A 56,738-nucleotide genomic window follows, 5' to 3' on the forward strand; every position below is an offset into this window, starting at 1 on the left:
TCGACGACACATTGCACCGCAACGGCGGCAAGGGCCGCGTCAACCGCATTGCCCCCTTGGGTCAGGATTTCATGACCCACCGCAGTAGACAGCGGATGCGACGTGGCGATCATCGCCTTTGAGGCAAGGGTGCTGGGGCGTCGGGCGGAGAAGAAGTCAAACATGTCAGTCGTCCTGTAGGGCAAGGCTCAAGGGCCGTTTGCGGGATGTGGATCAAGGGTGGGAAAGCGGATGGAGACAGGCAACGGCCCGCCCGCTACCAAGCTTTCCAAGTTGCGGATCTTTTGCCCGGCAGTCCTGCTGGGCCACCGGGCAGCGCGTCGAGAACCGACACCCTTTCGGCAGATCAAGGGGGCTGGGGATTTCGCCGGGCAGCGGTTCCGAGAGCGGTTCGAAGAATTGCGGCGCAGCGGCGCGCAGAGCCGCGGAGTAAGGATGCACCGGCGCATTGAGCACCGCGTCGGTGGGGCCGGTTTCGACGATGCGGCCCAGATACATGATGGCGATTTCTTCACAAAGATAACTTGCGACCCCAAGGTCATGGGTGATGAAAACCAGCGTCAGCCCCATGTCGCGTTGCAGCGACTGCAACAGTGTCAAGAGCTGTGCCTGCGTCGACACGTCCAGGCCCGAGACAGCCTCGTCCGCGACCAGAACCGAAGGTTCCGAGGCCAGCGCGCGGGCAATCGCCACGCGGCGCACTTGGCCCCCCGACAATCCGGATGGAAAACGGCTTGCTGCATCCGCCGGAAGACCCACCCGATCCAGCAACTGCGCGATGCGCGCAGGCTCGTCTTCGGGCGGGACGATGTTGAAATGACGCAGCGGTTCGGCGATGAGCGCCCCGATCGTCATGCGCGGGTCAAGCGATCCGCGTGCGTCCTGATAGACCATGGCCACGTCGCGGGCAAAATCGGTCCCCTGGGCGCGGGCTTCGCGGATCGGTTTGCCGCGATACAGCGCACGCCCGCCGCTGGGGCGGTCAAGGCCAAGCAGCACGCGCAGCAAGGTTGATTTGCCCGAGCCGCTTTCGCCCACGATCGCCAGCGATGTTCCCTTGCGAATGCCAAGACGGACACCGTCCAGTGCCCGCAGGCCCACGGTTTCACGGCTGAACAGCGCGCGTCCGGGTTTGGGAACCTCGAAAACCTGTTCAACCTCGATCAGTTCAAAGACCGGCAGGACCGGGGCGTTCGGCAGGGTCGGTGCGGGGTGTTGCAGGGTCATTCGGGATTCCAACAGGCGATATGGTGATCAAGCGGACCCGTCGCAGTGTCGCGGGCAGGCACAAGGGGCGGGGCCTCGTGGGTGCAGCGGGTCAGGGCGCGCGGGCAGCGCGTGGAAAAGCGGCAGCCGACGGGCATCTGGTCATGCGAGGGCACGGTGCCTTCGGGGGCCGACAGATCCTTTGTGCCGATTTCAAGCACGCAGGACTTGAGCTGCTGTGTGTAGGGATGTCGGTGGCGTTCCAGCACATCATGTGCCGGGCCGCTTTCGACGACCTGACCTGCGTAAAGCACGGCGATCCGGTCGCATGCCTGACTGGCAAGCGCGAGATCATGCAACACGAAGATGCAGCTTGCGCCCCGTGCGCGGGTCAGGGTCAGGATCAGGCGCACGATCTGGGCCTGGATCGTGACGTCGAGCGCCGAGGTCGGTTCGTCCGCAAGCAGGATGTCGGGGCTGCCCGCCAAGGCGATTGCGACCATCACACGTTGCTGCATCCCGCCCGAAAGCTGATGGGGAAAGGCCGACATGCGCCCTTCGGGATCATTGATGCCGACGGAAGTGAAGAGCTCAATCGCCTTCTCGCGGGCTTCGGCCTTGGACAGATCCTGCGTGCGCCGCAGGGTCGTGACAAGTTGCCGACCCACGGTGTAGGACGGGTTCAGCGCGGCACCTGCGTCCTGGAAAATCATCGAAAGACGGCGGCCGCGCAGCTTGACCATCCGGCGTTCGGACAGCGCAAGAAGGTCGCCTTCGCCTTCCAGTTCGGCGGTGCCCGTGACCCTGGCGTTGTCGAGCAGGCGCATGATCGCCGTCGCGATCGTCGATTTTCCCGCGCCGCTTTCGCCCACCAGCGCCAGCGTTTCCCCTTGGCCAAGCGACAGGTTCACCCGGTCAAGGATCTTGGCCGCGCCGCGGTGCACCGTCAGATCCCGCAGGGTCAGGACGGGATGCGAAGAGATGTCTTTCATGCGTCCCTCCGGAGCTTTGGGTCGAATTCTTCACGGATACCATCCCCGACGATGGACAGCGCGATCAGCAAAAGCGCCAGCGCAAAGCCGGGCATGGCCGACATCCAGGGCGCAAAGCTGACGAAACCACGCCCTTCGGCGATCATCAGGCCCCAGTCGGGGGTTGGCGGCGTCACGCCGATCCCGAGGAATGACAGCGACGATGACACAAGGATCGCTTCGGAGATACGGATCGTCACCTGAACGGCCAGCGGAAAGATGACGTTCGGCAGGACGTGGCGCAGAACCACGCGCAGATATGAGATGGACATCAGCTGTGCAGCCTCGATAAACAGCTGGACGCGGACCTGCATGACATCGCTGCGCACGGTACGGGCGAAGGGGCCGATCATCGACAGGCCCACGGCGATGACCACTTTATCGACGCCCTGGCCGAGGATCGCAATGAAAGCCACCGCGAGGATCAGCGATGGCAGCGCAAGAATTGCGTCGATCAGGCGCATCAACGCCCATTCGGACCAGCCCCCGGCCAGACCCGCCGCCAGCCCGATCACGAGGCCGCCAACAGCCCCGATCAACACTGAAAAGATGCCGATGATCAGCGCAAAGCGCGCGCCATAGATCACTCGCGACAGGATATCCTGACCGTAACTGTCCGTGCCCAGAGGATGCGCCGTGGTCGGCGGTTGCATCATGGCCATGAAATCCTGCTGGACCGGATCAAAGGGCGCGACATAGGGCGCAAAGATCGCCGCCAGCACATAGGCCACGGCCACGATCAGCGCGATCGTAAAGAACGGACGGCGGACAAAGACGGATCTGCGGCCCTTGGCTGCGGTGCCGGGCGGTGTCGCCGGGGGCAACGCGGTCGGCGCATCGGTTGTCTGAATGCTCATTTGCGTGCCCTCAGCCGTGGATCAAGGAAGGGATAGGACAGATCGACAAGCAGGTTCACACCGATGAACAGGGCTGCCGTCATCATGACGCCCGCCTGTACCACAAGGTATTCGCGCCCAAGCACCGCCGAGGTCAGCATCTGCCCGATGCCGGGCAGGTTGAACACCGTTTCGGTCAGCACGGTCCCCTGAAGCAAGACACCCAGTTGCAGGCCGAGGATCGTCACAAGCGGCATTGCGATGTTGCGCACGCCGTGCACCCAGACGACACGCCAGTTCGGTTCGCCTCGGGCGCGGGCTGCGGCGATGTAGGGTTGTTCCATGACCTCGATCAACGTCGCGCGTGTCAGGCGGGTGATCATGGCGATGAAATAGGTCGAAAGCGTCAGGCCGGGCAGGATCATGTGATAGAGACCCAGCCAGAAGTCCTCCCAGGGGGAGACATAGCCCATCACAGGAAACAGCTGGAGCTTTACCGCAAAGAACCAGATCAGCAGGATGCCCAGCAGGAAGGATGGAAAGGCGGTGCCGGTGAGAGCCAGCACGGCAGACCCCGCGTCGAATATGGTGTCCTTCTTGACCGCGGAAAGCACGCCAAGCGGCACGCCGATCAGGATCGCAAAGGCAAGAGAGAAGGAGGCGAGCGTCAGCGTGACGGGCAGCGCCTCCTTGAAGGCATAGGTGAAGATTTCGGCACGGGCGACATAGGATGTGCCCCAGTCCCCTTGCACGAACCGCAGCGCCCAGTCCGCGTATTGAGCGAGAAAGGGCTGGTCGAGCCCCAACTCGGTTTTCAGTGACTCATAGCTTTCCTGTGAATATTCCGACCCAAGCATGATTTGGATCGGATCGCCTGGCGCCAGCTTCAGAAGTCCGAAGCTGGCCACCGAGACGAAAAACAGGACAACCAGGGTTTGCGAGATCTTCCCGACTGCCTGCAAGAACATTAGTCCAGGCTCACGGTATGCAGGTTCACGAGGTCGGCAGGGATGTAGTTGAACCCCTTCACCTTGTTCGAGAATACCTTGTAGATCGGCATGTGGGCCATGACGGCGATGCCCGCTTCGTCCATCAGCAGGTCTTCTGCCTGATGGTAAAGCTTGCGACGCGCGACGGGATCAAGCACGACTTGCGCCTGTGCACAAAGATCGTCGAACTCGGTATTGACCCAGCCGCCAAAGTTCCATGCCCCGTCCGATTTGAACTCGGGATACAGCGTTTCGTCGGGGTCAAGATCGGCAACCCATTCAAAGTCATACAGGTCAAAGTCCGACCCGTTGCGGCGCTTGACCCAGGCTGCGGGTTCGACAAGCTCCAGCTTGGCCTTGATGCCAATCTGGGCCAGCATCGGTGCGACCGTCTGTGCGACACGGGTGCCGACGGGGCCGCGCTCTGCCATCATGTAGACGGCTTCGACTTCGCCCTGGTTCGCTGCCTTTGCACGGAAGGCCTTGGCCTTGTCCAGATCGAACCACTGGCCGCGCCCGCTGGTCGCGATGTCGGGATCGAAGAAATCGGTCATCGGTGGCGAAATCGGGGTATAGGCCTGTTGCGCCCGCCCGAAATAGGCCTGCTTTACGATCGTGTCGCGATCAAGGGCCCAAGCCACGGCGCGGCGCAGGTTGATGTCGTCGAACGGTCCGCGTTTGCAGTTCATGCCGACGAAGGTGTAGTTCCCCTCGATCTCACCATAAAGCGTTGCGTTCGGGAAGGCTTCGACCTGATCGACAAGCTGCATGGGGCAATCCGTCATGCCGTCGATCTGCCCTGACAAAAGTGCTGCAAGCGCGGTCGAGGCTTCGTTCATCAGAACGAAGGTCGCGCGTTCCAGCTTGGGCAGGCCGGGTTCGAAGTAATCGGGATTGGCTTCCAGTTCGATTGAATCGTTTTCTTTCCAGGATACGAATTTGAACGGTCCAGTGCCCACCGGATTGCGGCCGTAATCGGCACCGTATTTCTGCACGGCGGCCGGGCTGACGATGGTACCGGCGCGACCGGTTGAGCCATTAAGCGCGACCGGCAAGAAGGCGTAGGGCTGCGAGAAGATCAGTTTGAAGGTCAGCGGATCGATGATTTCGATGCGGTCCAGCAGGGCCAGTTTCCAGGCGTGCGGTGACTTCGGTTCGCCTTCCTTGACGCGCAGCAATGAAAATTTCACCGCTTCGGCGTCACAAGGCGTGCCGTCGTGGAACATTACACCATCACGCAGTTTAAAGACGTGGGTCATTTCGTCCTCGAGATCCCAGCTTTCGGCCAGGTCGGGTTCGAAGGTCACTTTCGTGCCGTCATAGGCAATCTTGAGAAGACCGTTGTGGATGTTGTTGATGATCTGGATCGCGGAAAGGAAACCGGTAAAATGGGGATCCAGCGTGTCGATCACCTTGATCGAGGCGATCTTGATGTGACCGCTTTGCTGTGCGCGGGCAAGAGAGGGCATGGTTCCGGTCGCGGCAGTCATGATACCGGCACCGATCCCCTTGAGGATAGTTCTACGTCCGAACCGCGCTGACAATCGTTCGGCGAGGACTTTCTTGTGGTCGATCTTTGTCATGTTTTGTCTTTCCTGTTGGCATCTTCCCCTCCCAATCTCCAATTTTGCCGGTTGCCTTGAGCGGTGGGTTTTCCCCACTCGCGCGCCCCTGACCGGTTTCGAGGCATTTTTCGTCGAATCCTCCACTTCATCCGACGTGTTTATGAATTCAGGTTGTAAGGACATGTATACAAATGGAAGCTAAAAGTGCACAAATGAGTGGAAATGGATGAGCGATGATTATTCGTGCGGCAGAAAACATCTTTGAAAGCCTGATCGACGAGATCATGGCCGGTCGGATGGTACCGGGAGAGCCCTTGGTCGAGCAGACGCTTGCCGCGCAGTTCGGGGTGTCGCGCACCCCCGTGAGAGAAGCCTTGCACCGGCTGGAGCAGGCCCGACTGGCCGAACGGGGGGCGCGTCGTGCATATGTGGTGCGGCGGATGGCCCCCGAAGATCTGGCCGAACTGTTCGAAGCCACCGGCGAGGTCGAGAGCACGCTGGCCGCGCTTGCTGCAAACCGCATGAGCGAGATCGAGCGGCGCAGGTTGACGGCAGTTCTTGATGAGGGCGATGCTTGTGACGACCCCACCGCCTATAGCGAGATCAACAGCCGCTTTCACGAGATCATCAAATCAGGCGCGCGCAATTCGATCCTTGCCGCGACGCTGGATGAACTGAACCTGCGCACCGTCGCCTGGCGCGCAGCGAATTTTCGCGAAGACAGCCGACGGTTGGCGTCCTCTCGGGTTGAACATCGCAGCATCACGCAAGCGATCGTGGCGCAGGATGCCGACGCCACGCGGCGGCTGATGTGCAGCCACGTCGCGTCGTCTTATATGGTGCTGGCCGACATCCTCTCTCGGCGGGCCCCCTAGGGAAACCCTGCGGCCAGACAAAGCAAGCGTTCCTTTTCCCTGCCAGGCAGGAAGAACTGGGCGTAGTTGGTGGCATTCAGGACGGACAGCTGATGGCAGGACAAATGTCTGACGGAATCTTTTCCGAAATGGGAAAGGGGATGGTCTTCTGCCACCATGATATTTCCCGAATAAATCGTTGTAGATCATAGCATTGAGGTAAAGTTGTCTGGGGTCAGGAACCAATGCCAAAATCCGGCGTTGTACTCACACTTCAACTCGTTGGAGTAAAGTGAACTCAGATGGCTCACGGTCACTGAAATGACAGGTAAGGATAGTAACTATGAAACTCGTTAAAACTGGTATGATTACCGCTCTTTTGTTTTCCACTGCAATCCCAGCATTCGCCCAAACCACAGGTGCGATTGCCGCGACGGATCTGAACATCCGTTCGGGCCCTGGTCCGCAGTATGATGTCGTCGGCGTGATCCCCGGTGGCGAAGAAACCATGGTAGAAGGGTGCCTGGACACCACGCCTTGGTGTGAAGTGAAATTTGGCGAAGTAACGGGCTGGTCCAGCTCCGATTATCTGGCCGTAGCCGTAGACGAGCAGGCGATTGCCCTGACAGCGCGCCCTGCAAGCGTTGAAGTAAACTCGGTTACCTATGAAGACGCCGAAGGCACCATGAAGAACCAGCGTGAAGGTGCAGCCGTAGGCGCAAGCTTGGGCGTGCTGACAGGTGTTGCTGTTGGTGGTCCGATCGGTGGTATCATCGCAGGTGGCATTCTGGGCGGTGCCGCAGGGTCGGCTGTTGCCGAGCCTGAGGAAAAGACGATCACATATGTGACGTCCAACCCGGTAGAAACAGTGTATGTCGACGGTGAAGTCGTCGTGGGTGCCGGTGTACCGACAACGGTCGAGACATATGAACTGCCACAGGAAGAATATCGCTATCTGAACCTGAACGGTCAGCCGGTGATCGTGGACGCGGAAACCAACACAATCGTGCGCATCATCCGCTAATTACTTTCCAAACCAAAACTTGCAGGCCCGAAGGAGTATCCTTCGGGCCTGTTTGCGTTTTAGCACTGGTTTCTTCGGGACGTCGGGTGATCTGATGCTATCAGCTTTGGTGCTAGATCAGCGCATCAAACGGGTCGAAATACAGGTCCACCCAGTAGTTGGAGGCGTTGTAGCTTGATTCCGGGAACAGACCGGTTGTGCCCGCACTGAACACGCCGTTCCCTGTGGGGCCGACACTTGCGGGGGCGCTCAGCGTCCCGTCCGCTCCGACCCAGTCCGTCGCAAAGAAATTGCCGCTGAAGGCGTAGTTTTGCGTTGTTCCGTAGGACGCGACGTAGGGATCGTTCGCGGTCAATCCGACAGGTGTCGCCAAGGTCGCCGTTTGCCAGCCGCTTTGACCGGGGGTTGAGGTGACTGACGCTGATGCCAGCAAGGTGCCGGTACCGGTCCACAGGTTCAATGTGCGTGTATCGGTGTCTCCGGCATCCAGATCACCGCGCCAATAGCGCAGTGCGGTGACTTCGCCGTTGGTCGCGGCGGCAAATTCAACGCCCAGTTCGTAGTCGGTTGAATCGCTGGTTATGATCTGCGCAGGGGCATCGGTGACGCCGAACAGCGACGCGAGGACCGGGGCGGTTTCGTCAACCACATCGGTAACTTCAACCGTGATTGCCTGCGTGACCGCCGGGTTTATTCCGTCCGAGATGGACAGCAACACTTCGTATATGTTGTCGAGGTTGAGGTCTTGCGGCGTTTCGAAGTCAGGCGTTGCGGCGAAACTCAGCAGGCCGCTGGTGCCGTTGATGTTGAACGCAGCCGCATCGTTCCCGCCCGCGACCGCAAAAACGAAGTTGTCCCCGTCGGGGTCAATCGCGGTGATCGTCGCAGCGGTCGTCCGGTTCTCGGGGACGGTAAAGCTGGTCCCGGCAAGGGTAAACGCAGGCGGCTGGTTTGGCGCGTCACTTGCGCGGAAACCGACATCGACCCAGTAGTTCGAGTTCTGATAGCTCTGGGTGGGCAAGACACCGGGCGTCCCGGCGGCATAGACACCCGCACCTTGCGACGCTGTCAGGATGCCGTCCGGTCCGGTTTGGGGCGTCCCGAAGTAGTTTGAGCTGAACGCATAGTTCTGGGTGGTGCCGTAGGACACCGTATAGGTCGCATTGGCCGTCACCTGAACCGCTGACGACAGCACGCCGACCCTGCCCAGCCGCTTTGACCCGCCCCTGAGGTCACCGTTTCCGACGCAAGCAGCGCACCGGTGCTGTCCCATAGGTTCAGGGTCCAGATATCCGTGTCGCCCGCGTCCGGTACGCCGCGCCAGTACCGCAGGCTCGCGACTTCACCGCTCTTGCTTGCGGTGAACCGTGTGCCAAGCTCGTAATCCGTCGAATCTCCGGTTTCCGTGGCGGCGGGCAGGGCCGTTGGCGCAAAGAGGTTCGAGACGGTGGCCCCGGATTCATCGACCACATCGGTGACTGTGACCTGCAGGTTCTGGGTCACAGGCGGGCTCAGGCTGTCGGATGCACTGACCGTGACCTCAAAGATATTGTCGGTATTGCTGTCTGAGGGCACCTCGAAATCGGGGGCAAAGACAAAATTCAATGTGCCGGTGGCGGGGTCGATGCTGAAGGCGGAAGCATCCGCGCCCCCTTGGATGCCGTAAGTGACCGGTTCGGTGGTCTGCGCGGTCAACGTGGCGACCAGCACCGAATTCTCGGCGATCGACACGGCGGCGGGCGATGTAAATTCTGGGGGTACATAGGAAATCTCGCCCGGATCAAAGGTGACATCAACCCAGTAGTTCGAACTTTGGTAACTGCTGGTGGGGATCACGGCTCCGGCAGCCTCTGCATAGACACCGCTGGAGGGCGTCGTGGCGGACAAATAGCCGAAGGGGTCGCTGTAGCTTTGGTTGAAAAATCCCAGTGACGAGACATAGTTGTTCGCCGTTTCATAGGACACGATATAGTTCTGCCCCGTCATGACGTTCACGGGGGTCGAAAGCGTCGCGGTCTGCCACCCGCTTTCATTGGGGGCAGAGACAAAGCTGGTGGTTGCCAGCAACGTGCCGTCGTCACGCCACAAACGGCCGGTACGCGTGTCGGTATCCGTAGCATCGGACACGGCCCGGTAATAATGGAGCTCCGTGATCTGCCCCGTCGTCGAGACGGAAAAGGTTGTGCCAAGCTGCAAGGGCTGCGGGTTGCTGTAGGCCCCGCCGTCAAATTGCACCCAAGGCTCGAACAGGCTGACGGTTTCGGGGGCGGTCACCTGAACCACCTCGGTGGCGAGCGATGCTGTCGTGGGCAGGTTCAGGCTGTCGTCGATCGCCCTGACCCGGATCTGATAAGACTGCAAGGCGTCGGGCGACCATGCATAGGACCAGTTTGTCGTGCCTTCCGCCACCGACCACGTGCCGCCATTGTCGAATGATACCTCGACCAACACCACTGCGCCATCGTCCGTCAACGGATTGCCATCGTTGTCGGTGGTTGTGCCGGTCAACAGGACGGGGCTCCCCACAGGCAAGGTATCGGGAAGGGCGTCCAACGTGGCAACAGCCGGTGTGACATCCGATGACGCCGCTGCGCGCGACAACCCCTGACCGGCAAGCACGGCATCCGTCTGTCCCGGCTGGATCCCCATGTCAGCGAAAAGATTGACCACGAATTGCTGAAGATCGGCGTTTTCGATTTGGGCATCGTAGGGTTGACCGTCATGCAGGTTGCTAAGCGCCCATGTCCAGAACACCGTGCCTGCACCAAAGACCAGCGCGCCGCTGTCAGCGCGATAGACCGACAAGTTATGCGTCGCGATGCCGGGTTCCACCGTGTTGCCGTCATCGACCAGGATGCCATTCCACGGGATTGTCGTCTCGGACAGGTGTACCAGCCCGTCGGGGCGATAGGCATCCAAGGGGGACGTGTCCCATTCATAGCCCAGAATCCCTGCAGCCAGATCAACGCCACCTGTCGCGGAAATGCTGGTGTCGCGCCAGAACCGCAGCGCCGCGTATTCAGCCGGGACATCCAGTGCGCCCCCGAATTCTCCGGTGCCGTCGGGTCCGAAAATCTGCCCGGTCAACGCGTTTTCGTTGGTCTTGTACAGGTCGGGCTGACCCGAAAGCGCTGGGCGATCCGTCGCGTCACCCGCCAGCGGATTGCCAAGAAAGCGGTCATCGCGCCATGTGCCGGTCCAGATGTTTTCGGGATCAAGGTTGAAATAGTCGGCGGGCAGGGCGGCCGGATCAATATGCGCCCATGTCTCCTTGTAGCAGACCAGCGTGCGATATTCCTGGCCATCGACCGTGCTCGTCTCCCAACGGGTCTTCCAATAGACTTCGTTGCCGCTCCAGAACAACAGGTTGACGCCTGCGTCGCGCGCCTCTTCGACGTTGTAGCGTTGATCGGCGGACCAGTATTCGTCATGCCCGACCGAGATGAACGCACCGTATTTCTTGAGGTAGTCCGCGCCAAGCCGGTCGGTGTCCACGCCTGACATGTAGGCAACGTCATAGCCGTTCTGCTCAAGCCACGCGATCCCCGCATAGTCTGCGCCGAACAGGTAATCCTGCGCGCCTGCCGCCGGCCCCCCCTGCTGGCCATCAATGCCGCGGGTGACCAGCGGCCTGTTGTAGCTAAGCGCATAAGCGCGGTCCTGCGCAAAGCCGCCCGATCCGGGAATGACGGGATGGTCGACGGTGCCGCTGGAGTCGCCATAAAAGTTTGCCCCGACCTGACCGTTGTTCCCGATCCAACCGTTATAGGCTTGCCATGTGGTGTCCGAGGTCTGCAGCACGATATCGGCGGGGCGGTCATCGTCGCGCACGACAAAGGGGATCTGGTTCACCGCGCCGTTAACGGGATTGCCGTTCGCATCCAGCCGCTGCACCCGCGCAAGGTAGACGCCGGAAACCGCATCGGCGGGGATATTCCAACTGTCGGTCACGGCCCAGTTGCCAGCATCCGCCGTGCCCGTGACAGGATTGAACGTGGCATCGGGCTGCACGGTGGCCGCGCTGTTGGTCCAGCCGGCGACCATGCGCGCGCCGTCGCCATCGTAGTGGCCCAGCCGGAAGATTTCGACCTGATAATCGCTGCCCGGCGTGTCGCTGACATTGATCTTGAAGTCGATCCGGTTGCCGTTGTCGACGCTGAAATCAGTCGCGAAGCCTTCGATCAATGAGGAATGGGGGACGTCCCAGTAGGACTTTGGCATGCGCCCGTCGGTGCGGGCATTTTCTACGACGATCTGGTTGTCAGGCATTTGGGGCTCCGTTTTGTTGCGTGTCAGGCGCGGATGTGGCCCAAGGACCTTGCCGGCAGGTCAAGTCTGCCTTGCGCCGCGCGGTTCAGACAATGCGCCGGGCGGCGTGACCGATCATCATATCGGTTGAGCATCTTACCGCCGTTAGACCATTTGCCAGTGCCCCGGTCCTGCGGTCCTCCGAAGGAGCAACCGGCATAGACCTTTTTGGTGTAGCCCGGAGGATCGGCCGTCCCTCGCGCCGTTACGTCGGGGGCGGGTGGGCGATGGGTCTGTTTCTTGCGGTCTTCAAATTCACGGCTTGAGTTTCTTTCAAGGTTTTTTCAAGGTGGCCAAAAAATTTGGAGGAAAGAAATCCCGATGCAAAATTGGCCCGCGAAAATTACCGACCTGATAGCGGAGGAGACCCACTTTGGTCGCGGTAATCTCAAGTGTTTTTCTGACAGGCCCGCCAGCTTGAACGCGATGGTGAAACAGGCCGTCGACCGCAACCCGCAAGGCGAGGCCGTCGTTTGCGACCAGATCCGGCTGACTTATGCCGCGCTGGACGCGCAGGTCGATGCTGTGGCTCTGGGGCTGATGGCACATGGCGTCAGCGCAGGCGGCAGAGTGGGATTGCTGCTGGGCAACAGCCCTGAATTCCTGATTGTGCTGCTGGCCAGTCTGCGTCTTGGGGCGGTCGCCGTGCCGATCAACGTGCGCGAACAGACACCTGAACTGGCGCATATCCTGCAAGATTGCGGTGCGCGAGTGCTGGTACATGATGCCGATTTGGCGGACAGGTTGCCAAAGCCCAAAGATACACCGCAGCTTGACCACCGTTTCAGTGTTGGCGGTCCTGTGGACGGGTCAACCGACTATGATGGGCTTCTGTCTCAGGGGGGCGAATTGGCTGTCCCGACTGTGACCGAGGAAGACAATGCCGTCATCCTTTATACGTCTGGCACGACGGGGCGGCCCAAAGGCGCGATGCTGACCCACCTGAACATCATCCATTCCGCCATGCATTTCGAGATGTGCATGGAGTTGGGAACGGGCGAGCGGTCACTTCTGTCGGTGCCGGCATCGCATGTGACCGGATTGGTCGCCACATTGTTCACCATGCTGCGGACCGCCGGGTGCAGCGTGATCATGCGCAGCTTTCAAGCCGAGGCTTTTCTTGAGACGGCAGCAAGGGAAAAGGTCACGCAGACGCTGATGGTGCCCGCGATGTACAATCTGTTCCTGCTGCGCTGCGCGGTCGAGGATTATGACCTGACAAACTGGCGCATCGGTGGCTACGGCGGTGCGCCGATGGCCCAGTCCACGATACAGGAGCTGTCGGAAAAACTGCCTGGCTTGCTGCTGGTCAATGCCTATGGTGCGACTGAACTGTCCTCGCCCGCGACGATCTTGCCGCTGGGACTGGGGGCAGAGCGGTCTGACAGCATCGGCATCGCCGTCCCCTGCGGCGAGATACGGATCGTTGACCCCAACGGCAACGACGTCGAAGACGGAGAGCATGGCGAGTTGTGGATCAAGGGGCCGATGGTGGTGCCGGGATATTGGAACAACCCCGAAAAGACCAAAAGCGAATTTCAGGACGGTTTCTGGAAAAGCGGCGATGTCGGGTCGCGCGATGCCCAGGGGTTCATCCGTCTGCACGACCGTCGCAAGGACATGATCATTCGCGGCGGCTACAATATCTATTCCGCCGAGATCGAGAATACCCTGACAGCGCATCCCTCAGTGATCGAATGTGCGGCCATCGGGCGGCCCGATCCCGTGCTGGGTGAGAAATTGCAGGTGTTCGTGCACACCACGGATGCAGGGTTGGACGCGGCCGCAGTCAAAGCATTCGTCGGGGCGCATCTGGCCGATTACAAGACGCCGGATTTCGTGACGCTGACCGATGCGCCGCTGCCGCGCAACGCCAATGGAAAGATCGTCAAAGCCGTCCTGCGCGATCAGGTCTAGCGCCTAGACGGTCATCCCGTGCACCACGGCGTGGGCGAGGGCCTGCGCAATCATATCGCGGTCCGCATCCGTCTGTTCAGGGCGGATGCGGTACCAGTCGACCAGTCCGTTAAGCGCCCCCATCACGGCGCGGCTTGCGATCTCGATGTTGGGGACGCGCAAGACGCCCTGCGTGACACCGGCGCGCAAGACGTCCCGATACAGGTCTTCGTAATCGTTGCGTTGGGTGATCAGATCGGTCAGCACTGCGCGTTCGGCTTCGGTGGTCGATCCGCGCAAATAGATTTCGACGCCAAGCCGGATGCTGCGCTGATAGGGCAGGGTATCCATCATCACGCGGGCATGGGCGACGGCCATCGCCTCAAGCTTTTTGTCGCTGGGGATAGACAGCGCAAGGACGGGGGCCACGGCATCAAAGCAATATTGCATCGCCTGCTGGTGGACCGCAAAATAGATCGCGTTCTTGGACCGAAAGTGGTGATACACACGGCCCTTGGTCGCCCCGAGAGCGTCGGCGATGTCGTCCATCGTCGCTTTCTCGAGACCCTTGAGCATAAAGCACTGCGCCGCAGCGTCGATGATCTGCTGACGGCTGTCGCTTTTCGCAGGTTGGATCTCCGACTGATCCGGTTGCATATGTTCGATCATCCCATTCATACCCCGACACTCCGGCGGTGTTCCCGTTCTTTGCGCTGGCCGTCTGACGCAGGGTAACCGGCCCGTTCCGATCAGCTTTGCGCATAAAAGTGCATCATTCGAGCGTTAGCGCAACCGAGCCCGCGACAGCTATTGACACCCGAGCGGACTGTTACGACAGTAACATACTACTCAGAATGTTGCCGAGTCAAAACATGGATCGCCCCAGGGCATACCATAGCTGAAACCGGGCAACGGGCAGAGTGGCATAAAGATTAATGGCCCCGACGGGCATCATGTCCCGTCGTCAGGGCCGAAGATATGTTTGGGAGGACATACATGACCTACAAGAATTCCGTGGCACTTGCCGCAACTCTGGCCGCCGTCGCCATCGCCGGGCAGGCCACCGCAAAAGAACGCCTTAACTTTGCTTACGGCTACCCCAACAATTCGGCCATCGGCCTTGCCGTGGATGACTATGCCGAAGCCGTTGCCGAACGTTCCGGCGGCGAAATCGACGTGACCGGCTTTGCCATGTCCTTGCTCAGCCTGCCCGAAACATCCCCCGGCGTGCGCGACGGTCTGGCGGATGTCGGCTTTGTGCTGCCGCCTTATTACCCGGCGGAATATTCCACCAACCTTTTCCTGCACGAGATGAACCTGCTGATCAATCTGGTCGAAAACCCCACCGGCAAGGAGCCTTTGGCGTTTTCGGGCGCGATGTTGGAGTATTCGTTCACCAAATGCCCCGAGTGTCTCGAAGAGAACAAGGCGCAGAACCAGGTCTATACCGGCGGTGGCGTGACCCCGCTCTATAACCTCCTGTGCAAGGACGTGAAGGTTACATCGGTCGAAGACCTCAAGGGCTTGCGCTTGCGTGCGGGCGGGGCCGGTTTCGTCCGTTTCGCCGAAGCTTTCGGCGCGCAGGGTGTCCGCCTGCCGGTATCCGAAGCCTACGAAGCCCTGGATCAGGGCATCATCGACTGTGCCATGCTGTCTGCCCCCGAACTGACCAACTACAACCTGCATGAAGTCGTGACCGACATCACACTGGCGGTACCGGGCGGCGCATTCGCCGGTGTGTCTTCTGCCAACGTCAATGCGGACCGCTGGAAGGCCATGGACGACAAGAGCCGCGAAGCATTGCTGTGGGGCGGCAGCCACATGTCCGCAGATGTCACGTGGAACTTTTACACCGATGACAGCGCCGCGATCGAACATGCCCGCGCCAATGGCATCAACATCCACGAGGCTGATCCGGAACTGCTGGCTGCGGTACAAGAGTTTGCCCGTGCCGACCTCAAGACCGTTTCGGCGTTGTTCAAGGACACCTACGGCGTCGCGCGGTCCGATGAAATCGCTGCCGATTTCGAACCGCTGCTTGCGAAATGGAACGGTCTCGTGAAGGACATCGACAGCAGCGACGCATTGCAGCAGCTGTTCTGGGACGAAGTGATCTCCAAGGTTGATCCGGCCACCTACGCCCAATAAGCCAAAGATCACGTGATCGGACGGGGTGCCGTGCTTGACGCACAGTGCCCCGTATTCTCCTATTCAAAACGGATACTTAGATGAAACTAATTGCGTCAGTGATCTCAGCGCTGATCACGGGGACGGCGTCGCTTGCCGGCATCATGGTGCTGATGCTGGTCGCCCATGTCACGATTGACGTGGTCATGCGCTTTGCCTTCCAGACCCCGCTGAATTCCACAATTCTTTATGTCTCTGCCTTCTACATGGTTGCGATCGCCTTTCTCCCGCTTGCCGCGGTCGAGCAACGCGATGGCCACATTGCAGTCGAACTGCTGGTCGAGAGGTTCCCGACGAAACTGCAGAGCTTTCTGGCTGGTCTTGCGCTGTTGTTGACATGCATCGTGACCGCGACGGTCGCCATCCGCACCGGAGACGAGGCATTGGCCAAATATCTGGGCGGGTCGTTTTCCATCGAAGCGGGGGGCAAGGTTGCCACCTGGCCCACCTATCTGCCACTGCCCATCGGTTTCGGCCTGATGTCGATCGTGGCGGGTTGGAAATTCATCTGCATGGTCACGGGCCGGGCGCACGGGCTTGATGCCCTGCGGATCGAAGACCCCTATCTATCCGACGGAGATGCCCAATGACCGAACTACAGATTGCGGGCATCTTCATTGCCATCCTGCTGCTGATGATCCTGATGCGCATCCCGATCGGCATTTCCCTGATTGCGGTCTCGTTCGGCGGATTGTGGTCCATGTTCAACTGGAACATCGCCTGGGGCAGCCTTGGCATCGTGCCCTACAGCTTCGCCAACTCCTGGGTGCTCAGTTCGATCCCGGCGTTCCTGTTCATGGGCTTTATCTGTTATCATACGCGCCTGACGCAGGGGCTGTTCAACGCGGCACAAATCTGGCTTTCCGGTTTGCCGGGCGGGTTGGCGATTGCATCGGTCTTTGGCTGCGCGGGGTTTGCCGCGGTCACCGGGTCGTCCGTCGCGTGTTCTGCCGCGATGGGCAAGATCGCCGTGCCTGAAATGATGCGCCACCGCTACAGCGCGGAGCTTGCCACCGGTACCGTGGCGGCGGCAGGAACCATCGGGGCGCTGATCCCGCCGTCGATCCTGATGATCCTCTATGGCATCATTTCACGCCAATCGGTCAGCGCGCTGTTTCTGGGCGGTCTGGTGGTCGGTGTCATTACCCTGTTCGCCTATATCGTGCTGATCATGGTGCGGGTAAAGATGAACCCCGACCTTGCGCCCCCGGTCAAGATCAGCGCCACCCGTTCGGAAAAGATCAGGGCGTTGGGTCAGACATGGCCGGTGCTGTTGATCGTCATCGGCGTGTTCGCGGGGCTTTTCGGCGGTGCCTTCACCCCGACAGAGGCGGGTGCGATCGGGGCGATGTTGTCCACCGTCGTGGCGCTGCTGTACCGCACGCTGACGTTCAAGGCATTGCGCATGGCCATCACCGAAACGCTGACGACCACGGCAGCCCTGCTGATCATTGCCGTGGGGGCCAGCCTGCTGACCCGCTTCCTTGCTTTGTCGGGGATCGGCGATGCGCTGTCGGATGCGATCCTTGGCTTTGGCGCGTCGCCGCTGCTGATCATGGTCGGCATCGTCTGCGTCTATCTGGCGCTTGGCATGATGCTGGAACCGGTTGGTGCCATGCTGCTGACCTTGCCAATCGTGCTGCCTATCGTGGATGAAACCGGCTATAGCCTGCTGTGGTTCGGCGTCGTGCTGGTCAAGCTTTTGGAAATCGGGATGATCACGCCACCGATGGGCATGAATGTTTTCGTAATCAAAGGCGTGGTCGGGAATATCGCATCCCTGTCCACGATCTTTAAGGGTGTGTTCTGGTTTGTCGTCGTCGACCTTGTGATCGTCGCGGCGCTGATCGCATTCCCCGACATCGTTCTGTTCCTGCCGGAATGGGTCGGACGATAGCGGCCCCAAGACCCGCCTGAAACGACAGGGGCGTATTCCCTTCCTAGGAAAGGAATACGCCCGCAAAACATATCACAAACCCGCCAACGGCCAGCAGGGCCCGCCGCAGCCACCCGGCACGCCCGATCAGGGAGTATGACAGGCACGACAGGCCGGTGCCGACCATGACAAAGGCGATCACGGCACCGGTCGTGTGGGTCGCGATGCGGATCAGGTCGGGGTTGGCGATCATCGCCAGCGGGATGATGTAAAGCCCGACGCCAAGCGCCATCGCCGTCAGTGCCACCTTGAGCCAGTTTTCACCGATCATCCCCGCCGCGATAAAGACCGCACCGCAGACGGGCGGCGTGATCGTGGACAGCAAGGCGAACCAGAATACAAACAGATGCGCTTGCAAGGGTTCAAGGCCCAGTTGCGTCAACGCTGGCCCCGCGACTGAGACACAGATGACGTAGGCGGCCGTGGTGGGGACTTCCATGCCCAGCAACAAGCAGGCCAGCGCGGTCAGGATCAACGCGGGCCATAATGCGCCGCCCGACCCCGAAAGGATGACCGAGGTAATCTTGATCCCCAGTCCGGTGATCCCCAGCACCCCGATGATGATCGACGCGCAGATGATGATGGCTGCGATCATGGCGACCTGTTGGCCGATCGAACGCAAGGCAAGACCCAGGCGCGCGACGCCCTGAGGGATGCTCATCCTAGGGGTGGCGTCAAAGAACAGCACCGCGAGCCCTGCGAATATTGCGATCACGGCCGCGTATTGCGGTGTGAACCCCGCGATGAACATCGCGCAAAGCAGAACGGTGAACGGCACGAGAAAGAAGACCGAGGTGATCAGAACCATGCGCGGCGCAGGGCGCTGGTCCTCGGGAACCGCCTTGAGGTCAAAGCGCTGCGCATAGGCGTTGATGCCCATCCAGACCGTCAGGAAATAAAGGATCGCGGGCAGTGCTGCGGCCAGCATGATCTGGGTATAGGGTACGCCGGTCAGTTCAACCATCACGAAGGCCCCGGCACCCATCAGCGGCGGCATGATCTGCCCGCCCGACGAGGCTACGGCCTCGACGGCGGCAGCGAGGCGTTTGGGATAGCCGAGCTTGGTCATCGCGGGCAGCGTGATCGCACCCGTTGATGCTACATTTGCCGACGCAGACCCCGAAATCGACCCGAATAGTGCCGATGAAAGGACCGACACCTTGGCGGCACCTCCGGTCAATCGCCCTGCGGCAGCGGCGGCGACGTTCATGAAACCTTGGCCTGCCTCGCCCGCATTCAGTACCGCGCCGAAGATGACAAAAATCGCCACGACCCCCACGGACACCCCGGTAAGGCTGCCCCAAAGCCCGCCTTCGGCGACGACAAGCGTGCCGAGAAAACTGCGCAAAGGGGTACCCGCATGGCCGAACTCGCCGGGAATATTCTGGCCATAAAGCCCGTAGAGCAAGGCGCAAAGCGCCACCAGCGGCAAAGGCCAGCCGATCATGCGGCGCGCGCCCTCCATCGCGATAAGCAGCAATGTGATGGCCAGCACGACCTGAAACCGGTTTTCCAGAAACCCGTATTGATTGCGCAGCATCTGGTGGTTCAGGGCGATCCACACGCAGCCGGCGACGCCGATCGCGGTGATGATCAAACCCGACCACCACCCCAAAGGCGTCTTGGCGGCATACAGGAAGACCCACGGCAAGATCAGCGCCATATGCAAGGGGCGTGCGACAAGGTTCGGCACCAATCCGTAAAAGATCAGTCCGATATGAAATACCGCAGTAATCGCGCCAAGCACGATCCACACGCGGCTTGCGTTGGTAAATAATGATGTCATGGGATCAAGGTGCCTTGCCCCTGCTTTGCACGGGGGCAAGGCTGGGCTCTTACATTTGCGCGTCGCTCAGGGACACGCCGATTTCAGTGTAATAGCGGATCGCACCGGGATGGATCTGCGTCGTGATGTTGCTCAGCATATCTGTCGACACGGCGGCCCACCATGGCGCATCCTTGGCCATCGCCTCGCGGGTTTCCCAATAGGTCTTGGTCAGCGTATAGGCCGTATCATCGTCCATCTTGGTGGTGGCATACGCAACAACTGGCAGCGACGTTGTCGTCACATCGTCGGTCTGGCCTGCATATGTGCCGGCAGGGATCGTCAGCCGCGTGCGCTTTGACGCGGTGATCTGGTCGTCATCCAGCGAAAGGAGGGTCACCCCGGTGGAGGCCGCCGCTTCGATCACGTTGGGCGCGGGATAGGACCCTGCCGTCACGAAACCGTCGATCTGCCCGTTCTTCAACGCATTCGCAGCATTCGACAATTCCGAATCCGCAATGGTTACCTTGCCCTCGAGGCCGAACAACTTGAGGTATTTTTCGCCCTCGGTCGCCCCGAAGGAGCCACTGCCAAGAAGGATCGTCTTGCCTTCCATCTGCGCAAAGCTGGTCACGCCGCTGGCCTGCGACATCACGAAATGCATGGTCAGTGACGGGATCGGAAACAGCGCGCGGATGTCTGCAAAGGCCGGATCGCCCTTGCCCTCGAACATGGCCTTGCCGTTTTGCGCCAGCCCGACCAGCGCCGGTGGCGTGGTGAACACATAGTCACCCCCGCGTGCACGGACTTCCATCACGTTCTGGACGGAGCCCTGGCTTTCCTCGACGGTCACGGCGATATCGCCGCCGGTACCGGTTTTCATGGCCTCGGCGATCTGCACGGCCATCTGGAAATACGACGATCCCGCCTTGGCAGATTTGTAGGTGATGCGCGTTTCAGCCGATGCGACGGTGGTCATCATCAGTGTCGCAACCGCAGCCGCGCCGATGGATTTCATAAATGTCATTGGTTCTCACTCCCTTGTTCTGTGGCCGAAGATCATGGTTTCGCACGGAAAAAGCAAGCAGTGCAGTGGTGATCCCCCAAATGTTTCGGTGGAGAGGATGGGGTGGGCCAAAGGCCCGTCACCGCTTGGGATCCGCCGGCCGCTTGAGCGCCTGCGCAAGGGCAGACCCCAACGCGCCGTGGCTTTGAGCAGAGGCCGCCGGACCGGCCGAGGCTGGTCCTTTGCCGCGCGGCTTGTGCTTTTCGGCATGCCGCGGGGCTTGTGATTTTTCCTGGCTGTTATCCTTGCGCATGGTCAGGCCGATGCGCTTGCGCGGCACATCAACTTCGGTCACCCGGACGCGGACGACATCACCGGCCTTGACGACCTCGTGGGGGTCTTTGACAAAACGGTCGGCCAGTTGGCTGACATGGACCAGCCCGTCCTGATGCACCCCGATGTCGACAAAGGCCCCGAATGCGGCAACATTCGTGACGGTGCCTTCCAGGGACATGCCGGGCTTCAGATCGGTGATGCTGTCGATGCCTTCGGCGAAACTGGCGGTCTTGAACGCCGGGCGCGGATCGCGGCCGGGTTTTTCCAGCTCGGCAAGAATGTCGCGCACGGTGGGCAAGCCAAAGCTGTCGTCGACGAACTGTTCTGCGTTCAGCCCCGCAAGGGCGGCACTGTCGCCCATGATCGCGCGTACATCGCGCCCGCAGGCCTGCACGATCTTGCGCGCAACGCCGTAGGCTTCGGGGTGGACGGAGGAGGCATCCAGCGGCTCCTTGCCGTCGGTGATGCGCAGGAACCCGGCGCATTGCTGAAAGGCTTTCGGGCCCAGACCGGCCACTTTCAAAAGCGCCTTGCGGGTGGGAAAGGCACCGTTTTCATCGCGGTATGCAACGATATTTTGCGCCAAAGATGGTCCAAGACCCGCGATATGCGACAGCAACGGGGCAGAGGCCATGTTCACGTCAACCCCGACGGCGTTCACCGCATCCTCGACAACCGCTGCCAGCGACAGGGCCAGATGGCGCTGGTCGACGTCATGCTGATACTGGCCGACACCGATCGCCTGCGGTTCGATCTTGACCAGCTCTGCCAGCGGGTCCTGCAGACGCCGCGCAATGGACACGGCCCCGCGAATAGAGACATCGACATCGGGAAACTCTTGCGAGGCCAGTTCCGACGCGGAATAGACTGATGCCCCCGCTTCGGAAACGATGACCGGCGTCGGGCGTGCAACCCCTGCCGGCAGACGCTTGAGAACATCCGCGATCAGGCGTTCGGATTCGCGGCTGGCGGTGCCGTTGCCGATCGCGATCAGGGCGACGCCGTGCTTGCGGATCATGTGCAGCAACGTTTCCTCGGACCCGCGCAGATCGTTGCGGGGTTGGAATGGATAAATCGTCGCGGTGTCCAGCAGCTTGCCGGTCTCGTCCACCACCGCGATCTTGCACCCGGTCCTGATCCCCGGATCAAGCCCAAGCGTGGCACGCGCCCCGGCGGGGGCGGCCAACAGCAGGTCTCGCAGGTTGCGGGCAAACACCTCGATCGCGGTGGCATGGGCACGCCGGCGCAATTCGGTCATCAGATCGACGAACATGCTCAGGCTCAGCTTGATCCGCCATGTCCAGGCGGCAGCGTCGTGCAGCCAACGATCACCCGGACCTTGCCCCGGTATCCCGATTTCGGCAGCGATCATGCCAATCACACGGGGCAGGGTGGTGTCTTCGTCTGGGCCGATATCGACGGTCACGATATCTTCTTTCGCGGCCCGCAAAATGGCAAGGGCGCGGTGCGACGGAATGGTCGCCCATTTTTCCCGATGCGCGAAATAGTCCGAGAACTTCGCGCCGACGTCTTCCTTGCCCTTGTTTACCCGCGCCGTGATCAAGGCCTCTTGCTGCATGACCTGCCGCAAACGTCCCAGCAGGGACGCGTTTTCCCCCAGCTCTTCCGCCAGAATATCGCGGGCTCCGTTCAGCGCGTCCTTCTCAGTCGGCACGGCTTCCGAAAGGTGGCGCTTTGCCAGCGCCGCAGGTTCCGTTGCACGGTCCGCAAGAATCGCGCGCAACAACGGTTCCAACCCGTTTTCACGGGCGATCATCGCCTTGGTGCGCCGCTTGGGCTTGAAGGGCAGATACAAATCCTCAAGGACTGCCTTGGTGTCAGCCGCCGTGATGGCGCGCGCCAGCGCATCGGTCAGTTTCCCCTGTGTCTGGATTTCCCCAAGAATACTGGCGCGCCGCTTCTCCAGCTCCCGCAGATACCCCAGCCGCTCCGCAAGAAGACGCAACTGCGCATCGTCCAGCCCGCCCGTGACCTCCTTGCGGTACCGCGCGACAAAGGGAACGGTATCGCCACCATCCAGCAAGGTGACGGTCGCAAGGACCTGCTCGGGCCGCGCGTCAATGTCTTTGGCAATCCTGTGTGCAATGCGGTTGGCAACGTCGGTCATGGTAGGCTCCCAAAGATGATAGAACGCCGTGATAGCGCTGCCGCCCAAGCAGGCCAAGTCGAATTTCAAACCGCCATCCGACAAACGTAAACGAACAGGTTCCCGTCGGATCTCCGCCCCTTCTCTGGCTCTTAAATATCCCGGGGGTCGGGGGGCTGGCCCCCCGCGCTTAGCAACGAAAACGGGATCAGATGGTTTCCTTGTCCGCCCCCTCTTCCAGGAAAGACTGTCTTCAAGCACCCCGCAAAGTACCTCTGGGGCACCTTGCAGACCCGACCTTACCGTGGGCCTCGACGGTCGCAGGCACGCTATTTCGGTGCCAGATCAAGTTCATGCAGTTCCTGAAGCAAATCAAGCAGTTGCTCCATCTTCTTCGGGCCAAAACGGTGTTGCAGATCTGCGGTGATGGCGGCGGACCGGCTGGCGTGATCGTCGATCAAGGCTTGCCCCTTGGGCAAAAGCATCACGATGGATTTGCGACGGTCCTGGGTATCCGGTTGTCGGCGCAGCAGGCCGTCTTTTTCCATCGCGGTCAAAATCCGCGTGAGGCTGGGCAGCATCAGACAGGCGGCGCTGGCGATGGCCGTCTGCTCGGTCGGGCCGGATTCCGACACCACCCGCAGCACGCGCCATTTCTGTTCGCTGATGCCGCTCAGGCTCAGCATGTCACGGAACGGGCCCATCACGGTTTCACGCGCCCGCAAAAGCGCTATGGGCAGCGAACGGGCGGTCTGGGTCAGCCTTGCGGTGTCGTCTTTCATCAGCAGTCTCCCGCGCGCAAATTTGATTGACATGTTAAGTAGTGTGCTTAACATGTCAATCAACAACGGCCACATGGCGGGGGCTTATGCCACATTTCCACATCGATTATTCGCCCAACCTCGAGGCGCGGCTGGATATCGCGACGCTTTGCGGGGTCTTGGCGCAGGTCGCTGCGGAAACCGGGGTTTTCCCCGTGGCGGGCATCCGTGTGCGGGCCACCGCCTGCACCCATGTGTTGATCGCCGATGGCAATCCCGATCATGCCTTTCTTGATCTGTCGGTCCGCTTGCGGGCCGGGCGCACGGATGCGGCCAAGCACAGGGCCACTGATGCGATCTTTGATGCGCTTCAGGCGTTTTGCGCGCCCGTTCTGGAAAGCACATCCCTGATGCTGTCGATGGAGATGCGCGACATTGATCCCGCGCTTAGCCCTAGGGCAAGTTCAATCCGCCGTTATTTACCCGAGGATTTACAATGACCGATCTCGCCACCCATCTTGCCACGCTTAAAACCCATTTGGCGCGATATCGTGACAAGGGGATCTTGAACCTGATCAACGGCAAGAACGTTGAAGGGCTGGAAACCTTCGAGACGCATTCGCCCGTTGACGAGAGCCTGATCTGCACCGTTGCAAAAGGCACCGCGGGCGATATTGACGCCGCCGCCCGTGCGGCCAAGGCCGCCTTTCCGGCATGGGCAGCGCTAGAGGGCAGTGCGCGCAAGAAGATTTTGCACAAGATCGCGGACGGGATCGTCGCACGGTCCGAGGAAATCGCGCTTTGCGAATGTTGGGACACAGGGCAGGCCTATCGGTTCATGTCCAAGGCGGCGCTGCGCGGGGCCGAGAACTTTCGCTATTATGCCGACATGGCCCCGACAGCGCGGGACGGCCAGTCACTGCCCACCAACAGCCACATGAACGTGACCAGCCGCAGCCCCATCGGGCCTGTGGGCGTGATCACGCCCTGGAATACACCGTTTATGCTATCGACATGGAAGATCGCGCCCGCCTTGGCCGCAGGCTGCACCGTGGTGCATAAACCCGCCGAATTCAGCCCGCTGACAGCCCGTATTCTGGCCGAGATCGCCCACGAGGCGGGGCTGCCCGCAGGCGTCTGGAATCTGGTTAACGGGATGGGTGAACACGCAGGCCGTGCCTTGACCGAACACCCCGACATCAAGGCGATTGCCTTTGTCGGTGAGAGCAAGACCGGGTCGATGATCATGAAACAGGGTGCCGATACCCTGAAACGCTGTCATTTCGAGTTGGGCGGCAAGAACCCTGTCGTTGTATTCGATGATGCCGATATTGAACGCGCTCTGGATGCGACGATCTTCATGATCTATTCCCTGAACGGCGAACGCTGCACGTCCTCCAGCCGCCTGCTGGTGCAAGACACGATTGCCGACGCGTTCGAGGCACGACTGGTCGAGCGGGTGAACACCATCCGCGTCGGTCATCCGCTGGACCCGGCCACCGAAGTCGGCCCGCTGATCCACAAGGTACATTACGACAAGGTGTGCAGTTACTTTGACATTGCCCGCACGGACGGGGCGACTGTGGCCGCAGGCGGCGACGCGCAGGCGGGCAAGGGTTGGTTCGTGAAACCCACGCTCTTTACCCACGCGACCCCGAAAATGCGTATCTCGCAGGAGGAAATCTTTGGCCCGGTCCTGACGTCTATCCGGTTCAAGGACGAAGACGAGGCGTTGCGGATCGCAAATGATGTCGATTACGGCCTGACCGGCTATGTCTGGACCAATGATGTCACCCGCGCCTTGCGGTTCTCGGGCGCGCTTGACGCGGGGATGATCTGGGTGAACTCGGAAAACGTGCGCCATCTGCCGACGCCCTTTGGCGGCACGAAGGCCAGCGGGATCGGCCGCGATGGCGGGCAATGGTCGTTTGATTTCTACATGGAACAGAAGAACGTCGCTGTTGCCCTCGGGCAGCATAAAATTGCCCGTCTGGGCGCGTGACGAAAGGACAGCGCTATGCCAATCCCTGCCGCCAACCTGAACCCGCCCTTCAACATTGTCCGCCTCAGCCATGTCGAACTGCGCGTGACCGATCTGGCATGGAGCAGGGCGTTCAATGTTGATCTGCTGGGTCTGCAGGTCACCCACGAGGACGCGACCCACATCTATCTGCGCGCCATGGAAGAACGCGGCCACCACTGCGTGATCCTGAAGAAAGCCGATGAGGGATCTGTGGGCGTTCTGGGCTTCAAGGTCTGGAGCGAAGAGGATCTGGACCGCGCTGAGGCTTGGTTCAAATCCCGCGATCTGCCCACCGCTTGGGTCGAGCGTCCCTTCATGGGCCGCGTGCTGTCCACCCGTGATCCGATGGGTATTCCGCTGGAGTTTTACGCGCACATGGACCGATTGCCCTCGATCCATCAGCAGTACAAGCTGTACCAAGGCGTCAAGCCGCTGCGCATCGACCACTTCAACATGTTCAGCCCCAACGTGGATGCGTCGGTGCAATTCTACGGCGATATGGGGTTTCGCGTGACCGAATATACCGCAGACGAGGAAACCGACCGCACATGGGCCGCATGGATGCAGCGCAAGGGCGGCGTGCATGATGTGGCCTTCACCAACGGCACCGGCCCGCGCCTGCATCACCTTGCGTTCTGGGTGCCGACGCCGCTTAACATCATTGATCTGCTCGATCTGATGAGCACGACAGGCTATGTGACCAACATCGAACGGGGCCCCGGGCGGCACGGCATTTCGAATGCGTTTTTCCTGTATATCCGCGATCAGGACGGCCACCGGACCGAGATTTACTGCTCGGATTACCAGACGATCGACCCCGATATGGAACCGATCAAATGGGATCTGAAAGACCCGCAGCGCCAGACCTTGTGGAGGGCGGCAGCACCGCGTAGCTGGTTTGAACTAGGCTCAGTTTTTGAAGGGACAGCCATCATGGAAAGCAATCTGAACGCCCAACCGATTGTCGCGCCATGAATTGGGATGAATATACGCTTTGGGCCAAACGGATCGCCGATTGGGGCACTGAATATCACAAGACACTGGCCGACCGTCCCGTGCGCGCGCAGACCGCACCGGGCGAAATTGCCGGGCAGTTGCCCCTTGGCCCGCCCGAAGACGCCGAAGGCATGGATGCGATCATGGGCGACTTTGAACGGATCGTGATGCCCGGCATGACCCATTGGCAACACCCTCGGTTCTTTGCCTATTTTGCCGCCAATGCCGCGCCGCCGTCGATGTTGGCCGAAATGCTGGTCAATACAGTCGCGGCGCAATGCATGCTTTGGCAGACCTCGCCAGCCGCGACCGAAATGGAAGGCGTGATGGTCGATTGGTTGCGTCAGGCCATGGGGCTGCCTGACGGGTTTTCCGGCGTGATTCAGGACAGCGCATCTTCGGCGACCTTGTCTGCGGTGCTGACCATGCGCGAACGCGCGACAGCATGGCGCGGCAACCGCGAAGGGCTGAACGGGCAGGGACGTTTGCGCATCTATTGTTCGGATCAGGTGCATTCCTCGATTGATCGCGCGTGCTGGGTGGCGGGGATCGGGCAGGACAATCTGGTCAAGATCGGTACCCGCGCCGGGGGGCATTATGGCATTGATACCGATGAACTGGCCGCCCGGATCGCGCAGGACCGCGCCGCCGGCTGTATTCCGGCCGGCATCATTGCAATCACCGGGGGGACCGGCATCGGGGCCTCTGACGATCTGGCACCGATGCTTGCGATTGCCGCTAAAGAGGACCTTTACACCCATCTGGATGCCGCATGGGCCGGATCCGCGATGATCTGCCCGGAATTTCGCGCGCAGTTCTGGGACGGCGTCGAAGGTTTCGACAGCATCGTATTCAATCCGCATAAATGGCTGGGCGCACAGTTTGATTGTTCGATCCAGTTCCTGCGCAACCCCCAGGAACAACGCAACACGCTGAAGATCGAACCGGAGTATCTGAAAACCTCGGGTGCTGAGGTGACGAACTATTCGGAATGGACGATCCCGCTGGGGCGGCGGTTCCGGGCGCTGAAACTGTGGTTCCTGATCCGCAGCTACGGGCTGGAAGGATTGCGGACCCGCATCCGCAATCATGTGCTTTGGGCTCAGGAACTTTGCGAGGTAATCCGCGACATGCCTGATTTCGAGATCGTGACAGAGCCGATCCTGAGCCTGTTTTCCTTCCGCTGTGTCGGCGACGATGCCCTGCAACAAAGGTTGGTGGACGCCATCAATGACGACGGGCGCATCTACATCACGCAAGGAATGCACGCGGGGGCCAAGGTGATCCGCTTTCAGGTGGGTCAGTTCGATACGACACGTGATCATGTGTTGATGGCAGCGCAGGTGATCAGTGAAATCCGGGAGACCCTTTAATGCGATTTGCAACATTCACGGCGGACGGGCGGCAACAGTACGGTGCCGTCGCCGACGGGGGCCTTATCGCGCTGTCAGATGATTTCCCCCTGTGGAAGACCTTGCGCGATGTCATTGACAACTATGGCTTTTTCGCACTTGAAGCTGCGGCGACGGGCAGAGCAGTTAGCCAACCTGATGGCAGTTTTCGCTGGGATATCCCTGTGCCCAACCCCGAGAAGATCATCTGCGTCGGGGTGAATTTCCCCGACCGTAACGCTGAATACAAGGACGGGCAGGACGCGCCGCCGAACATGTCCTTGTTCATCCGCTTTCCGCGGTCCTTCGTTGGTCACGAAACCCCTTTGACACGACCCCCCGAGACGCCTCAGCTCGATTACGAGGGCGAGATTGCGATTGTGATCGGCAAAGGCGGACGGCGCATCGCTCAAGCTGATGCGTTGGATCATATAGCAGCCATAACCCTTTGTAACGAAGGGACTTTGCGTGATTGGGTGCGGCACGCAAAATTCAACGTCACCCAAGGCAAGAACTGGGATGGCTCGGGGGCGATGGGGCCTTGGCTGGTGCCGTTCACCGACCCTGCGCAGATCGCCGATGTGGGGCTTGAGGCGCGGGTTAACGGGGACGTCCGCCAAAAGGACCGTACGGGCCGGATGCTGTTTCCGGTGGCGCGCCAGATCGAATATATCTCGACGTTCACGACGCTGGTACCGGGCGATATCATCGTGACGGGCACGCCCACCGGCGCAGGCGCACGGTTCGATCCGCCCATCTGGCTGGTGCCTGGTGACGTGATCGAAGTCGAAGCCCAAGGCATCGGAACCCTGCGCAACGGGGTGATTGACGAATGACCCCGGACCAGATCACCGCTGCTGCCGATATGCTGTTTCAGGCCGAAGCCACGGGCCAACAATGCGATCTGCTAAGCCTCGCGTTTCCGGACATCACCCTTGACGATGCTTATGCTGTGCAGGCCGCATTTGTGGCGCGCAAACGGGCGGCGGGCGGCAGGATCATCGGTTGGAAGATCGGCCTGACCAGCCGCGCCATGCAGCAGGCATTGAACATCACCACGCCTGACAGCGGCGTTTTGCTGGATGATATGCTGTTCGAATCCGGTGATACGGTGACCAAACGGCGGTTCATCCAGCCTCGGATCGAGGCGGAGATTGCCTTTGCCCTGAAAACCGGTCTTTCGGGCGCGGATGTCACCCGCGAGGCGGTGATTGCCGCAACCGATTACGTCGGACCGTCGCACGAGATTCTGGATACCCGGGTCCTGCGCGCTGATCCGGCGACTGGCAAGGCGCGGGTGATCTATGACACCGTGGCCGATAATGCCGCAAATGCAGGCATTGTTTTGGGGGACGCGCGCCATCCGGTAGATGCCCACGACCTGCGGTGGGTCGGTGCCGTGGTCAAACGCGATGGCGTGGTCGAAGAAACGGGCCTTGGCGCGGGCGTGCTGGATGATCCGGTGATGGGAATTGTCTGGCTGGTCCAACGGCTTGCCGCCTATGGCATGGGGCTGTCCGCCGGGGAAATCGTGCTGTCAGGGTCGTTCATTCGCCCGATAGAGGCCGCGCCGGGCAATGCTTTCGATGCGGATTTCGGGTCATTTGGACGGGTAACCTTGAACTTTGCCTGAGGTCAGACAATCGCATGTGCTGAAAAAACAGGCATGCGGCGCTGTGGCTGAAATCCTGGGGCACGGGCGGCAGGCTGACTTGACCATTTGGTAAAAGACTTCTTGACCGACGCACCGGAACCAAAGCACGATCTGCACAAATAAACACCACAGGGGGTCAATTTGATGAAATCAGTGAACACTTCGATGAACCGTCGCGGCTTTATGGCGACAACGGCGGCCACGGCTTTGATCGCCGCAACGCTTGGCGCACCTGCGCTGGCCGCGGATCCGGTCAAGGTTGCTGGCATCTATACCGTTCCCGTTGAACAGCAGTGGGTCAGCCGGATTCACAAGGCCGCAATGGCGGCCAAGGACCGCGGCGACATCGAATATGTGTATTCGGAAAATGTCAGCAACACCGACTATGTCCGCGTGATGCGTGAATATGCCGAAGCCGGGAACACCCTGATCATCGGCGAAGTTTTCGGTGCCGAACAAGAGGCGCGCGAGGTCGCTGCGGACTATCCGGGCATCGCCTTTCTGATGGGATCGAGCTTTAAAGAGGATGCATCGCTGTCGAATTTCGCGGTGTTCGACAACTACATTCAAGACGCCTCGTATCTGTCTGGGATTATTGCAGGTTCCATGTCCGAGACTGGCAATATCGGAATGGTTGGCGGCTTCCCGATCCCGGAGGTTAACCGCCTGATGCACGCCTTTATGGCCGGCGCGAGGGAGATGAACCCGGATATCAAATTCCAGGTCAGCTTTATCGGGTCGTGGTTCGATCCGCCCAAGGCCAAGGAAACGGCTTTTGCGATGATCGAAAACGGCGCGGATATGCTGTATGCGGAACGCTTTGGCGTGTCGGACGCGGCCAAGGAAAAGGGCGTGCTGGCGATCGGCAACGTGATTGATACCCAGGCGGAATATCCTGAAACGGTTGTCGCCTCGGCGATCTGGAACTTTGAACCGACGCTCGACAAGGCCATCGCCGAAGTTCAGGCAGGCACGTTCACGGCGGCGGATTACGGTATGTATTCGTTCATGAAAGAGGGCGGCACCGTTCTGGCCCCGCTGGGCACGTTCGAAGGCAAGGTGCCCGAGGCCGCGATGGCGCTGGTCAAACAGCGCGAGGCCGAGATCAAGTCAGGCGATTTCGTGGTCGAGATCGACGATACAGAACCCGCTTCGTCCTGACCCATGAACGGCACCGCAGAAGTCGTTCTGCGTCTTGACGCCATCACCAAACGCTTTGGCAAGCTGGTCGCAAATGATGCGATCAGCTTGTCTTTGCGACGGGGTGAAGTCGTGGCGTTGCTGGGCGAAAACGGCGCAGGCAAGACAACGCTGATGAATATCCTGTTCGGGGGCTATACCGCCGACAGCGGATCGGTCGAGGTGTTCGGCAAGACCTTGCCGCCAGGCAATTCGCGCGCCGCACTGGATGCAGGCGTCGGCATGGTGCACCAGCATTTCACACTGGCAGACAACCTGACGGTGGTGGAAAACATCGCGCTTGGGGTGCGGTCGTTAAAGAGCCCTCGGTTAAGGAAGTCAGAATCATACATTAAAATCAAATCTCTGTCAGAGGGATTTAATCTGAAGGTTGATCCGCATGCACGGGTTGGCAGCCTGACTGTCGGCGAACGCCAGCGCGTCGAAATCCTCAAGGCGTTGTACCGGGATGTGAAAATTCTGATCCTTGATGAACCGACCGCCGTTCTGACCCCGCAGGAAGCCGATGACCTGTTTGCAACCCTCAGGCTGGCGATTTCGAACGGGCTGTCGATCATCTTCATATCACACAAGTTACATGAGGTCATGGCGATTGCTGACCGCGTTGCCGTGCTGCGTCATGGCAAGCTGGTGGCTGAAACAACCACCGCCGATACGGACAAGAACGCGCTGTCGGCATTGATGATGGGAACAGCCGCAAAAGCCCCTGATATTGCGGTGTCTGTCCCTGGTAAGACTTTGCTTTCGCTCAAGAACGTCAGCACGCCGGATGTCGGGAACGTTCCGGGCCTGAAGTCGGTATCGCTGGACTTGAAGGCAGGGCAAATCATCGGGCTGGCCGGGGTCTCGGGCAATGGGCAGGCAGCACTGGCTGATGTTGTGGGCGGGCTGTGCATGCCCAAGGCGGGTGTGCTTGTCCTTGGGGACAAGGTGCTGAAACACTGGTCGGCGCGCGCTGCGGTGCAGGGCGGCATCGCGCGTATTCCCGAAGACCGGCACAAGACGGGCACGGTTGCCGATTTCGATCTGACCGAAAACGCCATTCTCGAAGGCTATTCAACCGCGCCGTTCAGCAAGGGCGGGTGGATGTCATGGTCAAAGGCACGCACCTTTGCGGCTGATATCATTGCGAAATACGACGTGCGCTGCCCGGGTCCGGATACCCGGATACGGTTGCTGTCTGGCGGCAACATGCAAAAGCTGATCCTTGGCCGCGTGCTTGAGGCTGACCCGCAGATCGTGCTTGCCAACCAGCCGGTGCGCGGCCTTGATATCGGTGCCGTGAACTATGTGCATAGCCAGCTTTTGGCGGCGCGGGATCGTGGGGCTGCGGTCTTGCTTATCTCGGAAGATTTGGATAAAATCATGGGCTTGTCTGACGTTATTCATGTGATTTCAGGGGGGCGGTTGTCACCGGCCTTCGGGCGGGGCACGATGACACCGTCGCGGCTTGGCATCTGGATGGCCGGTCAGGGTTTTGATGCGCCGGTGGCCCATGCGTCTTGAACCCATCGCAAACCCGTCTTTCGCGCGCAGCATCACGCCGCCGGTGCTTGCAATCATCGCAACCGTGGTGATTGCGTCACTCCTAGCGATGCTTGCCGGGGCGAACCCGTTTTCAGTCTTGGGGCTGATCCTCAAGGGCGCGTTCGGATCGCAGTTCGCGCTGCTTGAGACCCTGAACCGCGCCACGCCGCTGATCTTTACCGGGCTGGCCATCGCCGTTGCGTTCAGGGCCAAGTTCTGGAACATCGGGGCAGAGGCGCAGCTATATGCCGGTGCGCTGGTCACGGTGGTTCTGGGGACCGGCGCGCTTGCGTGGCCCGGGCTGGCGTTGATCCCCGCGTTGGCGATGGGTGCGGTGCTGGCGGGGGCGGTCGTCTTGCTGGTGCCTGCCATCCTGAAAACGCGGTTTGGCGTGGACGAGGTCGTGACGACCTTGCTGTTCAACTTCATCTTCCTGCTGTTCATCTCGATGCTGCTCGAAGGCCCGCTCAAGGATCCGATGGGCATGGGCTGGCCCAAATCCGCGCGCCTGATCCCCGAGGCGCGGTTGCCACGTATCGTTGACGGGCTGCGGCTGCATTGGGGCTTTGCCCTTTCGATCCTGTGTGCACTGGCAGTCTGGGTGATCCAGACCCGCAGCACTCTGGGTTACGAGATGCGCGCCGTGGGTCTGAACCGCGAGGCGGCGGCTTTTGCGGGCATTCCGGTGAACACGGTGCTGGTCAAAACCGCGCTGCTGTCGGGGGGGTTGGCTGCTTTGGCAGGATTTTCCGAAGTTGCGGGGCTCAAGGGAAGTCTGACGCTCGATCTGTCACCGGGGTTCGGCTATACGGGCATCATCGTGGCGATGCTGGCCTTGCTCAACCCGCTTGGCGTTATCGTGTCGGCACTGTTTGTGGCCGGCATCTTCGTGGGGGCCGACAGCATGAGCCGTGCGGCAGGCGTGCCGACCTATCTGGCGGATATGATGTTGGCGACGGCGCTGCTGCTGATGGTGCTGGCGATCCTGCTGACGCGGTTCAGAGTGGTGCGCGACTGATGGAAATCCTCGATATTCTGATCTCGGCCAGTTTCTGGGCCGCAGCCATCCGCATTGCGACACCGCTGATATTGGCCACAATGGGCGAATTGATCTGCGAACGCGCGGGCGTGCTGAACCTGGGCATCGAAGGCATCATGGTCGCGGGGGCCTTTGCGGGCTGGATGGCGGTCTATTCGGGTACCGGGCTTTGGGTTGGCGTAGCCGTGGCCATGGTGGTCGGCATGGGCTTTGGCCTGCTGCACAGCGTGCTGACGGTCCCATTCGGGTTGTCACAGCATGTTGTGGGGCTGGGCGTGACGTTGCTGGCGACGTCCTCGACCTATTATGCCTACCGCCTGGCCTTGCCGCAGGTGACCAGCCCTCCCAAGATCGACGCTTTCCAGCCCTATGAAATCCCTGTGCTGTCGGAAATTCCTCTGCTGGGTCAGGCCCTGTTTTCGCAGACGCCCTTTACCTATCTGGCGTTCATCCTTGTCGGGCTGACGTCTGTAATGCTGTACCGCACACCGCTGGGGTTGGCCATGCGGGCGGCAGGCGAAAGCCCCGCAGCGGTGGCCGCACAAGGGCTGTCGGTTACGGCGATCCGCATGGGCGCGGTGATCGTGGGCAGCGGGTTCATGGCCATGGGCGGCGCGTTCCTGACCATGTCCGCCTTCGACAGTTTCTTTTTCGAGATGGTGAACGGGCGCGGCTGGATCTGTATCGCGCTGGTGGTGTTCGGATCATGGATGCCGGGCAAGGCGTTGCTGGGCGCGGTTCTGTTCGCCGCCTTTGACGCGTTGCAAATCCGTGTGCAGCAAACCGGTTTTGGCGCGGATATCCCCTATCAAATCTTTCTCATGGCCCCCTATATCCTGTCCATCGCCGCACTGGTGCTGGTATCACGCCGTGCACAGGTGCCGGCCGCCTTGATGGTTCCGTTCAACAAAGGAGAACGCTGATGTTTGATCTGATCGTAAAGGGCGGCACATTGCCCGACGGACGCATCACCGACATTGGCATCGCGGGGGGCAAGATCACCGCGATCGACCAGCTTGGCGATGCGCAGGCGGGCGAAGTGATCGACGCCAGCGGTGACCTGGTCAGCCCGCCTTTCGTGGATCCGCATTTTCACATGGATGCGACGCTTAGCTACGGTATGCCGCGGATCAACGCGTCGGGCACGCTGCTTGAGGGCATCGGCCTGTGGGGAGAGTTGAAACAGGTGATGACGCAGGACGAGGTCGTTGCCCGCGCGCTGGAGTATTGCGATTGGGCCGCGTCGATGGGGTTGCTCGCGATCCGGTCACATGTGGACACCTGCGACGACCGGCTTTTGGGGGTCGAAGCGCTGTTGCAGGTCCGCGAGCAGGTCAAGGATTACATCGATCTGCAACTGGTGGCCTTTCCGCAGGACGGTTTCTACCGCGACCCCACGGCGCGGGACAATACCATCCGCGCTTTGGATATGGGCGTTGATGTGGTGGGCGGAATCCCGCATTTCGAACGCACGATGGCAGACGGTGCGGCATCCGTGCGCGAACTGTGCGAGATCGCCGAGGCGCGCGGCCTGATGGTGGACATGCATTGCGATGAAACCGATGATCCGATGTCGCGCCACATCGAAACCCTCTCCTACGAGACGACACGTCTGGGCCTTGAGGGCCGCGTGACCGGATCCCATTTGACGTCGATGCATTCGATGGACAATTACTATGTCTCGAAACTGCTGCCGCTGATCGCCGAAGCGCAGATCAACGCGATCCCGAACCCGCTGATCAACATCGTCTTGCAGGGACGCCATGACAGCTATCCCAAGCGGCGCGGCCTGACACGGGTCAAGGAAATGCTGGCCATGGGGATCAATGTCGGCTGGGGGCAGGATTGCGTGCTGGATCCGTGGTATTCGCTGGGCACGGGCGACATGATGGATGTCGCGTTCATGGGTCTGCATGTGGCGCAGATGACCAGCCCCGACGAGATGCGCAAATGTTTCGATATGGTGACCCACGCCAATGCACGCACCATGGGGCTGGCTGATTACGGTCTGCACGTCGGTGCCAAGGCATCGCTTGTGGTGCTGGATGCCGGTGACCCGATCGAGGCGTTGCGCCTGCGCGCCAACCGTCTGTGTGTCATTGCCAAGGGCAAGGTTATCGCGCGCGGTCCACGATCGGACACGGCGCTGCACCTGCCGGGGCGTCCGGCCAGCGTGGTGCGGCGGCACAGAACGGCGAACTAGGTGTCTGACGGCGGGCGTGGAAAGACCATAGGCGTGAAATCCAGCCAGATCGGCAGATGATCCGACGCGCGTTTTGCGTCTTGCGTTTCAACCACGCCGCCATCGACCAGTTGAAAGTCATCATCCATCGCGATCCTGTCGAGCGCGGCCATGGGCAGGCGCGCGTGAAAGCTTTTGCCCGGCGCGTAGATGGTGAAGTGATGCGCCAGACGGCCAAGCCCCACGGTTTGGGACCACTCGTTCATGTCGCCTGCAATCAGCGTGGGCCGTCGGGACCGTTCGTCCAGATGCGCGATCAGGCGTGACAGCTGGGCCCGCCGCGAACTGCGCATCAGGCCAAGATGGGTGGCGATGATCCGCAGGGACACGCCGTGAATATCCGCGTCAACGACCATGGCACCGCGCGGTTCGGCACCGGGCAGGTCGATATGGTGCACTTCGACGATCTCGGCCTGACGGTGCAGCAGCACGGCGTTGCCATGCCAGCCGATGCTGACATCACCGGGAACGGGCACCGCGATCAGGCCGGTCTGGACCTGCACCGCGTCCAGAGGCAGCGCGGAAGGGCGCGCGCCAAGGCGCATGTCGGCCTCTTGAAGCACGACGATATCGGCGTCCAGACCGCGGATGATACGCATGATCCGGTCTGGATCGCGCTGGCGGTCGGTCCCCTTGGCCTTGCGCATGTTATAGCTGGCGATGCGAAGAGTGGGCGCGATATGAGTATGGGGCGGGGTTGTGGTCATAGGACTGGTGCCCCGATGCGAAAGATGGCTTCAGCCAGTTTGCGCGGCAATCTGGGATGGGGCGTGTTGGTGTGGCATTGGGCAAAGCCTTCGATGAACCATTCCGACAGGGCTGCAACGCTGCCCGCATCATAAAGGAACAACATCGTCTCAAAGTTCAACAACATGCTGCGCACGTCGAAGTTGGCGGTGCCCATGGCGGCGGCGTCATCGATGACCATCGCTTTGGCGTGCATCATCGCGGGGGTGTAATAATGGATCACGGCCCCCGCTGCTTCTGCGTCGCGCAGATAAGCGCCGCGGGCAAAGTCGGCGGTGTGCTGGAAAGACTTTTGCGGCACCATGATCCTGATATCGACACCGCGCAGGGCCGCGATGCGCAGGGCGTTGGCCAACGGTTCGGTGGGCACGAAATAGGGTGTCGAGATCCAGATCCGGGTGTTGGCCATGTGCAGCGCACGGAGCAGACCGTCGTGCAGGGGGTCTTCGGTGATGTCGGGACCCGAGGGGACCAGTTGCACGGTGGCATTGCCCGCAATGGTTGGGGCGGGGCTGGTCAGCTCGATGTCGGTGCCGCTTGCGACCTCCCAATCGGATCTGAAGACATCGCAAAAGCCCTGGACGGCCAACCCTTCAAGTGTAAACGCGAGATCGACCCAAGTTTTGTCGTTGGGCGCATCCGTCATGTAATTTGCCCCGATGTTCATGCCGCCGGAGAAGACGGTGGAATGATCGGCGATGATCATCTTGCGGTGGTTGCGCAGGCTTAGATGGCCAGAGCCGGGGGGTTGAAGGATGGGCGCGAAGAAAAACACCTCGGCACCGGCGGCCCTGAGGGCGTTGAGCGCCTTGTGAGGCCCGCGCAAAGTGCCCAACCGGTCGATCAGCAGCCGGACTTTCACACCGGACTTTGCCTTGGCGGTCAGGGCGTCGACGAAACGCCTGCCGGTGTCGTCATCGGTAAGGATATAGAACAGGCTGTCGATGCTGTGCTGTGCGCTGTCGATGGTATCCATCACCGCCTCGAACGCGGCCTGGGGTGTTTTGACGAATGTCAGCCGCTGCGCCTCGAGGGCGGGGGGCATGCCAAAGTTCTGGAAGGTCTGGTCAAGGCTGTGCACCGGCGTTTTGTGGGGTTCGGACTGGGCAAAGCGGATGGGGGCATAGCGTTTGCCCTGTTTGCGAAACCCCAACCCCAAAAACAGCGGGACGGCGACATAGGGCAGCAGCACCAGAAACAGGATCCATGCCACGGTGGATTGCGGGCTGCGGCGCTGTTGTTGCAGGATGAACGCCATCAGCAGCGTCAACAAAATGACGCCGACGACCTCGATATGGGCGATGATAAAAGTGAACACTCGTAATTTTGCCTTTTCAGGACGAGGATACGGTCCCCGTCCAGAAGATATTATCAGGTTGCCGCGGGAAGATCACGCAGGCAGGTGGATGTTGAAACGGTGTCGGATCATGCGGTCTGTTTCAGGGTCGAACCGGGCCTTTGCGCGCTGGCCCAGTATTTCTTCCTTGCGGGCCGTCGCCTTGGCCAGCAGGTCGGGTCTGCCAAGTTCGACCCATTCCTTGGGCGACGTGCGGTCGGCCAACGCGGGGTATATATATTCGGTCTGCATCAGGTTTAGCGTTTGGTCAGACCCCAGATAATGGCCCGGACCGCCGATGCAAGTGGCGCGCATGACCTCGAGGCTGACGCTGTCCTCGGTCACTTCGATGCCGCGCACGCAGCGCAGGGCCTGACCGATCAGATCATCGCCCAGGATCAGCGATTCAAGGCAGAACCCCAGCAGGGACGCATGCATGCCTGCGGCCTCGTAGACCATGTTCAGGCCGGACATGCCCGCCATGACGTTGGACATGGCCTGTTCCCAACCCGCCTGCATGTCGGGCAGCTTGGCGTCGGCGATGCCTGAGGCGGCCCCGCCGGGCAGATCATAATAGCGGTGCATCTGCGCGCATCCGGCGGTCAGCAGCGCCTGTTCGCCGGACCCGCCCGACATGGCCCCGGTACGCAGGTCGCTGACAAAGGGCCAGGTGCCAAAGATCGTTGGGTGCCCCGGTTTGATCGCGTTGACATAGACCAGACCCGCCAGACATTCGGCGACGGCCTGCACGATGGCACCGGCGATGGGGGCAGGGGCGGTGGCACCGGCCTGTCCGGCTGACAGCAGCAAGATGGGCATGCCCCCTTCGATCAGCTGTTCCATGACCAGACATGAATCGGTGGCGAATTTCATCGGAGGGACGACAAAGCAGTTCGAGTTCGACACGAAAGGGCGTGCGCGCCATGCGGCTTCGCCCCCTGCGATCATGTGCAACATCTCGAGACCCGGTGCCACATGGGCCGGTTCCCCAAAGGACACACCCACATGTTTGGTGGTCCCCGCGCAGCAGGCATAGATCGAATTGAGGTCCATCTCGAGGTTGTCGGGAATGTCGCGGCACACCATGGGACGTTGCAGGAAATGCAGGTTGTCCAGTTGATCTGCAATGCGCGCGGCATCATGCAGGTCTTGCACGCCGCATTCGCGGTAAATGCGCCCGTCGACATCGACCAGATGCACCGCAGCGCCCGCTGTGCCGTAATGCACCCTGGTGCCCGACAGATCGAGGTCGTGCCGGGGGTCGCGGGCATGCAGGGTGATCGACCGGTTGGCCGCTGCGATGGTGTCTTCGATCAAGGCACGTGGAAAGCGCAGGCGGCCATCGTCGCCCAGAATGGCCCCGGCACGGGTCATATGGGCAATGCCCGAGGGCGGCGCATCCGCAAGGCCGATTTGTTCCAGCGCATCAAGCACGGCAAGGTGGATGCGGTCCATCGCAGCGGGGGACAGCGGGTTGAAGGTGCCGCCGGACATGCCGGGTCGGACGGGGCGCAGGTGATCGGCCAAAGGGGCAGCCCGCGCGGCGCGGCGTGCGGCGCGACCACCCGAGCGCAAAGAGAGGCGTTCAGTCATAGCGTGGCTCCGAAGATAAAGTGCGGGAAAGCGGTACAGTCAGGGCGGATCAGACGGGCGCGCCCCGTGCCGCGCGCCCACGGTCCGCCCCGATGGTACGGCTGACACGTGTGGCGATGCAGTGATCTGTTTTCATGGACCTACTCCGGATATTGTTCCGATGCTGCGAAAATAAATTTGGCCAAGCTGTCTTGTTTGCGACGTAAATTCTGTTTGCGACCTTGCAAATAAAGGGAAACGGCGGCGATCCTCCGCCGATCGGTTTGGCAAAATGGCAACAAACCGCCTTGGATTGATCTATGACAAGCGGAGCCCGAAACAAACGCCTACCTAGCGTGTTGTGTCTTCGAAGCGGGATTGACCCGCTCGGACAAAACAAGTCGAGGAGTTCTCTATTATGAAACGTACAATGAAATTCGCTACAGCTGCTCTTGTCGCATCGTCTGCCTTTGCCGGTTCCGCCTTTGCGGGCAGCCTGAGCGAGCCAGTTGTCGAGCCAGTGATGATGGAACCGGTTCCAGTTGTGAACACAGGCGGTGACTGGACAGGCTTCTATACAGGTCTGCAGTTGGGCTACGCCGATGCGGATGGTCCAGGCAACCTGGATGGCGACAACGGCAGCTACGGTTTCCACGCTGGCTACAACTATGACTTCGGTCGTTTCGTTGCAGGTGCCGAACTGGACTATGACAAGACCGATATCGATCTGAACAACGGCGCGGCCACCATCGATTCCGTTGCGCGTGCAAAGGTCAAGGGCGGCTATGACTTCGGCAACTACATGCTTTATGCAACAGGTGGTTACGCGCAGGCCGACACTACACTGGGTGATGAAGATGGCGCATTTTACGGCATCGGCATGACATACCGCGTGTCTGAAACCTACAGCGTTGGTGCAGAACTGCTGGAGCACCGCTTTAGCGATGTTGGCGGCGTATCCGGTAGCGATCTGGACGCGACCACATTCACCGTACGTGGTTCGATGCACTTCTAATTGGCTGAAGTCTTCTGCCGGGGGCAAAGATGCCTCCGGCGGGGATATTTAAGAGCCAGAGAAAAGGGTCGGGGGAATTATCCTCCGGCCCTTTTTGTTATTTGGCGCGGGTCTTTGCGAATTCGCACAGGGTTTGCAGGGCTTGTGCAAAACGGGCGTCGTCGATGGTCATGGCCACCCGGATGTGACCTGCGGCGGCCTTGCCAAAGCTTTCGCCGGGCATGACGGCGATGTGATGGGCATCAAGCAGGGCGTAGGCGAAGGCCTCACCGCTCAGGCCGGTGCTGCGAATATCCAGCATCAGATACATCGCACCATCGGCCGGCACGAGCGAGACGGCGTTCTGTTGCGCTATGATATCCTGCGCCAGCAAACGGCGGCGTTGGAAGGGGGCACCGATTTCATCCTCGAAACCGGTACCTTGGCGCAATGCGAAAAGGGCTGCATCCTGGATGAACCCCGGAACACCATAGGTCGTATGGGTCGCGAGGTTGGTCAGGTGTTCGATGGCATCTTCGGGCCCGACGATCCAGCCACAGCGCGATCCGGTCATGGCGTGGCTTTTCGACATGGACCCGACGACCAGCGTGCGTTCGGCCATATCGGGCAGGGCGCGTGGCGACAGATGCGTGCCGTTCCAGACCTGCGTGTCATACACCTCGTCCGAGATCAGCCACAGACCGTTATCCTTGCAGACCTGCGCGATACCGTCGAGCGTGTCGCGGGTATAGACCACCCCGGTGGGGTTGTTGGGCGAATTGATCAGCAGGGATTTCGCGCCCGCCGCGGCTGCAGCGATTTCGCTGGCCCGGGGCTGAAAGGCGTCCTTGGCATGGGCTGGAATGGCCTTGGGAATGGCGCTTACGCCGCGGATCGTGCCGGGGTAGGTCGCATAGTAGGGATCAATGAACAGGGCAGTATCGCCGGGGTTGGTGGTTGCAGCATGGGCGGCGAATAGTGCCGCTTGCCCGCCGGGCGTGATGACCACGTTGTCGCGGGTCGTCTTGACGCCGGTGCGGTCCTGCACCCGCTGGGCGACCGCGTCGCGCAAACCAGGCGTGCCGGGGACCGATGCATAGCCGGTGTGCCCGTCCATCGCCGCGCGGTGCATGTCTTGCAGGATCGGTGCGGCCGTGCGGATGTCGTGTTCGCCGATGGTCAATTCGGTCACGGCGGTGCCTTTTGCAATCATCTGGCGGGCCCGCAGGAAAACCCCCCAACCGTCTGATCCGCCGCCCAAAAGTCCGGTGATGCGTGATGATAATTGCATTGTGTCACTCCGATAAATCCGTTCGCGCGCAGGGACGCAGAGGCGGCACGGTTTGTCAATCAGGCTTGACCTTTGTGCCAGCCCCGCGCTAGGCAAGCGTCATGACGATGAACACACTCATTATTTGCTGTATTCCCTGCTGAGACCTTCTGGCGGGCCTGTTCATAGCGTTTTCTTTTCAAGACATATGTGCCATGCCCGCGCCATACCTGCGTAAGGACGCGCTATATGACGACGATCAAGCTGCACAACACCAAGACCCGCAAACGCGAGGATTTTGTCCCGATTGATTCAGATAACGTGCGCATGTATGTCTGCGGGCCCACGGTCTACGACCGGGCGCATCTGGGCAACGCGCGGCCCGTAATCGTGTTCGACGTGTTGTACCGGCTGCTGCGGCATGTCTATGGCCCGGATCACGTGACCTATGTGCGAAACTTCACCGACGTGGATGACAAGATCAACGCACGTGCGGCTGAAAGCGGCCGGTCGATCGGAGAGATCACCGCAGAGACGACCCAGTGGTTTCTGGACGACATGGCAGCCGTCGGGGCGCTTGAGCCGGATCACATGCCGCGCGCGACGGCGTATATTCCGCAAATGATCGAGATGATCGAGGGGCTGATTGCCAAGGGGCATGCCTATGCTGCCGAAGGCCATGTGCTGTTCGCGGTCGAAAGCTACAAGGAATACGGCGCGCTGTCGGGCCGGTCGATTGACGACATGATCGCCGGCGCGCGGGTCGAAGTGGCCCCCTACAAGCGCAACCCGATGGATTTCGTGCTGTGGAAGCCATCTGATGGCGACACGCCCGGCTGGGACAGCCCTTGGGGGCGCGGGCGTCCGGGGTGGCATATCGAATGTTCGGCTATGTCCTATGAACTGCTGGGCGCGCATTTCGACATTCACGGGGGCGGGAATGATCTGATGTTCCCGCATCATGAGAACGAGATCGCCCAAAGCTGCTGCGCCCATCCGGGGGCGGGATTTGCAAATTATTGGCTACACAACGAGATGTTGCAGGTCGAGGGCAAGAAGATGTCCAAGTCTTTGGGCAACTTCTTTACCGTGCGGGATTTGCTGGACCACGGCGTGCCCGGCGAAGTGATCCGATACGTGATGCTGAGCACGCATTATCGCAAGCCGATGGACTGGACAGAGAAGAAGGCAGATGAGGCAAAGCGCAAACTAAAGTCATGGTATGACTTGGTGAAGGGCGTCGAGGCCAGTAAAGCGTCTAGAATAATAATCGACAATCTGGCGGAGGATTTGAACACAGCCTTTACATTGCGGCAGCTTGACCAATTGGCAGGTGATATTGTTCACAATGATAAATTCGACGGCCAATTTGAAGCTGGCGTGCCAAATGCGCCACAAATGGCGAGGTCGAGTTCTGAATTGAGGTCCGAATTCAAGGCTTCGCTACAGCTGCTGGGTCTTATTGGGGACGAAGTGCCATCGTGGAGCGAAGAAACGGCCTTTGACCTGTCCAGATTTCAAAGATCGCTGGAAGCTGCACGGTCTGTCGCGATGCAGACAAAAGACTTTAGCGGAGTGGACCAGATCAAAAATATGCTGATCGGAGCAGGCGTGCAGGTACAGATGAGCAAGGAAGGAGTTGAGGTTATTGCGGGCCCTAACTTTGACCCGACAAAACTTGAGGCTCTTGAATGATGCGCGCTAAGTTGACGGCTTTTGCTTTTGGCAAGGACGGGAGTGAGGGGCCAGCCCCTCACGCTGCTCCCCGGAGTTTATCTGGCAAAATGAAGATGGGGGTGCGGAAATGACGAGAGAGCGCCTTTACCTCTATGACACGACGCTTCGGGACGGACAGCAGACCCAGGGGGTGCAATTCTCGACTGCCGAGAAAATCACCATTGCGCAGGCGCTTGATACGCTTGGTGTCGACTATATCGAGGGCGGCTGGCCAGGGGCTAATCCGACGGATTCCGCTTTTTTCGATACGGCACCCCGGACCCGCGCCCGCATGACTGCATTTGGTATGACCAAGCGGGCAGGGTTCTCTGCCGAGAATGACGACGTGCTTGCCGCCGTGATGAACGCGGGCACGGATACTGTCTGTCTTGTGGGCAAGACCCATGATTTTCACGTCACCACGGCCCTTGGCATCAGCCTTGAGGACAACATCGACAACATTGCCCGCTCTGTCGCACATCTGGTCGATCAGGGGCGCGAAGCGTTGTTTGATGCGGAGCATTTCTTTGACGGCTATCGTGCCAACCCGCAATATGCGATCCAGACGATCAAGGCCGCCTATGACGCCGGCGCGCGCTGGATCGTGTTGTGCGATACCAATGGCGGCACCCTGCCAGCCGACGTCGGGCGCATTACGGCCGAGGTGATTGCAGCGGGGATACCCGGCAGCCATTTGGGCATCCATACGCATAACGACACCGAAAACGCCGTGGCCTGTTCGCTGGCGGCGGTGGACGCGGGCGCGCGGCAGATCCAAGGCACGCTGAACGGGCTGGGCGAGCGGTGCGGTAATGCCAATCTGACGACGCTGATCCCGATCCTGCTGCTGAAAGAACCCTATGCCAGCGCGTATGAGACGGGGATTTGCCTTGAAGGGCTCGCGGGCCTGACGCAGATCAGCCGCAGCCTTGATGAAATCCTCAACCGTGTGCCCATGAAGCAGGCGGCCTTTGTCGGGTCGTCGGCCTTTGCGCACAAGGCGGGTCTGCACGCATCGGCGATCCTAAAGGACCCGACGACGTATGAGCATATCCAGCCGGAGCTGGTGGGCAATGCCCGTATCATCCCGATGTCGAACCAGGCAGGCCAGTCGAACCTGCGCCGCCGTCTGGAAAGCGCCGGGCTGACGATTGCCAAGGGCGACCCGGCGTTGGGTTTGATCCTGGATCAGGTCAAGGCCCGCGAGGCGGATGGCTACAGCTATGACACCGCGCAGGCCAGTTTCGAGCTGCTTGCCCGTCAGGCGCTTGGCCAGATGCCGGACCTGTTCGAGGTCAAGCGCTACCGCGTCACGGTCGAGCGGCGGAAGAACAAATACGACCAGATGGTCAGCCTGTCGGAAGCCGTCGTCGTTATCAAGGTTGATGGCGAAAAGCGTCTGTCGGTCAGCGAAAGCATGGATGCCGATGGCTGTGACCGCGGCCCGGTCAACGCGCTGTCCAAGGCGCTGGTCAAGGATCTGGGACAATATTCGGCCATGCTCGAGGATATGCATCTGGTGGATTACAAGGTGCGCATCACCCAAGGCGGCACCGAGGCGGTGACCCGTGTCATCATCGACAGTGAGGACGCCCAAGGGCGGCGCTGGTCGACCGTCGGTGTGTCTGCCAACATTGTCGACGCATCGTTTGAAGCGCTGCTGGACGCGATCCGGTGGAAATTGATCCGCGACATCACGGCGTGACGGCCCCGAATGGTGTTGACGGAGCCGGTCGTGATCAGGGGGCATCACGCCGGTGGTTGCTTTGAAGTGCCCTTGAAACGGCGAAAACCGGGTTGGGATTATCCGTGATGATATTTGACGACGATCTGACGGCATGCGCCGCCATGGTGGAACGCGCGGACCCGTTGCGGTTTCGCGCCGCAATGGCAGCACCGGTGGCCGCACGCCGCATTCTGTTTCCGCTTTACGCGTTCAATCTGGAGGTGGCGCGCGCGCCGTGGGTGACGCAAGAGGCGATGATCGCCGAGATGCGCCTGCAATGGTGGCGCGATGTTTGCGAGGAAATATCCGAAGGACGCCCTGTGCGCCGTCACGAGGTGGCGACACCTCTGGCGGCGGCTGTCACAGCGGCGGGGGCCAAGCTGCTGGACGATCTGGTTGCCGCGCGCCGGTGGGACATTTACCGCGATGCCTTCGAGGATACTGCCCATTTTGACCAGTATATCGATCAGACGGCAGGCACCTTGATGTGGGTGGCCGCGTCGTCCCTGGGGCAGGCCGACGAACGCGTGGTGCGCGATGCTGCCTACGGTGCTGGGGTGGCTGCGTGGCTTCATGCGATCCCGGAACTGGTCGAACAGGGCCGGGTGCCGTTGCTGGATGGAACAGACGCGGGCGTGTCAGCTTTGGCGCGCAAGGCTTTGGAACGGTTGAAGAAAGCGCGAAAGCACCGGAGGGAGGTTTCGGGCTCAGCACGGCCTGCGTTGTTCAGCATCGGGGCCAGCGCCAAGGTGCTGCAAGCCGCGATTGACGCGCCTGCACGGGTTGGGGATGGGACGCTGCCGTCGATGGAGGCCTTTTCGCTCCCCTTCAGGGCGCTCAGCGGCCGGTGGTAACCGCTACCGCACCGATGTGCGTTGGCGCAGCATCAGCCAGATCAGCGACCCACCGGCCAGCACGAGGAATGGGATCATCGCGATATTGACCGCAGCCCAGCCTTCGACCGGGTTGCCGCCCGAACAGTTCATCAACCCGCCGCTGGCCAGCGATGCAAAGGTGACGCCGCCAAAGACCAGCAGATCGTTCAGCCCCTGCATGCGACCGCGTTCGTGCGGTTCATGGGCACCCGCCAGCATTGACGTGGCACCGATAAAGCCAAAGTTCCAGCCGATGCCAAGCAGGATCAGCGCGACATAGAAGTTACCCAGCTCGACCCCGTTCAACGCGACCAGACCCGCCACCGCAAGAATGGCGATGCCAAGGCCGAGAATCTTTTCGACCCCGAAGCGCGCGATCAGATGGCCGGTGAAAAAGGATGGCGCATACATCGCAAGCACATGGCCCGTGACCACATGGGACGCATCCACAATGTTATAGCCGCAGCCGACAACCGCCAGCGGCGTCGACGTCATCACAAGGTTCATCAACGCATAGGACACCATACCGCAAATCACGGCAACGGCGATGCGCGGCGTCTTGAGCAGTTCCATCCGGGAACGTCCCTTTGGCGCATCGACGGCGGGGATCGGCGGTTTGGGGATGCGCAGAAACGCGAACAGGATCATGCCGAACCCGTTCAGCGCAATCGCAGCAATATATACAGGGAAAAACCGCATCACTGTTGCATCAGGGCTTGCATCGGTCAGCAGGCCCACCACTTGCGGTCCGATGACGGCGGACACCAACCCCCCCGCCATGACATAGGAAATCGCCTTGGGGCGGAATTCATCCGATGCGGTGTCGGTCGCGGCAAAGCGGAAAAAACCTTGCGAAGACATGTAGATGCCCATCAGATAGCTGCCCAGAAGGAACATCGTAAAGCTTTGGATGGTCAGCGCATAGGCACAGATCGCGGACCCTGCCATGCCGCCGAATGCACCAGTGACGAACCCCGCGCGCCGCCCGAACTTCTGCATCACACCCGACAGCCACGGTGCCGTGGTCATCGACCCGAACACGATCATCGAAATCGGCAGGGTGGCAAGGCAGACATTGGGCGACAACTGTTGTCCCGCCAATCCGCCAATCACGAAATACATCGGCATCTGGCTGCCAAGAAAAGCCTGCGCAGTGACCAGAACGGCCACATTGCGCTTGGCGCGGGTGTCATCAATCATTGTCATGGCAACGGCGTAAACTCAGGATTTGGCAACAGCAAGCCCCTTGCGTCTGCCCAGACACTGGCGGATCATGCCGCGATGGAAAACCTCTCTCACATTTTGCTGATCGCCGGCAGCGCCGAAGCCCACGAATTTGCGGCGCAGGTAGCGCAAACATCCCAAAAATTGCAGGCGATATTGCGGCGAGCAGAGCGCAGCTTTGGCCCGCTTGCGGTACCGTCGCGGATCTGGACACCGGGGTCGCTGGAGGCGATGAAAAATTTTCTGACGGACGAAGGAATTACCGCGATCTGTGACGCCGGCCACGGTTTTGATTCCGATGTTGCCGATCTGGCGGCCGCCGCGGCACGGGATTTGGCGTTGCCCTATGTACGCGTCATGCGGCCGGTCTGGACGATCGACCCCCCTGCGCTGCGTGCGGCCACCGTGGCAGAGGCCGCCGTGATGATCCGCCCCGGCGCGCGGGTGTTTGCGGCGACAGGGCGCGGGACGGTTGCCGAATTCGCGCCCTTTGCGGGGGATACCTTGTTCTTGCGCCAGACCAGTGCCGCCGCGCGGACACCTTTGCCCGAGTTTGCAGAGCCGGTTTACGGCACTCCTCCGTTCAGCATCGACGAGGAAATCGCGTTGTTTCAAAGGCTTGGCATCGACACGTTGATCTGTCGCAACGTGGGCGGGCTCCCCAGCCGCCCCAAGCTTGAGGCTGCAATGCGGTTGGGTATGCGCGTGATTGTCATTGACCGCCCCGCGCCGCCCAAAAAGGCGCATGTTTTGGAAACGGCCGACGCCGCAGTTGGCTGGATCACCGCGTTATGAGCGTCGGGCGCATCATCACCAATGACGCAGATGTCGCCGAAGGGGCGGCCTGGCTCGCCGATACTGACCCGCGGTTCGCCAGTGCCTTGCAGGCCACCGGGCCCCTGCCGCTGCGGTTGCGTGCTGACGGCTTTGACGCGTTGATCGGGGCGATCATCAGCCAGCAGGTCTCGGTTGCCTCGGCCAACGCCATGCGCGCCAGAATGGATGCCGCAGGCCTGACCCACGAGGCCGCCATCCTTGCCGCAGGAGAGGAGGGCTTGCGTGCAGCGGGGCTTAGCCGTCAGAAAATCCGCTATGCGCTGGCGCTAGCCGATGCGGGCATTGATTACACCGCCCTGCGGGACGCCCCCGATGTGCAGGTCATCAAGACGCTGACTGCGATCCCCGGTGTCGGCACCTGGACCGCGCAGATCTACGCCATGTTCTCGCTTGGTCGTGCGGATGTCTTTGCCGAAGGCGATCTGGCCTTGCAAGAAGCTGCAAAAGTGCTTTTTGATCTGCCAGAGCGGCCAAAGCCGAAACAGCTGGCCCTCATGGCCGAAGACTGGTCACCGTGGAGGTCGGTTGCAGCCCGTGCGCTGTTTTCGTACTACCGCGTTGTAAAACAAAGGGAAGGGATCACATGACACGCGTCTTAAACGCAGAGCGCCGCGAACCGGTATCGGGGGAAACGCGGTCAGCCGTGGTATTCCTGCATGGCTACGGGGCCAATGGTGCCGACCTTTTGGGGCTTGCCGATCCGTTGGGCGAACACCTGCCCGACACGCTGTTCGTCGCGCCCGACGCGCCAGAGGCCTGCGCCGGTGCCCCGATGGGATTCCAGTGGTTTCCGATCCCGTGGATCGACAACTCATCCGAGGAAGAATCCGAACGCGGCATGATGCAGGCGGTGCAAGACCTCAATTCATTCCTTGATGCGCTGATGGTGGACGAAGACTTGCTGCCCGAACAGGTGGTGCTCTTCGGATTTAGCCAGGGCACCATGATGGCGCTGCATGTGGCCCCGCGCCGCGAAGACGCCGTGGCGGGCGTCGTTGCGTTTTCGGGCCGTTTGCTGTCGCCCGAAAGCCTGAAGGATGATGCAGTCGTGCGTCCTCCGGTCCTGCTGGTGCACGGCGATTCCGACGATGTGGTCCCGCCCCAATCGCTGCCCGAAGCGGCCCAGGCCTTGCAGGATGCGGGCTGGACGGATGTTTTCGCCCATATCATGAAGGGGACGGCCCACGGCATCGCTCCCGACGGGCTAAGCGTGGCGCTGGCGTTCATGCGCGACAAACTGGGCCTTTGATCCGTGCGGGCGACGCGGCGTTAATCGGCCCCGTCGCCCAACCGGCATAGGGTTTCCCGAACATTGTGTCGCGGCCAAGCGGCCAGTGATTTGCCAGTTCAGGGCAAAGGGCCGTCCGTGGACACGCGCGCCGACCTTCCGCCGATCTCGCCTTGCACCATCCACCTGCGACATCTGGTGCCCGATTGCGACTTGTCAGACGAAAACCACGGGATATAGTCACCCTATCGGTGGGGCTGTTCCCGCCGGACCGGACGCGGAACGGCAAAGGGTTTACTTGAAGATGGACGGCGATTTTAGAACGGAATTCACCCGTAGCCCCGCAGGGCTGAAACATAGACCGGCCTTGGTGCTCAACGCGGATTACAGGCCTTTGTCCTACTATCCGCTGTCACTTTGGCCCTGGCAGGATGCGATCAAGGCCAAATGGCTGGACCGGGTCGATATCGTTGCCGAATACGACGACTACGTGCACAGCCCCTCGATGGAGATACGGATTCCATCGGTTGTCGTCCTGAAAGATTATGTGAAACCTCAAAAGCGCGTGGCCTTCACGCGCTTTAATTTATTTCTGAGGGATGAATTTTGCTGCCAGTACTGTGGCGCACGGGGCGATCTGACGTTTGACCATGTGGTGCCGCGCGCATCAGGGGGGATCACAAGCTGGCGCAACGTGGTGGCCGCCTGCAGCCCGTGCAACCTGCGCAAAGGGTCAAAGGCGCTGCACCAGACAGGGTTCCAACTGCGCAAACCGCCCCGTCAGCCCGAAGCAGAAGAACTGCGCAACATGGGTCGAAAATTCCCGCCCAACCATCTGCACGAAAGCTGGATGGATTTCCTCTACTGGGATGCCGAACTTCAGGCCTGACTCCTCGCTTCTCTGGCTCTTAAATATCCCGGGGGTCGGGGGGCTGGCCCCCCGCGGTCTCTGGAAAAAAAACGGCTTTCGAAAAAAGCGCTCAGAAATCCAGATCGACCCACACCGGTACGTGATCCGACGGTTTGTCCCGACCGCGTATTTCCTTGTCAATCTGGCAATCACGCAGCATGTCGGCAACGACCGGGCTCAGCAGAAAATGATCGATGCGGATGCCGTTGTTCCGGTTCCACGCGCCAGCCTGATAATCCCAGAAACTGTAATGTCCGGGTCCTTGCGTGCGGGCGCGGAACGCTTCCGTCAGACCTAGTGCCACCAACTTGCGCCACGCTGCGCGCGTTTCTGGGCGAAACAACGCGTCATCGCGCCAGGCATCAGGGGTCGCGGCGTCTTCGGCCTGGGGGATGACATTGTAATCGCCAGTCATCAAAAACGGCGTTTCTTCTGCCAATAGGGCGCGCGCGCGATCTTCAAGCCGGGCCATCCATTCCAACTTGTAGTCGAATTTTGGTCCGGGGGCAGGGTTGCCATTGGGCAAATACAAGCCGCACAGCCGAATAGCAGATTTGTCCCCCATGACCGTCGCTTCGATATAGCGTGCCTGTTCATCGCCGTCGTCGCCGGGCAGGCCGCGTGTGACGTCCTCAAGGGGGCGCTTAGACAGGATCGCCACGCCGTTGAACGACTTTTGTCCGTGGGTTTCGACGTTGTAGCCCCGGTCCTCGAAAAGTTCGCGCGGGAATGCGTCGTCGACCGTTTTGATCTCTTGCAGGATGGCGACATCGGGTTGCGCTTCGTCCAGCCACTGCGGCAGGGCGTCGATCCGGGCTTTGATTCCGTTGATGTTGAACGTCGCGATTTTCATGGGCTGCCTCTGTTTTGCTATGAAACCTATCGCGCAAAGCGGCGCTTTGAGCAAGGGCAGCCGCCGGGTTTGCGCGGCCTAAGGGTGGCCTATTGAGAACTGATTCGGGGCGTCCCTGAGCCTTGGTGGGGGAGCGGGGGTGTTCGAATGCGTGATACAGACCTGTGGATAACATTTTCTTATCTCTGTGGATAAGCCTGATTATCATGTTTGGTTAGCAAGCTGCCGACCTGAGTGAATGTGGACAAAACAAACTGTGGCAAAAGGTTTGAAAAATTCATTTGGAAAAGCAACCTAAACGGGCAAACGATGTCGCTGTTGCAACCTAAGTTTGTATTGCATCGATAAGCTCAACCCTAGAAGGATAAGATATGACCGCTTTTGCCTATGTTGAAGACACGCTTGTTCTGCCATCCCAGACCAAATCCCTGACACTGCATTGTGGCGCGGGCACTGGTTTGTTCACCACCAGCTGCACGCCATCCATGGTTGACGGCGCTGAAACAGGTCTGTTCACCACCAGTTGCGCGCCATCAGGCACCGCAATGGCAACCGGTGATCTGGTCGAACTTTTCACAACAAGTTGCTGAATTCATTTTATTAAATATATCTCTGTGCCCCGCCGGGCACAGAGTATTTTGTGGAAAGGTCGCCCATGTCCAACGTCATCCAACTGTTGCCGCTGCGGCAGACCAAGAGCCAAGGGACCGTTGCCCTGAGCCAAATGTTCGCCCACCAACGCCGTGCACAGGGGGATATTTTCTGGCTGAAGGAAAACGCTGAATGGTTGGGCATCCTGCGCAGCTTCAATGGGGATATTCCGCCAGCTGCAGTAGAGCCTTATCGTGAATTTTATGTCAGCTTGCCTGTGCAAATCGCATTCTTTCCACAGTATTACAGGTTTTTCTTGTCTCTGTGCCTGGATCTGGAAGATTTGGGGATCGACGGAAACTACGGCGAAGAGCTGTCACATTGGGTTGCATCGCAAGGGCTGGCGCAGGCCGAACTGTCTGATCTGCAGCGTGCCGAAGCCGAGCGTTTGTTGATAAGGCGAAATGCCTTGCAGCGCGATGCTGATCTGGACACCCGTTTGCGGCGTTTCATCTCGCGATCTGAAACCTTTGCGCTGCCCAACAAAAAGGCCGCCTACGAGCTGGCCCATATCATTTTTTATCTTGCCGACTATGGCCGGATTGATCCCGAACTGGCCCCTGCGGCGATCACCAGTCTTGAATATGCGGGGTTGCTGGCGTTCCTGGATCAGAACGCGGATCTGCTGGCGGAAATTTGTGCGGCATTGCGCTTTGCCGGTGCCCGTCCGAACCTGATTTGGGAAAGCTTCGTGCACAGCGCGTACCGCGATTGCCATTTGGGGCAGGCGGCACACCCCGTTCCGACAGACGGTTATCATACTTATCTTGTGACGGGCTGGCTGTCCCGGATGTCCGGACGCGCCGTGTTTCAAGAAGATATTCCTACAGGTCAGGTCGTTCTTTATGGTCCGGAGGAAGGCGAAGGCGCGTTGCGAGATTTGTCCCAAGGATTATTTGACATGGGCGCGCACCGGTCTGCGGACTGGTCCAGAATGCGGCAGGTGCTGGTGCCTGCGCTTGGTCCCCAAGGTCGCTGTGTTCTGGAAGCTGCCGAAGGATCGACCGACAAATTCGATGCCTTCTTTGAAGGGTTCGCGCGGGCCTCAGGGGGCTGAAATCACGGGAGATGAAATGACCTCATTAAAAATGAGGTCAGCCTCCGGCGGGAGTTTATCTGGCAAAATGAAGCCGGGGCGGCGTTACATCGAGAAGGATGTTCCGCAGCCGCAGGCGCTGGTCGCGTTCGGGTTTTCGATGACAAAGCGCGCGCCGATCAGTTCTTCGGAAAAATCGATGATAGCATTGGTCAGGAAGGGCAGCGATATGCTGTCCACGACGACTTTCTGGCCGGCCCCTTCGAGGATGAGGTCATCGTCTTTGGGTGCATCGAGGGCAATGTCATATTGAAATCCGGAACATCCGCCGCCTTCGACAGCGACGCGCAGTGCTTTTCCGTCAGCGGCGGCACCAATCTCGGCGAGGCGGTCAAAGGCGCGGGATGTGACTTTGGGGGGCAGGTTCATTTTCGGGCTCCGGTGTGATCGGTTTCCATCTGTCGTTGCTTGCAATATAGAAAGCCACAGGACAGGCCACAAGGACCTCATATCATGCGCGCTTCTTTTGCCTCTGACCCAGCAGCAACCCGGGGACGGTTGATGCCGGAAGAGGAAAGCACTTTTCGGTCATGTTTTCAACGGGACCGCGACCGGATCATCCACGCCAGCGCCTTTCGGCGGCTCAAGCACAAGACCCAGGTCTTTATCGAACATGAAGGCGATTATTATCGCACACGGCTGACCCATTCGATCGAGGTGGCGCAGGTGGCGCGCACGATCTCGGGGGCTTTGGGGCTAAACGCTGAACTGACCGAGGCGGTCGCACTGGCCCATGATCTGGGTCATCCACCGTTTGGCCACACGGGCGAAGATGCGTTGCAGGCCTTGATGCTCCCCTATGGGGGGTTTGACCACAATGCCCAGGCCATCCGCATCGTCACCCATCTGGAGCGGCATTACGCGGAGTTTGACGGGCTGAACCTGACCTGGGAAACGCTGGAGGGGTTGGCAAAGCACAATGGGCCGGTCACCGGTACGCTGCCATGGGCGCTTGAGGCCTATGGCCGCCAGCATGATCTGGAGCTGGCCACTTATGCCAGTGCCGAGGCGCAGGTGGCGGCGATTGCCGATGACGTGGCCTACAACCATCATGATCTGCACGACGGGTTGCGGGCCGAACTTTTTTCCACGGATGAACTGGCGGCACTGCCCATTTTGGATCGCAACTTTGCCGAAGTGGACAGGTTGTACCCCGGCTTGAACTATTACCGGCGGCGGCACGAAGCATTGCGGCGGTTCTTTGGCGTGCTGGTCGAGGATGTCATCAGCTTTGCCCGCGCCCGCCTGGACGACATGCAGCCGCAAAGCGCCACGGATATCCGCATGGCCGGGCGTACGCTGATCCGCTTTTCCGATCCTGTTTTCGAGGACCTCAAGGTGATCCGCGCGTTTCTGTTTGACCGGATGTATCGCGCACCGTCGGTGGTGATCATGCGAAAACAGGTCACGCAGGTGGTCGAAGACCTGTTCCCCTATTTTCTGGCACATCCCGATCAACTGCCCAAGCAATGGCGCAAGGACGTGGAGGATGTGGATGGGGATACCGCGTTGGCCCGGATCGTGAGCGACTATATCTCGGGCATGACGGACCGCTTTGCCTTGCAGGAACATGAACGCCTGATGGGCTAAGCGGGCAGTCGCGCCTGAATTGACTGCTCTTGATCGACACCGCTTGAACCTTGTGGCTTTTTCAGGTGATACACGGGGCCAGGACGAAGGAAGCCCGTTATGAACCTATTTGCCGATATCCGCACGCTTGTGCTGTCCGCGCTTGATGCGCTGGTCGCCGAGGGCTTTTTGCCCGAGGGCCTGAATTTTGATGCCATCGCGGTCGAGCCGCCGCGCGACGCCGCACATGGTGACATGGCGACCAATGCCGCGATGGTGCTGGCCAAGCCCGCCGGGCTGAAGCCGCGCGAGATTGCCGAAAGGCTTGCGGTCAAGCTGGTTGACGATGCGCGCATTTCATCGGCAGACGTGGCAGGCCCGGGGTTCTTGAACCTGCGGCTTGCCCCGTCGGTCTGGCAGGGCATCGTGGGCGCGGTTCTGGCAGAGGGTACCGATTTCGGGCGCGGCGATCTGGGCAAGGGCAAGCGGGTCAACGTCGAATATGTCTCGGCCAACCCGACGGGGCCGCTGCATGTGGGCCACACGCGTGGTGCGGTATTTGGCGATGCGCTGGCAAGCTTGCTGGATTTCGCGGGCTGGGATGTCACCCGCGAATATTACATCAACGATGGCGGGGCGCAGGTCGACGTGTTGGCGCGGTCCGTATACCTGCGCTATCTTGAGGCGCATGGCCAGGAGGTCGCATTTCCCGACGGCACTTACCCCGGCGACTATCTGATCGGGGTCGGCGAGGCGCTGAAGGCCAAGGTTGGTGACGCTTATATCGATCAGGACGAGAGTGTCTGGCTGGAAGATGTACGCAATTTCGCCACCGAAGAGATGATGAAACTGATCCGCGATGATCTGGCGTCCTTGGGCGTTGAGATGGACGTGTTCTATTCGGAAAAGTCGCTGTATGGTACCGGCAAGATCGAAGCGGCGATCGAAGACCTGAAATCCAAGGGCCTGATTTACGAAGGCGTGCTTGAGCCGCCCAAGGGTAAACTGCCCGAAGATTGGGAGCCGCGCGAACAGACCCTGTTCAAGTCCACCGCACATGGTGACGATGTCGACCGCCCGGTGATGAAATCCGATGGCGGCTGGACCTATTTCGCACCCGATATCGCGTATCACTATGACAAGGTACAGCGCGGGTTCGACATGTTGATCGACGTGTTCGGGGCCGATCACGGTGGCTATGTCAAGCGGATGAAGGCGGCTGTTTCGGCGTTGTCCGGGGGCACCGTGCCACTGGACATCAAACTGACTCAGTTGGTGAAGCTGTTCAAGGACGGCAAGGAATTCAAGATGTCCAAGCGGGCAGGGACGTTCGTGACCCTGCGCGATGTGGTCGATCAGGTTGGCTCGGATGTGACGCGCTTTGTCATGCTGACGCGCAAGAATGATGCGATGCTGGATTTCGACTTTGCCAAGGTACTGGAACAATCCCGCGAAAACCCTGTATTTTATGTGCAATATGCCCATGCGCGGGTCAATTCCGTGCTGCGCAAGGCCGCCGAAGCGGGTGTTGCTACCGATCTGGCCGCGTTGCAGGCTGCGGATCTTGGCCTGCTGGACCACGAGGCAGAGCTGAAGCTGGCCGCGAAGCTGGCCGAATGGCCGCGCCTGGTCGAGACGGCGGCGCGCAGCAATGAACCGCACCGGGTGGCATTCTATCTGTATGAACTTGCAGGGGATTTCCACGGTCTTTGGAACCGGGGCAATGATGTGCCGTCTCTGCGCTTTTTGCAGGATGATGCCGCCGTGTCGCAGGCAAAAATCGCGCTGGCCAAGGCCACGGCGATTGTAATTGCGTCAGGTCTTGGTATTCTAGGTGTGACCCCAGCGGAAGAGATGCGTTAAACGCACGCCCGCCGGACAGGCAAATTCAAACGACAGACCCGTGCCGACGAAATGTGCGGCGGGCAGTGAGGCAGAGATGGCAGATTACACGTCCTCCCCCCATGGTGGGGGATACCAGGTTGAATCAGACATGTATGTTCCCCCTGTGCAAGGGACTAACGCACTGGGAAAGCTGACGAATGTTGTAGGCGCGGCGATGTCTGTCGCGCTGGTTATCGGCATTGGCGTGTGGGGGTACAAGCTGCTGGTGCGCGATGTTTCCGGCATCCCCGTGGTGCGTGCCGCCGAAGGTGACATGCGGGTGCGCCCCAAGGAACCGGGGGGGCAACTGGCCGCCAATCAGGGGCTTTCCGTGAATGCTGTGGCCTCCGATGGTACCGCAAGCGCCTTGG

50 protein-coding genes (2 of these 50 running past the window's edge) are annotated in these 56,738 nt (G+C 60.3%); 30 read left to right on the top strand and 20 right to left on the bottom strand.

Annotated features, from left to right (window positions below):
• The 6 genes in view from RGAI101_RS01615 to RGAI101_RS01640 are tightly spaced (at most 49 nt apart) and all read right to left on the bottom strand, a layout consistent with a single transcriptional unit that may run on beyond the window.
• Positions 1–164, bottom strand: partial view of a gamma-glutamyltransferase family protein gene (locus tag RGAI101_RS01615; RefSeq protein WP_008226885.1) — the start only. 1,426 nt of this gene lie to the left of the window's left edge; only the first 164 of its 1,590 coding nucleotides appear in the window; it begins with the start codon at positions 162–164; the stop codon falls past the left edge of the window.
• Positions 165–213: 49 nt separating this feature from the next.
• Positions 214–1,227, bottom strand: a complete 1,014-nt coding sequence (locus tag RGAI101_RS01620; protein ID WP_008227921.1) for an ABC transporter ATP-binding protein — start codon at positions 1,225–1,227, stop codon at positions 214–216.
• Positions 1,224–2,198, bottom strand: coding sequence for an ABC transporter ATP-binding protein (locus RGAI101_RS01625; RefSeq protein ID WP_008226160.1), 975 nt, complete (start codon positions 2,196–2,198; stop codon positions 1,224–1,226). Before RGAI101_RS01625 ends, RGAI101_RS01620 begins: the two co-directional genes overlap by 4 nt.
• The gene (locus RGAI101_RS01630; protein ID WP_008225654.1) at positions 2,195–3,094 is read right to left on the bottom strand and encodes an ABC transporter permease; all 900 of its coding nucleotides are present in this window, start codon (positions 3,092–3,094) and stop codon (positions 2,195–2,197) included. Before RGAI101_RS01630 ends, RGAI101_RS01625 begins: the two co-directional genes overlap by 4 nt.
• The gene (locus tag RGAI101_RS01635) at positions 3,091–4,041 is read right to left on the bottom strand and encodes an ABC transporter permease (RefSeq protein WP_008228002.1); all 951 of its coding nucleotides are present in this window, start codon (positions 4,039–4,041) and stop codon (positions 3,091–3,093) included. Before RGAI101_RS01635 ends, RGAI101_RS01630 begins: the two co-directional genes overlap by 4 nt.
• Positions 4,041–5,645, bottom strand: coding sequence for an ABC transporter substrate-binding protein (locus RGAI101_RS01640; protein WP_008225036.1), 1,605 nt, complete (start codon positions 5,643–5,645; stop codon positions 4,041–4,043). Before RGAI101_RS01640 ends, RGAI101_RS01635 begins: the two co-directional genes overlap by 1 nt.
• 215 nt (positions 5,646–5,860) lie before the next feature.
• Here RGAI101_RS01640 and RGAI101_RS01645 point away from each other — a divergent pair, with 215 nt between their 5' ends.
• Together RGAI101_RS01645 and RGAI101_RS01650 are read left to right on the top strand one after the other, a co-directional pair.
• The gene (locus RGAI101_RS01645) at positions 5,861–6,502 is read left to right on the top strand and encodes a GntR family transcriptional regulator (RefSeq protein WP_008228360.1); all 642 of its coding nucleotides are present in this window, start codon (positions 5,861–5,863) and stop codon (positions 6,500–6,502) included.
• A 322-nt stretch (positions 6,503–6,824) separates the two neighbouring features.
• On the top strand, positions 6,825–7,505 hold the full coding sequence (locus tag RGAI101_RS01650) for a DUF1236 domain-containing protein (protein WP_037227108.1): 681 nt from the start codon (positions 6,825–6,827) through the stop codon (positions 7,503–7,505).
• Between the two features lie 112 nt (positions 7,506–7,617).
• Here RGAI101_RS01650 and RGAI101_RS22295 read toward each other — a convergent pair whose 3' ends face one another.
• Positions 7,618–8,700 carry a DUF4082 domain-containing protein gene (locus RGAI101_RS22295; protein WP_254655226.1) on the bottom strand — a complete coding sequence of 361 codons (1,083 nt, stop codon included), beginning with the start codon at positions 8,698–8,700 and terminating at the stop codon, positions 7,618–7,620.
• The gene (locus tag RGAI101_RS01655; RefSeq protein ID WP_008226078.1) at positions 8,676–11,774 is read right to left on the bottom strand and encodes a N,N-dimethylformamidase beta subunit family domain-containing protein; all 3,099 of its coding nucleotides are present in this window, start codon (positions 11,772–11,774) and stop codon (positions 8,676–8,678) included. The genes RGAI101_RS22295 and RGAI101_RS01655 overlap by 25 nt, the downstream gene beginning before the upstream one ends.
• 360 nt (positions 11,775–12,134) lie before the next feature.
• Here RGAI101_RS01655 and RGAI101_RS01660 point away from each other — a divergent pair, with 360 nt between their 5' ends.
• The gene (locus RGAI101_RS01660) at positions 12,135–13,730 is read left to right on the top strand and encodes a class I adenylate-forming enzyme family protein (protein ID WP_008226093.1); all 1,596 of its coding nucleotides are present in this window, start codon (positions 12,135–12,137) and stop codon (positions 13,728–13,730) included.
• Positions 13,731–13,733: 3 nt separating this feature from the next.
• Here the strand turns inward: RGAI101_RS01660 and RGAI101_RS01665 are convergent, their stop codons facing one another.
• On the bottom strand, positions 13,734–14,387 hold the full coding sequence (locus RGAI101_RS01665) for a TetR/AcrR family transcriptional regulator (protein ID WP_008225076.1): 654 nt from the start codon (positions 14,385–14,387) through the stop codon (positions 13,734–13,736).
• A gap of 318 nt (positions 14,388–14,705) precedes the next feature.
• Here RGAI101_RS01665 and RGAI101_RS01670 point away from each other — a divergent pair, with 318 nt between their 5' ends.
• From RGAI101_RS01670 to RGAI101_RS01680, 3 genes are all read left to right on the top strand, one after another.
• The gene (locus RGAI101_RS01670; protein WP_008226411.1) at positions 14,706–15,857 is read left to right on the top strand and encodes a C4-dicarboxylate TRAP transporter substrate-binding protein; all 1,152 of its coding nucleotides are present in this window, start codon (positions 14,706–14,708) and stop codon (positions 15,855–15,857) included.
• Between the two features lie 80 nt (positions 15,858–15,937).
• The gene (locus RGAI101_RS01675) at positions 15,938–16,486 is read left to right on the top strand and encodes a TRAP transporter small permease (RefSeq protein ID WP_037227109.1); all 549 of its coding nucleotides are present in this window, start codon (positions 15,938–15,940) and stop codon (positions 16,484–16,486) included.
• On the top strand, positions 16,483–17,793 hold the full coding sequence (locus tag RGAI101_RS01680; protein WP_008227163.1) for a TRAP transporter large permease: 1,311 nt from the start codon (positions 16,483–16,485) through the stop codon (positions 17,791–17,793). The genes RGAI101_RS01675 and RGAI101_RS01680 overlap by 4 nt, the downstream gene beginning before the upstream one ends.
• A gap of 43 nt (positions 17,794–17,836) precedes the next feature.
• Here the strand turns inward: RGAI101_RS01680 and RGAI101_RS01685 are convergent, their stop codons facing one another.
• The 4 genes from RGAI101_RS01685 to hpaR form a co-directional block, all read right to left on the bottom strand.
• Positions 17,837–19,618 (bottom strand): TRAP transporter permease, encoded by a 1,782-nt coding sequence (locus RGAI101_RS01685; protein WP_008228054.1) that lies wholly within the window; start codon positions 19,616–19,618, stop codon positions 17,837–17,839.
• A 49-nt stretch (positions 19,619–19,667) separates the two neighbouring features.
• A complete protein-coding gene (locus tag RGAI101_RS01690; protein WP_008225399.1) occupies positions 19,668–20,624 on the bottom strand; it encodes a TAXI family TRAP transporter solute-binding subunit in 957 nt (318 codons plus the stop codon).
• Positions 20,625–20,742: 118 nt separating this feature from the next.
• Positions 20,743–23,067 (bottom strand): Tex family protein, encoded by a 2,325-nt coding sequence (locus tag RGAI101_RS01695; RefSeq protein WP_037228871.1) that lies wholly within the window; start codon positions 23,065–23,067, stop codon positions 20,743–20,745.
• A gap of 308 nt (positions 23,068–23,375) precedes the next feature.
• Complete coding sequence (gene hpaR, locus RGAI101_RS01700; RefSeq protein ID WP_037228872.1) at positions 23,376–23,828, bottom strand: homoprotocatechuate degradation operon regulator HpaR; 453 nt, start codon at positions 23,826–23,828, stop codon at positions 23,376–23,378.
• Between the two features lie 86 nt (positions 23,829–23,914).
• On the opposite strand from hpaR, the gene RGAI101_RS01705 reads away from it, so the two are divergent.
• The 11 genes from RGAI101_RS01705 to RGAI101_RS01755 all read left to right on the top strand — a co-directional run bounded on the left by RGAI101_RS01705 (position 23,915) and on the right by RGAI101_RS01755 (position 35,840).
• Entirely contained in the window at positions 23,915–24,307 is a 393-nt protein-coding gene (locus tag RGAI101_RS01705; protein WP_008225664.1) for a 5-carboxymethyl-2-hydroxymuconate Delta-isomerase, read from the top strand.
• Positions 24,304–25,809 (top strand): 5-carboxymethyl-2-hydroxymuconate semialdehyde dehydrogenase, encoded by a 1,506-nt coding sequence (hpaE, locus tag RGAI101_RS01710; protein WP_008228622.1) that lies wholly within the window; start codon positions 24,304–24,306, stop codon positions 25,807–25,809. Before RGAI101_RS01705 ends, hpaE begins: the two co-directional genes overlap by 4 nt.
• A gap of 15 nt (positions 25,810–25,824) precedes the next feature.
• Positions 25,825–26,805: a 3,4-dihydroxyphenylacetate 2,3-dioxygenase gene (hpaD, locus tag RGAI101_RS01715; protein WP_008226732.1), complete on the top strand. Its 981-nt coding sequence runs from the start codon at positions 25,825–25,827 to the stop codon at positions 26,803–26,805.
• The gene (locus tag RGAI101_RS01720) at positions 26,802–28,199 is read left to right on the top strand and encodes a pyridoxal phosphate-dependent decarboxylase family protein (RefSeq protein WP_008225218.1); all 1,398 of its coding nucleotides are present in this window, start codon (positions 26,802–26,804) and stop codon (positions 28,197–28,199) included. The genes hpaD and RGAI101_RS01720 overlap by 4 nt, the downstream gene beginning before the upstream one ends.
• Positions 28,199–29,053: a fumarylacetoacetate hydrolase family protein gene (locus tag RGAI101_RS01725; RefSeq protein WP_008228145.1), complete on the top strand. Its 855-nt coding sequence runs from the start codon at positions 28,199–28,201 to the stop codon at positions 29,051–29,053. The genes RGAI101_RS01720 and RGAI101_RS01725 overlap by 1 nt, the downstream gene beginning before the upstream one ends.
• Positions 29,050–29,850, top strand: a complete 801-nt coding sequence (hpaH, locus tag RGAI101_RS01730; RefSeq protein ID WP_008225495.1) for a 2-oxo-hept-4-ene-1,7-dioate hydratase — start codon at positions 29,050–29,052, stop codon at positions 29,848–29,850. The genes RGAI101_RS01725 and hpaH overlap by 4 nt, the downstream gene beginning before the upstream one ends.
• Before the next feature lie 165 nt (positions 29,851–30,015).
• Positions 30,016–31,032: a BMP family protein gene (locus RGAI101_RS01735; RefSeq protein ID WP_008228583.1), complete on the top strand. Its 1,017-nt coding sequence runs from the start codon at positions 30,016–30,018 to the stop codon at positions 31,030–31,032.
• Positions 31,033–31,035: 3 nt separating this feature from the next.
• Positions 31,036–32,577, top strand: coding sequence for an ABC transporter ATP-binding protein (locus tag RGAI101_RS01740; protein ID WP_008226416.1), 1,542 nt, complete (start codon positions 31,036–31,038; stop codon positions 32,575–32,577).
• Positions 32,567–33,616: an ABC transporter permease gene (locus RGAI101_RS01745; RefSeq protein ID WP_008226675.1), complete on the top strand. Its 1,050-nt coding sequence runs from the start codon at positions 32,567–32,569 to the stop codon at positions 33,614–33,616. The genes RGAI101_RS01740 and RGAI101_RS01745 overlap by 11 nt, the downstream gene beginning before the upstream one ends.
• Positions 33,616–34,560: an ABC transporter permease gene (locus tag RGAI101_RS01750; protein WP_008225398.1), complete on the top strand. Its 945-nt coding sequence runs from the start codon at positions 33,616–33,618 to the stop codon at positions 34,558–34,560. The genes RGAI101_RS01745 and RGAI101_RS01750 overlap by 1 nt, the downstream gene beginning before the upstream one ends.
• On the top strand, positions 34,560–35,840 hold the full coding sequence (locus RGAI101_RS01755) for an amidohydrolase family protein (protein ID WP_008228049.1): 1,281 nt from the start codon (positions 34,560–34,562) through the stop codon (positions 35,838–35,840). Before RGAI101_RS01750 ends, RGAI101_RS01755 begins: the two co-directional genes overlap by 1 nt.
• On the opposite strand, the gene RGAI101_RS01760 is transcribed toward RGAI101_RS01755, so the two are convergent.
• The 3 genes from RGAI101_RS01760 to RGAI101_RS01770 form a co-directional block, all read right to left on the bottom strand.
• Positions 35,837–36,586, bottom strand: coding sequence for an endonuclease/exonuclease/phosphatase family protein (locus RGAI101_RS01760; RefSeq protein ID WP_157044607.1), 750 nt, complete (start codon positions 36,584–36,586; stop codon positions 35,837–35,839). The genes RGAI101_RS01755 and RGAI101_RS01760 overlap by 4 nt on opposite strands.
• Entirely contained in the window at positions 36,583–37,944 is a 1,362-nt protein-coding gene (locus RGAI101_RS01765) for a phospholipase D-like domain-containing protein (protein ID WP_008228732.1), read from the bottom strand. Before RGAI101_RS01765 ends, RGAI101_RS01760 begins: the two co-directional genes overlap by 4 nt.
• A gap of 72 nt (positions 37,945–38,016) precedes the next feature.
• The gene (locus RGAI101_RS01770; protein WP_008228379.1) at positions 38,017–39,555 is read right to left on the bottom strand and encodes a trimethylamine methyltransferase family protein; all 1,539 of its coding nucleotides are present in this window, start codon (positions 39,553–39,555) and stop codon (positions 38,017–38,019) included.
• Between the two features lie 397 nt (positions 39,556–39,952).
• Here RGAI101_RS01770 and RGAI101_RS01775 point away from each other — a divergent pair, with 397 nt between their 5' ends.
• Positions 39,953–40,549, top strand: coding sequence for an outer membrane protein (locus RGAI101_RS01775; RefSeq protein WP_008225438.1), 597 nt, complete (start codon positions 39,953–39,955; stop codon positions 40,547–40,549).
• A gap of 97 nt (positions 40,550–40,646) precedes the next feature.
• Here RGAI101_RS01775 and RGAI101_RS01780 read toward each other — a convergent pair whose 3' ends face one another.
• Positions 40,647–41,819 (bottom strand): pyridoxal phosphate-dependent aminotransferase, encoded by a 1,173-nt coding sequence (locus tag RGAI101_RS01780; RefSeq protein ID WP_008228593.1) that lies wholly within the window; start codon positions 41,817–41,819, stop codon positions 40,647–40,649.
• 228 nt (positions 41,820–42,047) lie between these two features.
• Between RGAI101_RS01780 and cysS the strand changes: the two genes are divergently transcribed.
• The 3 genes from cysS (at position 42,048) to RGAI101_RS01795 (ending at position 46,094) form a co-directional block, all read left to right on the top strand.
• Positions 42,048–43,493, top strand: a complete 1,446-nt coding sequence (gene cysS, locus RGAI101_RS01785; protein WP_008226568.1) for a cysteine--tRNA ligase — start codon at positions 42,048–42,050, stop codon at positions 43,491–43,493.
• 109 nt (positions 43,494–43,602) lie between these two features.
• Positions 43,603–45,219, top strand: coding sequence for a citramalate synthase (gene cimA / locus RGAI101_RS01790; RefSeq protein WP_008228021.1), 1,617 nt, complete (start codon positions 43,603–43,605; stop codon positions 45,217–45,219).
• 107 nt (positions 45,220–45,326) lie between these two features.
• Positions 45,327–46,094 carry a squalene/phytoene synthase family protein gene (locus RGAI101_RS01795; protein WP_008225477.1) on the top strand — a complete coding sequence of 256 codons (768 nt, stop codon included), beginning with the start codon at positions 45,327–45,329 and terminating at the stop codon, positions 46,092–46,094.
• 3 nt (positions 46,095–46,097) lie between these two features.
• Here the strand turns inward: RGAI101_RS01795 and RGAI101_RS01800 are convergent, their stop codons facing one another.
• Positions 46,098–47,321, bottom strand: a complete 1,224-nt coding sequence (locus tag RGAI101_RS01800) for an MFS transporter (RefSeq protein ID WP_037227112.1) — start codon at positions 47,319–47,321, stop codon at positions 46,098–46,100.
• Between the two features lie 75 nt (positions 47,322–47,396).
• Here RGAI101_RS01800 and RGAI101_RS01805 point away from each other — a divergent pair, with 75 nt between their 5' ends.
• The 4 genes from RGAI101_RS01805 (at position 47,397) to RGAI101_RS01820 (ending at position 50,293) form a co-directional block, all read left to right on the top strand.
• Positions 47,397–48,134: a precorrin-6A/cobalt-precorrin-6A reductase gene (locus RGAI101_RS01805; RefSeq protein WP_008226242.1), complete on the top strand. Its 738-nt coding sequence runs from the start codon at positions 47,397–47,399 to the stop codon at positions 48,132–48,134.
• Positions 48,131–48,763 carry a DNA-3-methyladenine glycosylase family protein gene (locus tag RGAI101_RS01810; protein ID WP_008226632.1) on the top strand — a complete coding sequence of 211 codons (633 nt, stop codon included), beginning with the start codon at positions 48,131–48,133 and terminating at the stop codon, positions 48,761–48,763. Before RGAI101_RS01805 ends, RGAI101_RS01810 begins: the two co-directional genes overlap by 4 nt.
• Positions 48,760–49,425 carry an alpha/beta hydrolase gene (locus RGAI101_RS01815; RefSeq protein WP_008227010.1) on the top strand — a complete coding sequence of 222 codons (666 nt, stop codon included), beginning with the start codon at positions 48,760–48,762 and terminating at the stop codon, positions 49,423–49,425. Before RGAI101_RS01810 ends, RGAI101_RS01815 begins: the two co-directional genes overlap by 4 nt.
• Positions 49,426–49,708: 283 nt before the next feature.
• Positions 49,709–50,293: an HNH endonuclease gene (locus tag RGAI101_RS01820; protein ID WP_008226480.1), complete on the top strand. Its 585-nt coding sequence runs from the start codon at positions 49,709–49,711 to the stop codon at positions 50,291–50,293.
• A gap of 91 nt (positions 50,294–50,384) precedes the next feature.
• On the opposite strand, the gene xth is transcribed toward RGAI101_RS01820, so the two are convergent.
• Positions 50,385–51,167: an exodeoxyribonuclease III gene (gene xth, locus RGAI101_RS01825; RefSeq protein ID WP_008227162.1), complete on the bottom strand. Its 783-nt coding sequence runs from the start codon at positions 51,165–51,167 to the stop codon at positions 50,385–50,387.
• A gap of 371 nt (positions 51,168–51,538) precedes the next feature.
• On the opposite strand from xth, the gene RGAI101_RS01830 reads away from it, so the two are divergent.
• A complete protein-coding gene (locus RGAI101_RS01830) occupies positions 51,539–51,757 on the top strand; it encodes a DUF6749 family protein (RefSeq protein WP_008225833.1) in 219 nt (72 codons plus the stop codon).
• 65 nt (positions 51,758–51,822) lie between these two features.
• Positions 51,823–52,875, top strand: coding sequence for a DUF6902 family protein (locus RGAI101_RS01835; protein ID WP_008228767.1), 1,053 nt, complete (start codon positions 51,823–51,825; stop codon positions 52,873–52,875).
• A gap of 84 nt (positions 52,876–52,959) precedes the next feature.
• Here the strand turns inward: RGAI101_RS01835 and RGAI101_RS01840 are convergent, their stop codons facing one another.
• On the bottom strand, positions 52,960–53,283 hold the full coding sequence (locus RGAI101_RS01840) for a HesB/IscA family protein (protein ID WP_008225747.1): 324 nt from the start codon (positions 53,281–53,283) through the stop codon (positions 52,960–52,962).
• 84 nt (positions 53,284–53,367) lie between these two features.
• Here RGAI101_RS01840 and RGAI101_RS01845 point away from each other — a divergent pair, with 84 nt between their 5' ends.
• From RGAI101_RS01845 to RGAI101_RS01855, 3 genes are all read left to right on the top strand, one after another.
• Positions 53,368–54,504, top strand: coding sequence for a deoxyguanosinetriphosphate triphosphohydrolase (locus tag RGAI101_RS01845; protein ID WP_037227114.1), 1,137 nt, complete (start codon positions 53,368–53,370; stop codon positions 54,502–54,504).
• A 99-nt stretch (positions 54,505–54,603) separates the two neighbouring features.
• Complete coding sequence (gene argS / locus RGAI101_RS01850) at positions 54,604–56,346, top strand: arginine--tRNA ligase (protein WP_008225886.1); 1,743 nt, start codon at positions 54,604–54,606, stop codon at positions 56,344–56,346.
• Between the two features lie 130 nt (positions 56,347–56,476).
• Positions 56,477–56,738 carry the start of an SPOR domain-containing protein gene (locus RGAI101_RS01855; RefSeq protein WP_254655227.1) on the top strand. Its footprint extends 668 nt past the window's final position, so 262 of the gene's 930 nt are visible here — the first part of the coding sequence; the start codon lies at positions 56,477–56,479; its stop codon lies off the right edge, out of view.

It is taken from the genome of Roseobacter sp. GAI101 (assembly GCF_000156335.1).
Lineage (GTDB): Bacteria > Pseudomonadota > Alphaproteobacteria > Rhodobacterales > Rhodobacteraceae > Sulfitobacter.

What these genes read in the sequence shown, in the direction of transcription:
- RGAI101_RS01620 (WP_008227921.1), bottom strand. Translation starts at nt 1,227, where the DNA reads ATGACCCTGCAACACCCCGCACCGACCCTGCCGAACGCCCCGGTCCTG.
- RGAI101_RS01625 (WP_008226160.1), bottom strand. Translation starts at nt 2,198, where the DNA reads ATGAAAGACATCTCTTCGCATCCCGTCCTGACCCTGCGGGATCTGACG.
- RGAI101_RS01630 (WP_008225654.1), bottom strand. Translation starts at nt 3,094, where the DNA reads ATGAGCATTCAGACAACCGATGCGCCGACCGCGTTGCCCCCGGCGACA.
- RGAI101_RS01635 (WP_008228002.1), bottom strand. Translation starts at nt 4,041, where the DNA reads ATGTTCTTGCAGGCAGTCGGGAAGATCTCGCAAACCCTGGTTGTCCTG.
- RGAI101_RS01640 (WP_008225036.1), bottom strand. Translation starts at nt 5,645, where the DNA reads ATGACAAAGATCGACCACAAGAAAGTCCTCGCCGAACGATTGTCAGCG.
- RGAI101_RS01645 (WP_008228360.1), top strand. Translation starts at nt 5,861, where the DNA reads ATGATTATTCGTGCGGCAGAAAACATCTTTGAAAGCCTGATCGACGAG.
- RGAI101_RS01650 (WP_037227108.1), top strand. Translation starts at nt 6,825, where the DNA reads ATGAAACTCGTTAAAACTGGTATGATTACCGCTCTTTTGTTTTCCACT.
- RGAI101_RS01655 (WP_008226078.1), bottom strand. Translation starts at nt 11,774, where the DNA reads ATGCCTGACAACCAGATCGTCGTAGAAAATGCCCGCACCGACGGGCGC.
- RGAI101_RS01660 (WP_008226093.1), top strand. Translation starts at nt 12,135, where the DNA reads ATGCAAAATTGGCCCGCGAAAATTACCGACCTGATAGCGGAGGAGACC.
- RGAI101_RS01665 (WP_008225076.1), bottom strand. Translation starts at nt 14,387, where the DNA reads ATGAATGGGATGATCGAACATATGCAACCGGATCAGTCGGAGATCCAA.
- RGAI101_RS01670 (WP_008226411.1), top strand. Translation starts at nt 14,706, where the DNA reads ATGACCTACAAGAATTCCGTGGCACTTGCCGCAACTCTGGCCGCCGTC.
- RGAI101_RS01675 (WP_037227109.1), top strand. Translation starts at nt 15,938, where the DNA reads ATGAAACTAATTGCGTCAGTGATCTCAGCGCTGATCACGGGGACGGCG.
- RGAI101_RS01680 (WP_008227163.1), top strand. Translation starts at nt 16,483, where the DNA reads ATGACCGAACTACAGATTGCGGGCATCTTCATTGCCATCCTGCTGCTG.
- RGAI101_RS01685 (WP_008228054.1), bottom strand. Translation starts at nt 19,618, where the DNA reads ATGACATCATTATTTACCAACGCAAGCCGCGTGTGGATCGTGCTTGGC.
- RGAI101_RS01690 (WP_008225399.1), bottom strand. Translation starts at nt 20,624, where the DNA reads ATGACATTTATGAAATCCATCGGCGCGGCTGCGGTTGCGACACTGATG.
- RGAI101_RS01695 (WP_037228871.1), bottom strand. Translation starts at nt 23,067, where the DNA reads ATGACCGACGTTGCCAACCGCATTGCACACAGGATTGCCAAAGACATT.
- hpaR (WP_037228872.1), bottom strand. Translation starts at nt 23,828, where the DNA reads ATGAAAGACGACACCGCAAGGCTGACCCAGACCGCCCGTTCGCTGCCC.
- RGAI101_RS01705 (WP_008225664.1), top strand. Translation starts at nt 23,915, where the DNA reads ATGCCACATTTCCACATCGATTATTCGCCCAACCTCGAGGCGCGGCTG.
- hpaE (WP_008228622.1), top strand. Translation starts at nt 24,304, where the DNA reads ATGACCGATCTCGCCACCCATCTTGCCACGCTTAAAACCCATTTGGCG.
- hpaD (WP_008226732.1), top strand. Translation starts at nt 25,825, where the DNA reads ATGCCAATCCCTGCCGCCAACCTGAACCCGCCCTTCAACATTGTCCGC.
- RGAI101_RS01720 (WP_008225218.1), top strand. Translation starts at nt 26,802, where the DNA reads ATGAATTGGGATGAATATACGCTTTGGGCCAAACGGATCGCCGATTGG.
- RGAI101_RS01725 (WP_008228145.1), top strand. Translation starts at nt 28,199, where the DNA reads ATGCGATTTGCAACATTCACGGCGGACGGGCGGCAACAGTACGGTGCC.
- hpaH (WP_008225495.1), top strand. Translation starts at nt 29,050, where the DNA reads ATGACCCCGGACCAGATCACCGCTGCTGCCGATATGCTGTTTCAGGCC.
- RGAI101_RS01735 (WP_008228583.1), top strand. Translation starts at nt 30,016, where the DNA reads ATGAAATCAGTGAACACTTCGATGAACCGTCGCGGCTTTATGGCGACA.
- RGAI101_RS01740 (WP_008226416.1), top strand. Translation starts at nt 31,036, where the DNA reads ATGAACGGCACCGCAGAAGTCGTTCTGCGTCTTGACGCCATCACCAAA.
- RGAI101_RS01745 (WP_008226675.1), top strand. Translation starts at nt 32,567, where the DNA reads ATGCGTCTTGAACCCATCGCAAACCCGTCTTTCGCGCGCAGCATCACG.
- RGAI101_RS01750 (WP_008225398.1), top strand. Translation starts at nt 33,616, where the DNA reads ATGGAAATCCTCGATATTCTGATCTCGGCCAGTTTCTGGGCCGCAGCC.
- RGAI101_RS01755 (WP_008228049.1), top strand. Translation starts at nt 34,560, where the DNA reads ATGTTTGATCTGATCGTAAAGGGCGGCACATTGCCCGACGGACGCATC.
- RGAI101_RS01760 (WP_157044607.1), bottom strand. Translation starts at nt 36,586, where the DNA reads ATGACCACAACCCCGCCCCATACTCATATCGCGCCCACTCTTCGCATC.
- RGAI101_RS01770 (WP_008228379.1), bottom strand. Translation starts at nt 39,555, where the DNA reads ATGACTGAACGCCTCTCTTTGCGCTCGGGTGGTCGCGCCGCACGCCGC.
- RGAI101_RS01775 (WP_008225438.1), top strand. Translation starts at nt 39,953, where the DNA reads ATGAAACGTACAATGAAATTCGCTACAGCTGCTCTTGTCGCATCGTCT.
- RGAI101_RS01780 (WP_008228593.1), bottom strand. Translation starts at nt 41,819, where the DNA reads ATGCAATTATCATCACGCATCACCGGACTTTTGGGCGGCGGATCAGAC.
- cysS (WP_008226568.1), top strand. Translation starts at nt 42,048, where the DNA reads ATGACGACGATCAAGCTGCACAACACCAAGACCCGCAAACGCGAGGAT.
- cimA (WP_008228021.1), top strand. Translation starts at nt 43,603, where the DNA reads ATGACGAGAGAGCGCCTTTACCTCTATGACACGACGCTTCGGGACGGA.
- RGAI101_RS01795 (WP_008225477.1), top strand. Translation starts at nt 45,327, where the DNA reads ATGATATTTGACGACGATCTGACGGCATGCGCCGCCATGGTGGAACGC.
- RGAI101_RS01800 (WP_037227112.1), bottom strand. Translation starts at nt 47,321, where the DNA reads ATGACAATGATTGATGACACCCGCGCCAAGCGCAATGTGGCCGTTCTG.
- RGAI101_RS01805 (WP_008226242.1), top strand. Translation starts at nt 47,397, where the DNA reads ATGGAAAACCTCTCTCACATTTTGCTGATCGCCGGCAGCGCCGAAGCC.
- RGAI101_RS01810 (WP_008226632.1), top strand. Translation starts at nt 48,131, where the DNA reads ATGAGCGTCGGGCGCATCATCACCAATGACGCAGATGTCGCCGAAGGG.
- RGAI101_RS01815 (WP_008227010.1), top strand. Translation starts at nt 48,760, where the DNA reads ATGACACGCGTCTTAAACGCAGAGCGCCGCGAACCGGTATCGGGGGAA.
- RGAI101_RS01820 (WP_008226480.1), top strand. Translation starts at nt 49,709, where the DNA reads ATGGACGGCGATTTTAGAACGGAATTCACCCGTAGCCCCGCAGGGCTG.
- xth (WP_008227162.1), bottom strand. Translation starts at nt 51,167, where the DNA reads ATGAAAATCGCGACGTTCAACATCAACGGAATCAAAGCCCGGATCGAC.
- RGAI101_RS01830 (WP_008225833.1), top strand. Translation starts at nt 51,539, where the DNA reads ATGACCGCTTTTGCCTATGTTGAAGACACGCTTGTTCTGCCATCCCAG.
- RGAI101_RS01835 (WP_008228767.1), top strand. Translation starts at nt 51,823, where the DNA reads ATGTCCAACGTCATCCAACTGTTGCCGCTGCGGCAGACCAAGAGCCAA.
- RGAI101_RS01840 (WP_008225747.1), bottom strand. Translation starts at nt 53,283, where the DNA reads ATGAACCTGCCCCCCAAAGTCACATCCCGCGCCTTTGACCGCCTCGCC.
- RGAI101_RS01845 (WP_037227114.1), top strand. Translation starts at nt 53,368, where the DNA reads ATGCGCGCTTCTTTTGCCTCTGACCCAGCAGCAACCCGGGGACGGTTG.
- argS (WP_008225886.1), top strand. Translation starts at nt 54,604, where the DNA reads ATGAACCTATTTGCCGATATCCGCACGCTTGTGCTGTCCGCGCTTGAT.